This is a genomic window from Streptosporangium sp. NPDC002544, from assembly GCF_040295965.1.
Lineage (GTDB): Bacteria > Actinomycetota > Actinomycetes > Streptosporangiales > Streptosporangiaceae > Streptosporangium.
The window spans coordinates 78,021-134,262 of the sequence record NZ_JBEOWJ010000013.1 but is presented as its reverse complement, the minus strand read 5'-3'; the positions used below and the strand labels follow the sequence as shown (position 1 = coordinate 134,262).

Here is a 56,242-nt window from a genome sequence, read left to right as displayed (position 1 = left end):
CCGCGCCCCGGCGCAGTGCCGTGATCGGCCGCAGGGTCCCGCCGATGATCACCCAGCTGACCCCGGCGAGCAGGATCAGCAGCAGCGGCGTGCCGACGAGCAGCACGTGCCCGGCCGTGGAGATGCTGGTCTGCACCTCGCTGAAGGGGCGCGCCGCGATCACCGTCCTTCCCCCGTCGGCACTGAGCACCCGGACTCGCAGCACGTGCGGGATGCCGTACGGCTTCCCGTCCAGGAAACGCGCCTCGGCCGCGCAGATCGCCTCGGCCCGGTCGGCGGCGTTCAGCAGCGGCACCAGCCGGTCGGTGCCGGCGGTGGTGTGGGTGATCCGCCCCGCGCCGTCGATCACCTGCAGGAGCGTGCCGTCCGGGGAGGTCACCTCGTTGGGCAGCCGCTCGGCGTCGGCCAGCGAGACCGTCTCCCTGGCCCGCTGGTAGATCGAGTCGTCGATGGTGCTCAGCAGCGCGTTGCGGAGCACGCCGATCATCACGTACGCCGAGACCGCGAGTGCCACCGCCAGCACGGCCGAGGCGACCGCGGTCAGCCGGAAGCGCAGGCTCCGGCGCCGCCACAGGCCGACCGCGCGACGCCTTCCCCCCGCTGTCGCGCCGGTCGCCGGGGGCGGGTCGGCCGGAGGAGCCTGGCGGGGCCGGGGCGCGGGAGCAGCCGCCATCTCAGCCACCGTCGCCGGCCAGCCGGTATCCCGCTCCCCGCACCGTCTGCAGCGCGTTCCTGGAGAACGGCACGTCGATCTTGCGCCGCAGATAGCCGACGTAGACCTCGACCACGTTGGGGTCGGTGTCGAAGGTGTCCCAGACGTGCTCCAGGATCTCCGTCTTGGATACCACCTCGTCGTGGTGGCGGATCAGGAACTCCAGCAGCGCGAACTCCCTGGGCGTCAGCTCCACCGGCGTCTCGCCCCTGGTGACGCGCCGCCGCGCCGGATCCAGTGCCAGGTCTCCGGCCCTCAGCACGGACGGGCGCCGGTGCGCGCCGCGCCGCAGCAGCGCCCTCAGCCTGGCCACCAGCACCACGTACGAGAACGGCTTGGTCAGGTAGTCGTCGGCACCGAGGTCGAGCCCGTCGGCCATGTCGTACTCGCCGTCCTTGGCCGACAGCATCAGGATCGGCACCCAGTTCTCCTCCGCCCGCAGCTGCTTGCAGACGTTGTAGCCGGAGATCCTGGGCAACATGATGTCCAGCACCATCACGTCGTACTCGCCGTGCCTGGCCTGGTGGAGGCCGTCCTCCCCGTCGTGCGCGAGGTCGACCACGAACCCCTCGGCCTGCAACCCCCGCCGCAGGGCCGCGGCCATCCGCCGCTCGTCCTCCACGACGAGAACCCGCATGATCCACCTCTTCTCTCACCTTGGACGTTCCCATCCTCGACCACCCGGCCTGAGAGGTGGCTGAGAATCCTGTGAGCCCTCTCAGTCTGTCTCAGCCTCGGCACAGGAGCCGTCCCGCAGGCTGCTGTTCACAGGCACTGACGGCATAGCGTGGAGGAATGAGATGTCAGAACGAGCGAGACGTGGACGCGCGGTGAGGTGGGCCGTGCCGGCCGCCACGATCGCGGTGATCGCCGGAGCCATCGGAGCCGGGCCGGTCATCGCCGCCGTCCAGGGGGATCCCGTCCTGCCCGAGCGTACCGCCGAGCAACTGCTCGCGAGCGCGGCCCAGGCCGGCCGCGCCGGGTTGAAACCCATGTCGGGCACCGTCATGCAGACCGCCTCACTCGGGTTGCCGGGACTGCCGGAGGTGCCGGGCATGGGCGGGTCCTCGCCCGTCGCCCTGCTCTCGGGCTCGCACGAGCTCAGGGTCTGGTACGGAGGGGCGGACAAGGTCCGCTTCGCCCTTCCCGGCCGGATGAGCGAGACCGACCTGATCACCAACGGCGACCAGATCTGGCTGTGGCAGAGCGACGAGAACAAGGCCACCCGGGTCAAGGCCGGGAGCGGGGAACAGGGCGAGGAGGCGGCCCGCGCCCACGAGGCGCTGCCCACGGCGACCACGCCGCAGCAGCTCGCCCAGCAGTTGCTGCAGCGGGTCGGTGCCGACACGGTGGTCACTGTGAGCAACACCGAGAAGGTCGCCGACCGCGCGGCCTACCAGCTCGCGTTCGCGCCCAAGGACACCTCGTCCCTGGTCAAGGAGGTCAAGCTGGCGCTGGACGGGGAGACCCTGGTCCCGCTGCGGGTCCAGGTCTACGCCAGGAGCGCGACCGAGCCAGCCTTCGAGGTCGGTTTCACCTCGGTCACCTTCTCCCCGCCCGCCGCGGAGAACTTCACCTTCACCCCGCCCGCGGGCGCCAAGGTCGAGGAGACGTCGATCGCCGAGATCCTCAAGGAGCAGCGGCCGGAGCAGGACGAGAACCTCGAGGACGCGGAGAAGCTCAGGGGCGAGATCAGCACCGTCGGCGACGGCTGGACCACGGTCGCGGTGATCCCCGTCTCCGAGCAGGAACTCACCGGCCAGGGATCGGGCCAGGGCGGGGAATCCGCGGGAGCGGGCGTCGGCGCGATCGGCGACGCCCTGCTGAAGTCGGCCAAGCCGATCAGTGGGACCTGGGGCAGCGGCAAGGTCATCCAGACCAAGCTGGTCTCCGCGCTGCTGACCGACGACGGCCGCCTGCTGGTCGGCGCCGTCACCCCGGAGAAACTGTCCGAGGCGGCCGGTCGGAAATGAGCCGGATGCCGACAGACGCCGGGCTCGCGGTGGACGTCCCCGGATCCCGTGTCGGGGATCCGGGGGGCGGTGCCCGGAGAGAGGCGCCCGGCGCGGAGCTCTCCATCGTCACCAGCGGGCTGACCAAGCGGTTCGGGAGCGGGCAGGTGGCCGTGGACGCCCTCGACCTCGCCGTGCCCAGCGGGTCGGTGTTCGGCTTCCTGGGCCCCAACGGCTCGGGCAAGACCACCACCATCCGCATGCTGCTCGGCCTGGTGGCGCCGACGGCGGGCGAGTGGCGGCTGCTCGGCACGCCGATGCCCGGCGGGGTGGGCGGCGTGCTGTCGAGGGTGGGAGCGCTGGTCGAAGGGCCGGCCTTCTACCCCTACCTGTCGGGCGAGGCGAACCTGCGCCGCTATGACGCCGCCGACCCGTCGGCCGACCCGCGCACCGTCTCGGCCAGGATCGGACTCGCGCTGGAACGGGTGGGCCTGGCCGCCGCGGCGGGCAAGCGCTACCGGGCCTACTCGCTCGGCATGCGCCAGCGGCTGGCCATCGCCGCCGCCCTGCTCGGCCCCAGGGAGTTGCTGATCCTCGACGAGCCGACCAACGGGCTGGACCCGCAGGGCACCCGTGAGGTGCGCGGCCTGGTCAAGGAGATCGCCGCCGAGGGGACCACCGTCTTCGTCTCCTCCCACCTGCTGGCGGAGGTGGAGCAGATGTGCTCCCACGTCGCGGTCATGCGGGCCGGACGGCTGGTCGCGCAGGGACCCATCGCCGACCTGAGGGCATCGGAGACGGTCAGGATCCGGGTGGAGACCCCCGACATCGAGGAGGCGGCGGCGGTGCTCGCCGGGCTCGGCCTGCCGGAGATCCGTCTCGGTGACGGCGACGTCAGCGCGGCGCTGGGAGCCGGCCTGCCGGAGCAGGTATGCGCCGCGCTGGTCACCGGTGGCGTCGCCGTCCGCGGCCTGGCCGTCCAGCGACCCACTCTTGAGGACGTGTTCGTGGGCCTGACCGGGGAGGGATTCGATGTCGACGGTTAGCGGAAAGGAAGCCGTGTCCACCGAGAACGTCACACGCGCCATCCCTGACCAGGACCCGGCCCAGGGGAGGGACCCGGTCATGACGGCGGGTCAGGTCGCCGGTGGGCGCCCGATTCCCCCGCCGCGGGCGGTGAGCGCCCCCAGGGCGTGGCTGCGGCTGCTCGGCTCGGAGGTCGGCCTGACGTTCCGGCGGCCCAGAAACCTCGCCATGCTCGGGGTGCTCACCGTGATCCCGGTGCTGATCGGCATCGCGCTGCGGATGTTCGCCGGGACCGGCGGGGACGGGACCGGTGCTCCGGCGATCTTCGAGCAGATCACCGGGAACGGGTTGTTCCTCACCTTCGCCGCGCTCTCGCTGCTGGTGCAGCTGATGCTGCCGGTCTCCGTCGCGATCGTCGCGGGGGACTCGATCGCGGGGGAGGCGGGCATCGGCACGTTGCGCTACCTGCTCGCGGCCCCGGCGGGCCGGACCCGCCTGCTGGCGGTCAAGTACGCCACCGTGGTCCTCTTCTGCCTGGCCGCCGTCACCGCGGTGGCGCTGTCCGCGCTCCTGGCCGGCCTGGTGCTGTTCCCGGCGGGCCCGATCACGCTGCTGTCGGGAGGGACGATCCCCTTCCTCGACGGGGTGCTGCGGATCGGCGTCGTCGTGCTGTACGTCACCGCCGGCATGGCGGCCCTGGCCGCCATCGCACTGGCCCTGTCGACTCTGACCGAGGTGTCCGTCGGAGCCATCGCCTCGACAGTGGTCATCGTCATCGTGGCCCAGGTCCTGCGGGCCGTTCCGCAGCTGTCCGCGCTCCAGCCGTACCTGCTCACCGAGTGGTGGAGCGGCTTCGACGGCGTTCTGCGGGACCCGGTGGCCACCGGCGACATGGGGCAGGGCCTGCTGGTCTTCGCCGCCTACGCCGCGGTCTTCTGCTCCATCGCCTGGGCGCGCTTCACCGGCAAGGACATCACCGCCTGAGCTCAGGCGCGGCCACGCCCGCCCGCCGCAGGCTCTCGTGCCAGACCAGGGCGAGCTCGCGGTGGCGCAGGTCGCTCGGGTGCGAGTCGAGTACGGTGGCGTACTCGACTCGCCGGCAAGATCGTTGACTCGCCCGTTCCGCCGGAGCACACGAGACGGCCCCGGAAAGCTGCTCTCCGGGGCCGTCTCGCACTGGATCAGGAGGCGCGGCCGCCGCGGCGCAGGCCGAGGGCGCCGACCACGGTCCCGACGAGCCCGAGCACCAGGCCGGCCCCGCCGAGCAGGCGGGCGGTTCCGTCCGAGCCCTCGGACGCGGAGGCGGCGGGGGCCACCGAGGGCGCGGCCGGTACGGCCACGGCCGACGGCGTCGCGGAGGCGGCGGCGCCGTGACCGTCACCCTCGGCGGAGGCGGGGGTGAGCTTCAGCACCGGGGCCGGACGCTCGGCCTCGGAACCGTCGGTCTTGGGCTCGTCCGCCCACTTGACGACCTCGCCGCCGGTGTAGGTCTGGGTGGTGGGGAAGATGAGCTGGTCGGTATCGGTGGGCAGCTTGCCCATGGACACCTCGAACTCCTGGAACTGGCCGGGTTCGATCTTTCCGCCCGACCAGATGACCTTCGTGACCGCCTCGGTGAGCTCGCCGTACTCGGTGGTGACCGGCTTGGGCAGCTTGCCCTCGACCACCTTGACCTTCCAGCCGGGTACCGGCTTGACCGAGACGAACGCCAGCGGGTGGTCGACGGGGAAGGTCACCTCCAGCTTGTTCGTGGAGGCGTCGTCACGCTCGTTCGGGACCCGGAAGGCGACCTTGGTGAAGCCGCCCTGCTGGGCGCTGTTGGGATTGATGGTGACGTGCGCGAGGACGGGCAGGGCGAGACCGAGGGTGAGGGCGGTGACACCGGCGGTGACGGTGGCCAGACGGCGGGCATGGGAAAGCGGCATGGGGGTTCTCCACTTCGGGATTTCAGGATTTCGGGGGTGGGTCAGGCGGCGGGGAGTGGAGGACCACGCCGGCTGACGGAGTGACGGAGAACGGCGCGCGCGAAGACGGGCGTGACCGGGGTGCGGGCGGGACGCGGCGGAGCCGCGGCCGCGGCCGGGAGCCGCAGCAGCCGGAACATCGCGCCGAGGCGGTGCCGGGCCGAGCGGAGCAGCGCCCACAGGGCGGTCTCGCCGCGGGCCAGCCACCATCCGGTGACCAGTGTCGCGGTGAGGTGCGCGACGAGCATGCCGAGACTCTCGCCCAGCCCCCTGACGTGCGGGTGCGGGGCCACTGGAATCCCGGTGGCGTCACCGAGGAGGAACAACTCGTGCAAGGACAGTTGCAGGACGGACAGCACGGTGCTGATCGCCACGGTGGACCGCTCGCGCCCGGCGAGCAGCACGCTCACCGCCATGACCGCGGCTGCGCCGCTCGCCACCGCCCACGGCTCCGGCCCGGAACCGCCCGCGACCACGTGGCCGAGGACGGCGAGCGTCACGCAGACGGCCGAGAAGGCGGCCGCGCGCGTGAGGCGTAATGGGAGACGGGCGCGCATGGTGCCCCATATGCTCTCACGCCTCTGAGATGTCTGCCGTTTTAAGATTTTTGTCGCTATGGTGGCCGCGATCCTGACAGATCCTTCAATCCAAGGTGGTAGGGATGCGGCACGTTTTTGGGGTGCTTGTCGGGTTGGTTATGGCGGCGGTGCTGCTCTTCGGCGCCGGTTGGGCGGTGCAGGAGGCGGGGGCGAGCCTGGCGCCCCTTCCCGTTCCCGCGGAGAGCGGCTCGAAGGTCTGGATCGCCCTCGGGGTGATGGCCGCGATCGGCCTCCTGGTCGGCCTGGTGGTCGCCGGCCGGGTCTCCCCGCTGGCCACCTTCGTCCCGTCGATGGTGCTGCTGGCCTGGACCGTGGTCTACGCCCTGGACGTTCGCCGCGCCATGGGGCTGGTTCCCGACGACCCCACCTTCCACCCGTTGCTCCTGCAGGCGGGTCGCGGCATGGGCCTGCTGCTGACCACCGGTGTCTACGCCCTCCTCGGCGTCCTGCTGTTCCTGCCGGTGCTGATGCCCTCCCGCTGGGCGCCGCGGTTCCGGGACGAGGAGGAGTACGAGGAATCCGGCGAGCAGGACTATCGCTGAGCTTCCGGCCACCGGCCTTCCCGGAGGTCAGGCGGAGTAGAGGCGGGCGACCACATCCTCCATGGAGGCCTCCCCTGGGGCGGTGGCGCGCAGGTCGTCGAGGGTGCCGTCGAAGGCCAGGCTGCCGCGGTCGATCAGCATGACGCGGCGGCAGAGCTTCTCTATGTCGCCCAGGTCGTGGGTGGTGAGCAGGACGGTGGTGCCGCGTTCGGCGTTGAGGCGGAGCAGGAAGTCGCGCATGGCGGCCTTGCTGACCACGTCCAGGCCGATCGTGGGCTCGTCGAGCACCAGCACGGCGGGGTCGTGCAGGAGCGCGGCGGTGATGTCGCCGCGCATGCGCTGGCCGAGGCTGAGCTGGCGGACCGGAGTGCCCATGAAGCCGGCGAGGCCGAGGAGTTCGGTCAGCTCGGTCAGCCGTCGCCGGAAGTCTTTTTGATCTACTTTGTAAAGGTGTCGGATCAGTTCAAAACTGTCCCGCAGCGGCAGGTCCCACCACAGGGTCGTCCGCTGGCCGAACACCACCCCGATCCTGCGTGCCAGCGCGGTGCGGCGGCGCGTCGGATCGAGCCCGGCCACCCGGATGCTGCCGGAGGTCGGCGCCAGGATGCCGGTGAGCATCTTGATGGTCGTGGACTTGCCCGCGCCGTTGGGGCCGAGGTAGCCGACGAACTCCCCTGCTTCCACGCTGAACGACAGATCCCGTACGGCGTGCACGGTCTTTTTGGCCCTGCGGCGGCCCACGGTGAACGAGCGGCCGACCCGGTCGAGTTCGATCATGTGTCAACTTCCCGTCGAGCGGTAGCGGCGGATGCCCGCCCGCCAGGCCAGGGCGGCGACGGCGGCCAGGGCGACGGCCGCTGGGGGCGAGGCGAAACGGAGCCAGTACGGCAGGCCGAAGGGGTCCTCGCGGTCGAGCACGAACAGCGCGGGCTGCCAGTTCACGAACGCCAGCGGCACGACGAAGGTGACGCCCTTGACGAGTTCGGAGCCGTAGACGCTCAGCGGGTACTGGGTGAGGGTGCTGCCGCCGTAGGTGAAGGCGTTGGCCACCTCGGGGGCGTTGGTCAGCAGGAACTGCATGGCGCCGCCGAGGGTGAAGACCGAGGCGAAGATGACGACCCCGCACAGGATCATCAGCGGGATCATCCAGATCCTGCTCCAGGCGAGGCCGAGCTGGGGCAGGGCGACGGCGAGCACGACGGCGGCCTGTGCCGTCCTGCCGAAGCGGTGCACGCTGAAGCGGTCGACGGCCATCTGGGTGAAGGCGCTCGCCGGGCGGATCAGCATGGTGTCGAAGCTGCCGCTCCTGATGTGCTGGCTGAGCCGGTCGACGTTGCCGAAGAGCATGTCGGCCAGGGCGAAGGACAGGCCGGAGGTGCCGTACAGGAACATCACCTCGGCCAGGCCGAAGCCGCCCAGCGACCCGGTGTGCTCGAAGATCACCAAGATCGCCGCCACGTCCAGCGCGTTGACCGCGAACGAGCCCAGCACCATCATGATCAGTGGCCCCGGGTACTGTGCCGAGGCTCTCAGCCAGGTCCAGGCCAGCAGGAGGTAGGTCCTCACCATCGGCCGCTCGTCCCGGTGGTCCTCCGCGCGCCGTCAACCACCCTGGATCACGACCTTCCTGCGGGCGGCGCGCGTGGCCAGGGCTCCCAGGGCCAGTAGTGCCACCGCCCAGGCGAGCTGGAACCCCAGGGCTTCCAGGACGTCTCGCTTGCCGAGGTAGAGGTCGGCGGGTACCTGCACCATGGCCGACCACGGGAGCGCCTCGGCCAGGGTGCCGAGCCAGCCGGGGAAGAGGTTCAGTGGCAGGACCATGCCGCTGAAGAAGAGCGTTGTCACCAGTGACAGCGACTGCACGCCCCGGTCGTCGACCACCCAGCAGGCGGACAGTGCCACCAGGTAGCGCAGGGCGAAGCTGACGATCACTCCCAGGATGAGGCCGGCTGTGAAGGAGAGGCAGGTCACCGGGTCGGCCGGCGCGACGAGGCCGAACAGCGCGGCGCCGACCGCCGTCGGCGGCAGGCTGCGTAGCAGGAGGAGGTACGCGGCCCTGCCGAGGTCGTCGGCGAGGCTCCACATCTGCAGGGAGGCGGGGCGGACCAGGTCCAGGGCCACGTCTCCGCTGCGCACGCGTTCGGAGAGTTCCAGGCCGCCGCCGAAGACCTGCATGGGGCCGATGAACGCCTGGCTGAGGAAGCAGAAGGTGACGGCGTCGGCGAGGTCGTACCCGGCGAGGCCGGGGCGGGCCTGCCAGAGGGCGATCAGGACGTAGGCGCGGAGGATGCCGAAGACGGTGTTGGTGAAGGCTCCGGCGACGGCGGCGGCGCGGTAGGTGGAGTGGCGGCGGAAGCCGTATCCGGCGATACGCGCGTAGAGCAGGAAGGCTGCCTCCCGGTGGGCGTCAGAGCGGCCCTCCCATCCTCCTGGGTGCTCTGGGGCGGGGCAATGGATTTTTGGCGATGAGCGGGTGCGAGCCGGTCGTGGGATCCGGGCGGCGTGTGGTGGCCGGTCTGATGTCGGGCTTTCGCCGGGATTTCACCTGGGTCCGGTCATGCCTCCAGCGTGTTGTATACCGATGCGATACATAGTTGCAATCTGCCCGATATGTAGAATCGCCGATAAAAGTATGTTATGAGGGGAATGTCCTTTTGTGGAGGTCCCCCATGCGTCATGAGATAGATATGGACGTCAGTCCGGCCTACCCCTTCAGCTGGCAGGCCGCGACCCTCAACGCGATCATGCGCGGCACCTTCAAACCCGCCTCCCAGCTGCTGCTGAGAACCGACATCGGTTTCGTCGCGGCCTCGCGCATCGTGGCTCTGGCGGGCAGGGTTCCGCTCCGCCTGCCCGTCCATGTACGTGTGACACCCGACGAGGCCGGGCCGTGTCCGGGAGAGTGGGTCCGCGCGGGCGAGGAGCTCGACGAGCGCAAGGTCCTGCTCTACTTCCACGGCGGGGGCTACTTCGCCTGCTCCCCGGTCACCCACCGGCCGATCACCTGGCGCCTGTCGGCCGCGGCCCGGCGGCCGGTGCTGGCGGTCGACTACCGCCAGGGCCCGGTGCACAGGCCGGCCGAGGCACTCGCGGACGCGATCGCCGCCTACCGGTGCCTGCTGGAGCAGGACTACGACCCCGCCGACATCGTCTTCGGCGGGGACTCGGCCGGCGGCCACCTCACCCTGGCCACGCTCCTGGCGCTTCGCGACCAGGGCATGCCGCTGCCGGCCGCCGCCGTGTGCCTGTCGCCGTGGACGGATCTCACCGGTGCGCCCCGCACGGTCAACCGGACGCTCGACCCGCTGATCCCGGCCGGCCGCGTCGACTGGCTCGCCCGCCGCTGGACGGCCGGTCTCGACCCCCATGACCCCCTGCTCTCCCCGGTCCTCGGTGACTACACCGGTCTGCCACCGCTGATGGTCGTCACCGGCTCCACCGAGGTCCTGCGCGACGAGGGCCGCCGGGTGGCCGAGCGGGCCCGCGCGGCCGGGGTGCCGGTCACGTACGAGGAGTGGCCCCGTATGCCGCACGTCTTCGCCATTCTCGCCGACGTCGTCCCCGAGGCCCGCAAGGTCTACTCGCACATCGCCCGCTTCCTCGCCGCCGCGCAGGACCTTCCGCCCGCCGGCGAGGTCTCCGCGCGGGACCTGCTCGCCCAGGACGTCCCCGACCAGGGCCTCGCCGCGCAGGATCTTCTGGCCTCGGATCTTTCCGTGTCCGGCCTTCCCGCGTCCGGCCTTCCCGCCGGGGACGCCTCCGCTCTCGGGATCCCGCCCGCGCAGCCCGGTTCCGCGGTGGCCTGAGCGCGCGGGGGCGGCGGACCCGCCGCGGTCCGGGTTTTCGATGTCCGGCGGTGTTCAGCCGCGCGGGCCTTTCTCGCTGGTCACGCCGTTCCCGTCCAGGCTCAAAGGCATCCCGCGCACCACGGATTTCTTACCCCCAGGGATCATTCGTCTTACCTCTCATATCCCTTCTGGCCTGTCGGCAGCGAAGGGCGCTCGAATCCCGTCACAGTGTGCTTGCCGTAGCCCGCGCACGAGAGGCTCAACGAGGATGGCACGTGGGGGAACAGGTCCCATGAGCGGCATGCCGACCGGTGTGCGGCCGCTGACCGTCGGGGACCCGGTCATCATCGGCCGTTACCTTCTGCTCGGCCGCCTCGGAACGGGCGGCATGGGCATCGTCTATCTGGCCCAGCACCCGCAGGGTGGGGTGGTGGCGATCAAGACCCCGCACCCGATGCACCTCAACGATGCCACGCTCCGCGCCCGTTTCGCCGAGGAAGTGAGATTTTCCCGGAGAGTGGTGCCTTTCTGCACCGCCGCGGTGATCGAGGACGGCACCGACAAGGATCGCCCCTACCTGGTGTCGGAGTATGTTCCGGGCCCCGCGCTCTCCCAGGTGGTCTCCACGCACGGCCCGCTCACCCCCGACCTGGCCTACGGCGTCGCTCTGGGGGTGGCCGCCGCGCTGGTCGCGGTGCACGAGGCCGGGCTGGTCCACCGAGATCTGAAACCGGGCAACGTGCTGCTGTCGGACACCGGTCCGCGGGTGATCGACTTCGGCATCGCCAGGGACATCGACGTCCTCGCCGCGCACACGCAGGCGGGGCAGGTCATGGGCAGTCCCGGCTGGGTGGCCCCGGAGCGGCTCACCGGCGGGCTCGCGCTGCCCGCCTCCGACATCTTCGCCTGGGGCTGCCTGGTGGCCTACGCGGCCGGCGGCCACCATCCCTTCGGCGCGGGTGAGGCGGACGTGCTGACCCGGCGCATCATGGTCGAGCCGCCGAGGGTGGCCTCGGTGCCCGCGCTGCTGCGCCCGGCCGTCGAGGCCTCCCTGGCCAAGGACCCCGCCGACCGGCCAGGGGCCGCGGACCTGCTCGGCGCGCTGCTCGCCGCGGGTGGTGTGGGCGACCCGTGGGACCTGCGCGAGGCGGTCGCGGCGGTGCTGGCGGAGATCTGGACGCCGGTGCCCCACGCGCCGGGAGCCGGGAGGGTGCGGCTCGCGACGCCGCCCTCGTTCCACGACGAGCCCTCGGTCCCGGTGGAGATCCCCGCCAGGGCTTCGCGCAGGGCCAGGCCGAGCAGGGGAGCGCACCTGTCGCAGGCCGGCTTCGCGGCGCTGGCCACGGTCTCCATGGCGGCGGTCACCGTGGCCGCCGCGGCCGGTGGCGGCGGGATCGGTTCCGGCGCCGGCTCGGGGATGCCCGAGCCGGCGCCGCTGGTCCTGCCCGCCGACGGTACGCCCTCCGGCTCGGTCTTTCGGGGCGGCACCCGGCCGCCCGCGGGCAAGCCGCGGACGGTCCTTCCGGCCGCTCCCTCCACGGTCCAGATCACCACCACCAGGACCGTCTCGCTGCCCGTCACCGGCTACGACGGGCACGACGGCCGTGACGGCCGCGAGGAGCCGGCGCCGGAGCGTCCGCGCGGCTCGGGCGGCTCGCCCGACGACGGTGACGACCGGCAGGACTGCGCGGACGCGACCGCGAAGGGCAGGGGGAGGAACAGGGATTGCCCGACGGCCTCGAGCAATCCCAAGCCCTCCTTCACCCAGATCCCGCAGACCGGTGACGGGGAGAGCCCGTCTCCGACGCCCACCGCTCCCGCTCCCTCGGGGACGACCATCACCCCCGTTCCCACTCCTTCCGTACAGATGGGCTGAGTAGCCCGTTCAGGTGATTTATCGGGAAATATCGCTGGATCGGTTAAAGTGAGCGCCGCGAATCGAGGCGGAGGGGGAGATCGATGGGCGAGCCTGTGCCCGGTGCGGTGGAGCTGAGCGGCGTCGGGGTCCGGGTGGTCGGCCGGACCCTGCTGGACGGCATCGGCTGGCGGGTCGGGTACGGAGAGCACTGGGTGGTGCTGGGTCCCAACGGGGCCGGCAAGACCACGCTGCTGTCATTGGCCGCCGCCGTCCGGCATCCCACCGAGGGGGCCGTCACCGTGCTCGGCCAGCGGCTGGGCCGGGTCGACCTGCGGGAGTTGCGCCGCCACATCGGCCTCGTCGCGGCCAGCCAGCGGCTCGTCGACGAGGAACTGCTGGAGGAGGAGGGGGCCACCGCGCACACCGTGGTCCTGACCGGCTACACCGGGTCCAGCGTCCCGCTCTGGGACCGCTACGGACCCGCCGAGCACGAGCGCGCCCACCAGCTGCTGGCGGACATGGGCTGCAAGGACCTCGCCGACCGGCTCTTTCGCGTCTGCTCCCAGGGTGAGCGGGCTCGTGTCCGTGTCGCCAGGGCCCTGATGGCCGACCCGGTGATCCTGCTGCTGGACGAGCCGTTCGCCGGACTCGACCTGCCCGCCCGCGAGGACCTGATCACCGCGGTGGAGGACCTGGCGGCGACCCGTCCGGTGCTGACCACGGTCACCGTCACCCATCACCTGGAGGAGGTCCCGGCCACCACGACCCACGCCCTGCTGATGCGTGACGCCCGGGTCCAGGCGGGTGGTCCGGTGGCGGAGATCCTGACCGCGGAGAACCTCTCGGAGTGCTTCGGGCGGCCGCTGCGCGTCGACCACCTCGACGGCCGCTGGTACGCCCGCGCGGTACGCGACTGAGAGCCGCGCACGTCGAAGCGGGGCGGCTCCCTCCCGAAACGGCCGGATCAGCGGGTGATGCGGATTCGCACGATGTCGGTGCGGTGCAGGGTGACGCCGTAGGCGAGCGGCACATCGCCGTGTCCGAAAACGGTCTGCAGCGTCCGGGCCAGGGGATAGCCCACGGGGACGCGCAACGCCTCGGCCCCCTGATCGGAGGCGAGCACGGCTTCGAGGTCGGTGATCACCTGGGCGGCCGGGCGCAGGGCGCCCCGGTCGAGGAAGGTGAACAGGTCGGTGTCGATGCCGAGCATCGGGCTCGGGTCGATCTCGTCCGTGCCGATCTTCAGCGGCATGTAGTCCCGCATGTAGGCGGCCCGCACGTCGTCGACGCTGAAGATCCGTGTCACCTGCCACACGGGCGACCGCGCCGGCAGGCCCAGCGCCTCGGCCGCCGCGGGCGGGCTCGGCACGGTGTCGCACGACGACGTGACCAGCTCGGCCGTGTGCCCCGCCATCTGGATACGGTCACGGTAGGCGAGGATCTTCGACATGCTCAGCGGCGCCAGGTCGCGGGTGCCGGCGACGAACGTGCCGATTCCCCAGCGCCGGATCACCGCGCCCTCGATGGCCAGGACGCCCAGCGCCTCGCGGACGGTGCCACGGCTCACGTCCAGCATCTCGGAGAGGTCCTGCTCGGTCGGCAGCCGGTCTCCTGGCTGGAACTTCTCCTGGAGCAACGCTCGCAGGCCGTGCAGCGCCGCCTGCGCCGCGGTATCACGTCGGCCCATCGTGGGTTCCCTTCGTCACGCTGCCCGAGTGCCCCCCGTGTCCGAGGACGTCGGGGGGCGAAGTCCTACCAGACATGATCGAGCACGCGGAGTGTGTTCCCGCCAATGACCTTGCTGATGTCGTCGTCGCTGTAGCCGTGCTTGACGAGCCAGCCGACGATGTTGGTGAAGTTCTCCGCCGGGTTCTCCAGGCCGTCCACGTAGGCGACGCTCGGGTGGTCGGGCGCGGCGTCGCGGTTCTGGGCGTAGTTGCCGGCGTAGGTCTTGTGCACACCCACATGGTCGCCGAACATCGTGTCGGGACCGAAGGTGACGTGGTCGATGCCCACCAGGTCCACGCAGTAGGTGAAGTGGTCCATCACCGACTCCAGGGAGTGTTCGCGGTGTTTTTCCGACAGCGTGGTGTGCGGGGCCGCCTCCAGGCCGATGACGCCGCCGCGTTCGGCGCAGGCCTTGATGACCTCGTCGGGCTTCATCCGGTTGGTCGGCCAGATGGCGCGGGCCCCGGCGTGGGTGATGAAGACCGGTACGGTCGAGTGCTCGATGACCTCCAGGCTCGTGCGGTCGCCTGAGTGTGAGATGTCGATGGCCATGCCGAGCCTGTTCATCCGCTCCACCGCGCGGCGGCCGAAGTTGGTCAGCCCGGCGTCGGCGCGTTCGGCCAGCCCCGAGCCGAGCTGGTTGGCCTGCGAGTAGGCGATACCGATCTGGCGGACGCCGAAGCCGTACAGGATGTCCAGGCGATCGAGCTCGTTCTCGATCATCGTCGCCGCTTCCAGCCCGGCCACCAGCGCCATCCGGTCGTCGCGCTTGGCCGCCTTGATGTCGTCCACGGTCAGCGCGTGCACCACGTAGTCCTGCTTGGCGATGTCCGCGAGCCGCAGGCCGAGGGCGTAGATCATGTCGTTCCACTTCCAGCCGTTCTCGCTGGTGACGCACGACGCCCCGGCCATGAAGTTGTCGAACACGGCGGTCATCCCCGAACGCGACAGGCCCTCGTAGCCGGTACGCTGCCGGCCGGTGCGGTTGTATCGGCGCAGTTCACCGACGTCCTTGGGGAGAACCACCGCGTGCTCGTGCAGTGAGATCACGATGTGCTCGGCCATGATCCGGCTGACCCGTTCGGACTGCTCGGCCGACACCTCACCGTCGTAGGCGGGCACCCGGCCGATCTGTTCGGCCAGCTCGAAGTCGGCGTAGTCGACGCCCGGTTCGAGATAGCCGTAGGCCTGGTGACCGCGGTAGGAGGCGGAAGGTGACTGCATGGCGGTGAATCCTCCAGATGTATTGATGTCGTGGCAGCCCGGGGCCGGGCACCGGTGACGGTCGGTCATGCCCCGCCGAGGCGGGCCGGGGGGGTCTGCTCGGGGAAGTGACAGGCGACCTCGACGGCCGACGCGGACCCGATCCGCAGAACGGGTTCGGTGTCGGCGCACACGTCCCGAGCCTTCGGGCAGCGCGTGCGAAACCGGCACCCTGACGGCGGGTCGACCGGACTCGGCGGGTCGCCGGCCAGCAGGGTTCGCGTGCGCGAGGCCCGGCCCCGCGGCTCGGGGACGGGCACCGCTTCGAGCAGCGCCCGGGTGTACGGGTGCTGGGGACGCTCGTAGACCTCCCGGCGGTCGCCGAGTTCCACGACCTTGCCCAGGTACATCACCGCCACCCGATCGGAGATGTGCCGTACCACCGACAGGTCGTGCGCGATGAACACGTAGGACAGGCCCAGTTCCCGCTGCAGTCGCCGCAGCAGGTTGACGACCTGCGCCTGCACGGAGACGTCCAGCGCGGAGACCGGCTCGTCACAGACCACGACCTCCGGCTCCAGTGCGAGCGCGCGGGCTATTCCGATGCGCTGGCGCTGCCCGCCGGAGAACTGGAAGGGGTACCTGTCGAGGTGGTCCGGGTTGAGCCCGACCACGTCGATCAGTTCCTTCACCCGGCTCAGCCGCCTGTCGCGGGGCAGCACGTCGGGGTGAATCTCGAACGGTTGCATGAGCAGGTCGCGAACGGTCTTCCTGGGATTCAGCGACGTGTAGGGGTCCTGCAACACGATCTGGACGCTGCGTCGCATCGTTCGCAGCGCGCGGCCCGACGCCGCGTGGACGTCCACGCCGCGGTAGCGCACGTGCCCCGATGTCGGGGTGTCCAGGCCCACGACCGTGCGGGCCAGCGTCGACTTGCCGCATCCCGACTCGCCGACGACGCCGAGGGTCTCGCCGCGCCCGAGGGTGAACGACACGCCGTCGAGGGCCTGCACGGCACTGCGGCGCAGATTCAACAGGCCGCCCCTGACCGGAAAGTGCCTGACCAGGGAATCAACTTCGAGCACGACTTCACGCTCGCCCATCGAACACCTCCGCACGCAGATGGCAGGCGCTGGTACGGCCTGCCGCGATCACCTCAAGCCCGGGCTGCTCGGACCGGCACAGGTCGATCGCGATGTCGCAGCGCGGATGGAACGCGCACCCCTTCGGCGTCATCACCGGGTTCGGCGGCGCGCCGGGGATGGCCCACAGCTCGTCGTCCTCCCGATCCGTCCGCGGCATCGAGCGCAGCAGCCCCCGGGTGTACGGGTGAGCCGAGTGTTCGAAGAGCTCCTCCACGGAACCGCGTTCGACGATCCGGCCCGCGTACATCACGGTCACGTCGTCGGCCACCTCGGCGACCACTCCGAGATCATGGGTGATGAGCATCATCCCCATCCCGTTCTCGCGCTGGAGCTCGGTCAGCAGCTCCATGATCTGCGCCTGCACCGTGACGTCCAGGGCTGTGGTGGGCTCGTCCGCGATGAGCACGCGCGGGTCGAGCGCGACCGCCAAGGCGATCATGATCCGCTGGCGCATGCCGCCCGAGAACTGGTGCGGATAGTCGTCGACGCGGCGGGCCGCGGCGGGAATCCGTACCCGTTCCATCAGTTCGATGGCCCGGGCGCGCGCGGCGGAGCGGGACATCCTCCGCCTGACCCGCAGCAGCTCGCCGATCTGATGGCCCACCGTGTAGACGGGGTTGAGCGCGGACAGCGCGTCCTGGAAGACCATGGCGATGCCCTCGCCGTTGACCCGTCGGCGGACCCGTTCGGCCGCGGTCACCAGGTCGGTGCCCTCGAACACGATGCTTCCCGAGGTGATGCTCGCCGGCGGCGTGTCCAGCAAACCCATGATCGCCTGGGCCGTCACCGACTTGCCGGACCCCGATTCGCCGAGGAGCGCGAGCGTACGGCCGGCGAAGACCTCAAGGCCGACGTTGCGTACCGCGCGAACCGCCCCCTCACGAGTGGCGAACTCCACGCTGAGGTCGTCCACCCGCAGGACGGGCGCGTTCACGGCCTGCCTGCCCGAGGGACGAGCACGCCCGCCCTGGTCAGGAAGTCGCGCACCACCTGCTGGAAGAGTTCAGGCTCCTCCAGCTGGGGGGAGTGACCGGACTTCTCGAACACCACCAGCTCCCCGTCGGGGACGAGGTCGGCGATCGTCTGGGAGGCCGGCACCGGCGTGCGCCAGTCGTGCCGTCCCACGGTCACGAGCGTCGGGCAGGTGATCTCGTGCAGCCGCGGGGTGAGGTCGTAGGCCGGCATGTTGACGCCGAACGCCTCGTTGTGGGTCCTGTAGTGGTAGGAGGTCTGCGCGACCCGCCGCTCGACCGCCTCGGGGTCGTAGGTGTGGTCGTAGAGGGGCAGGATGGCCCGCCAGTACTCCCTGAACTCCTCGTTGCCGGTGAAGTGGCCGGTGCCGATGCGCTCGATGACCCATTCGGGGATCCGCACCCGGTCCGTCGTCCGGGCTCGCTCGACCGCGAGGTGGTCGTAGTCGGTGTTGGCCGCGGTGTCCCGCAGGACGAGCGCGGCGACGTTCTCCGGATGGGCCAGGGCGTACTCCATCGCGATGAAGCCGCCGTAGGACCCGCCCGCCATGACGATTCGGCCCAGATCGAAGTGCCGGCGGATCGCCTCGACGTCGGCGACCCACTGGGCGTGGCTGAAGGGCCCGGCGTCACCGGACTCACCGGACCCGCGAGCGTCGAAGACGACGACTCGAAGCCGGTCGGAGAACGGCCCGAACGACCGGCGCGGTTCGGCCCGGCTGCCCAGCCCGGGAGCGCCGTGGTGCACGATCATCGCCGGCGCGTTCTCGGGTCCCATGACCTCCACGGCCAGGGGGTTGCCGTTGATCTCCACGAACACCGTGTTCTCCTCGGTCTGTTTCCGGCTCTTCGTCATGGCGCGATCACGTTCTCTTCGAGGCTGCGCGGATAGCCGGTCAGCCGTTCGGGTCCCGCGTCGGTGATCAGCACGGTGTCGGAGATGCGGTAGCCGCCGTGGCCCGGTACGTACACGCCCGGCTCGCTGGAGAGCACCATTCCGGCCCGGAGCACCGTGTCGTCGCCGTCCTCCACCCACGGCGGCTCGTGCTGCTGGACACCGATGCCGTGCCCCTGACGGTGCCGGATATGCTCGCCGAGCCCGTGCCCCCTGATGACATCGAGACACTCACGGTTCACCTCCGCGCAGGTACGGCCGGCGCGCAGGCCCGCCGTGCCGACCTCCTGAGCCTCCGCCGCGACGGCGAAGTAGTGCCGCTGGTCGGCGTTGGGCTCGCCGATGACGAACGTCCGTTCGCTTTCGACGAAGCGGCTGCCAACGGCGGCGCCCAGGGAGAGGATGACGGTGTCGCCGATCTCCAGCCTGCGCCTGCTGGGCAGTCCGTGCGGGTTCGCGGAGTTCGGGCCGGCGTACACCAGGCCGCCGGCCAGCTTCGTCGTGTAGATGACATGGTCGTAGCGTTGGTACATCGCGTCGGAGCCGTACCCGATGACGTGCCGCGCGAGATCGCCCTCGCTCGGCAGCGGGCGCCCCGCGCGCAGCGCGTCCTCGATGAGCGCCCGGCCCGCCGCGAGCATCTCGTCACAGATCCCGGCCGCCTGGCGGTGCCAGGCGAGCTCTTCCGGATGCTTGATGAGCCGCAGGTTCGACACCACCGAACTGGTACGGAGTTCGGCGGCGCCCAGCGCCTCGGTCAGCGCCCGGTGGCCGGCGAGGCTGAGCCCGCCCGAGACGCCGATCCGGGCCGCGGGCCGGCCTGTGCGTCCGATCTCCCGTGCGAGTACGGCCTCGGCCGGATCGACGCCGGGAAACTCGGCGTAGGTGACGACGTCGGCCTCGATGCGCTGCAGCGCCGCGTACTCCTCATCGAGTTTCGGCACCACGCACAGGGGCCGGCCGTCCCGGGGGAACCAGAGGTAGACCGGTCGTTCGGTGACGGCGTAGAAGAACCCGGCGAGGTAGGCGACGTCGCTCGGCGCCGTGGCCAGGAACCCGTCCAGACCGTCCTGGTCCAGGGCGTCCCTGAGCGAGGAATGGACGTCCGCGTAGTAGTCAGAAGAAAGGCGCATAGGTCACCGGTCCTTCAGCCGAGGGTCGCGTGAGTCGTTGAATCGCACACCGGCGACCGTCGCCGAGAGCACGAGCAGCAGGATCGCCAGTGACGGGAACAGCGTCTGCCACCACGCGGTGGAGATCACGCCACTGCGCTGGGCGTTGAGGATGATCCGTCCCCACGACCAGGAGTCGGGGTCGCCGAGCCCCAGGAAGCTCAGCCCCGCCTCGGAGATCACCGCTCTGGCCGCGGTGAGCAGCACGCTCACCACGATCAGCGGCACCACGGCGGGCAGTACCTCACGGGTGACGATCCGCCAGCCTGTCGCGCCGAGCGCGCGGGCGCCGTCGATGTAGGGCATGGACACCACGACCAGGCCGTTCGATCGGATCAGCCGCGCGACCTCGGGCCAGGAGAACAGCCCGATGACGAACGTCAGCGTCGTGACGCTCGGGCCGACCAGCGCGGTCACCATGATCATGAGCGGCAGCAGGGGGAGCGACAGCATCAGGTCGGTCACCGTGGTGACCCAGGCGTCGGCCCGCCGGGAGTAGGCGCCGAGCAGGCCGAGGGCCGTGCCGATGACGATCGCGATCGCCGACGCCGCGATCGCCACCGTCAGGCTGACCCGGGTTCCCCACACCACCTGGGCGAACACGTCCTGGCCGAGATCGTCGGTGCCGAACCAGTGCGCGACCGACGGCGACCGCAGGATCTCGGAGCCGAGCCCGCCCGGCCGGTCCACGAAGAGCGGGCCGAGCAGGCCGGTCACCAGGAACACCAGCAGCATCGCGATCGACAGCGCGCCGCTGGGCTTGGCCAAGAATCGCCGGAGGCTCTTCATCGCCGACGGCGGGGTGCTCGCCGCCGGCTCGTCCAGCGCGACGGCACCGGCGGGCCGCACGTCGGGAGGCATCGCGCTCATGCGCGAATCCTCGGGTTGAGCAGCATGCTGACCACGTCGGTGATCAGGTTCGCGACGACCACGGTGATCGCGAGCATGATGAACGCTCCCTGCAGCAGCGGATAGTCGAGTTGGCCGACGGCCTCGTAGATCAGCCGTCCGACGCCGGGGTAGGCGAACACGGTCTCGGTGAGCACCGCTCCGCCGACCAGGGTGCCGAGCTGAAGACCCATCAGTGTCAGCGCCGGGAGGAACGCGTTGCGCAACGCGTGCCGCCACAGGGTGCGCTGCGGTGACAGGCCACGGCCGCGGGCGCTCTTGATGTAGTCCTCACCGAGGACCTCGAGCATGTTGGTGCGCAGCGTGAGCGCGTACGGCCCGAGCTGCACGACCACGAGGCTCAGCAGGGGCAGCGCGAGATGGTGGAACAGGCTGACGTACGCGTCGACGCCCCGGGTGTCGGGGTCGATCGCGCCGCCGATCGGGAACCAGCCGAGCCACGAGCCCGCGACCACGAGCAGCAGGATCCCGATGCTCGGGACGAACAGCGCGTGCCCGGTGATCCCGAACATCTGGACGATCCGGTCGACGCGCTTGCCGCGATGGGCGGCGGCGTACACGCCGAGCGGGATGCCGAGCACGATGGTCAGCACGAACGCCGAACCGGCCAGGAGCGCCGTCCACGGCAACCGCGACACGATGATGTCGGTGACCGGCTGGAGCTGCCTGAACGACGTGCCGAGGTTGCCCTGCAGCAACTCGGTCAGATACAGCCAGTACTGGGTGAGCATGGGTTTGTCCAGCCCGTACTGCTCCCGCAGCGCCTGCTGCATCTCGGGGGTCATGTCCCCTTCGACGACCAGAAGGGTGGGATCACCCGGCAGCAGTCGAAGCAGGAAAAACGTCACGGTGACCGCGATCCAGATGGTCAGGATCGCACGCATCGCCCTTCTGGCGATGAATCCAGCCATGGGGTGACCCCACCTCCTCTCCGTTCCTCGCCTCAGCCGACGGGCCGGACCTGCGACAGCGAGTAGCCGGTCACCATGCCGAGCAGATCGCTGGGCGAGGGCTGGAAGCCGGTGAACTTGGCGGCGTTGTAGGCGAACTGGATCTTCTCGACATAGAGCGGCGTCAGCAGCGCCTGCTCGTGCACGTAGCCGTCAAGCTCCTTGATCTTCCCCACGAACTCGTCGTGGTCGGTCGTGACGGCGGCCTCGTCGATGAGCTTGTCGAGCTTGGGGTCCTTGACCAGGTTGTAGTTGATGCCGCCCGGGTTGCTCGACAGGTACGTGCTGCGGAGCTGGTCCATCGGGTTGTCGAAGACGGCCCACTGCGAGACGTCGATGTCGTAGTCACCGCTCTTGGTCCTGCTGAGGAACGTGTTCCGCTCGACGCACGACGCGACGAGTTCGACGCCGGCCTTGGCCGCGTCCTCCCGCACCACCTGGGCGACCCGGGTCAGGTTCGGGTTGCTCTGGTCGCAGACCATTTCCAAGGACAGGCCGTCGAGCTTCCCGTCGCCGTTCTTGTCCGCGTACCCTTCCTCTTCGAGCAGCTTGCGCGCGGCGGCCGGGTCGAACGGGTACGGCTCGAGCTCGGTGTTGTCGTACTCCCCGAAGATCGGTGAGATCGGGCCGGTCATCGCCGAACCCTCACCCTGCAGCACCGTCGAGATGATCGACTTGGTGTCGACGACCATCGACAGCGCCTGCCGGACCTTCGGGCGGGCCAGGTGCTCGTTGGTGACGTTGTAGGTGATGTGGGCGAAGCCCAGCGAGCCGACCTCCTGCAGCTTGATCTTCTCGTCGCCCTTGAACGAGGCGACGGCCGAGGCGGGCACCGGCGTGCCCATCAGGTCGATGTCGCCGTTGCGCAGCGCGAGCTGCATGGTGTTGACGTCCGGGTACAGCCGGTACTCGACGGTGTCGACGGCCGCGCCGCCCGCGGGCGCGTAGGGGTACTTGTCATTGCGCGTCATCACGTAGCGCTGACCGGGCGTGGCGCTCTTCAGGATGTACGCGCCCGCGCCGACCCAGTCGGAGTTGTTGGCGAACTTGGTGATGTCGCCGGCCTTCTCGAAGATGTGCTTGGGGACGACGGACATCCAGAAGCCCACGCCTTCGGCGAACGGCGCGTAGGGCTGGCTGAGCTTGAAGACCACCGTGGTGGCGTCGGGCGTCTCGATGCCCTCGACCCAGGTGAGCTTCGCGGCCACGTTCCCCAGCTTGTTCTTCATGATCGTCTCGGCCGAGTACTTCACGTCGGCCGACGTCACCGGGGTGCCGTCACTCCACACGAAGTCGTCGCGCAGGGTGAAGACGACCGACTTGCCGCCGTCTTCGTGGGTGTACTCGCTGGCGAGCTCGGGGACCTTCTTGGCGTTCTCGTCGATCCGCAGCAGGTGCGGGTACATCGCGTTGAGAATCCAGTTGTCGGTCTTGCTCAGCGACTGCAGCGGGTTGAAGTTCGCGACGTCGGTGGTGGTGCCGATGCGCAGCGTGGTGGAGCTGTCGCCGCCGGCCGGCTTCGAGGCCTCCTGGCCCTCGTTGAGGCCGCACGATGTGAGCGTCAGCGCGGTCACGACGGCCGTGACGGCGCCGGACAGGCGTCCGAGGGTACGCATGTTCACCAGACTTCCTTGAGTACGCGCAGGATGTTCCCGCCGATGACCTTGCTGATGTCGTCGTCGCCGTAGCCGTGCTTGACGAGCCAGCCGACGATGTTGGTGAAGTTCTCCGCCGGGTTCTCCATACCGGCCACGTACGGCACCCGCGGGTGCTCGACGTGTCCGTGGGCCTGGCCGATCGAGAGGTGACCGGTGAAGGAGTCGTGCAGCCCCACGTGGTCGCCGAAGTTGGTGTCGGGGCCGAAGGCGACGTGGTCGATGCCCACCAGGTCCACGCAGTAGGTGAAGTGGTCCATCACCGACTCCAGGGAGTGTTCGCGGTGTTTTTCCGACAGCGTGGTGTGCGGGGCCGCCTCCAGGCCGATGACGCCGCCGCGTTCGGCGCAGGCCTTGATGACCTCGTCGGGCTTCATCCGGTTGGTCGGCCAGATGGCGCGGGCCCCGGCGTGGGTGATGAAGACCGGTACGGTCGAGTGCTCGATGACCTCCAGGCTCGTGCGGTCGCCTGAGTGTGAGATGTCGATGGCCATGCCGAGCCTGTTCATCCGCTCCACCGCGCGGCGGCCGAAGTTGGTCAGCCCGGCGTCGGCGCGTTCGGCCAGCCCCGAGCCGAGCTGGTTGGCCTGCGAGTAGGCGATACCGATCTGGCGGACGCCGAAGCCGTACAGGATGTCCAGGCGATCGAGCTCGTTCTCGATCATCGTCGCCGCTTCCAGCCCGGCCACCAGCGCGAGCTGCCCGCCCGCCTTGGCCTTCTCGATCTCCGCGACCGTGCGGGCCAGGACGACGAAGTCCTGCTTGGCGAGGTCGGCGAAGCGTAGGCCGAGGTCGTAGATGACGTCGTCCCACTTCCAGCCGTGCTCGCTGGTGACGCAGTTGGTGCCGTTCATGAAGTTGTCGAAGAGCGCGGTCATGCCCGAACGCGACAGGCCCTCGTACCCGAGCACGTTGCGCCCTGTCCGGTTGTAGTCGCGCAGTTGCGTGACGTCCGCGGTCAGGACCTTGGGGTGCTCGTGCAGCGAGATGGCGATGTGCTCGGTCAGGAGGCGGCTGACTCGCACGGACTGCTCAGCCGACAGGCCCAGGTCGTACGCGGGAACACGGTCGAGTTCGGGGGCGAGGTCGAAGACCTTGAAGTCGGTATGTGGCTCCAGATAGTCGAACGACCGGTATCCCCGATAGCGATGGTTGGGGGGCTGCATGGGAGCACCTCCGAAAGGTTTGACCTTAAACGTCTGAGGTGCAACCTTCCATAGGAGACCTCTGGGCTACAAGAAGCCGAATGTGACATTCGGGTTACGGCGGTCAGGTGTACGGCGCGGGTCCCGGGGGTGTCCGGTGGCGAAACACGGGGCGGGGACGGAGTTTTCGCGCGGTCGCCGGGTTGGCGGAGATCTGTGGGTATGAGCGGGATCACACTTGGTGGATCGGCCGATATCTCACATGGTGGTCATGTAATCACAGATCGTGACACTCGGGATCGTGTCGGGCTCGCGAGAACCCCTCATCCAAGGGGGAGAGGCAGCCGCTCAAGCTCAGGCTCTCGCTCCAGGCCCGGCGTTCGCCGCCGGGTGCCGGATCGGCCGGGTACGGGCGAAGACGGTCGAGTGCGCGTTCCGGGGAGCTTGCCGGGTCCGCTCGGCGAGCCGGGAGGGTGTCAGTCCTTCTTGCGCTGGCGGATCAGGCCCATGAACCCCGGGCTGGGCTTGAACTTCGCCGTCCAGGTCTCCGCGATCTCCAATGGCTCGCCGGTCTGTGGGTTGCGCCCGGTCCGTGCGGGTTTGTGGACGATCTCGAAGGATCCGAACCCGGGGATCGCCACCTTGTCCTCGGCCGCCACCGCGGTCTGGATCGTCCCCAGGATCGCGTCGAGAGCCGCGGCCGTCTGCCGTCGGGTGAGCCCGGCCTCGGCGGCGGCCTTCTCGATCAGCTCGCGCTTGTTCATCACATCTCCTTGAGCGTGGAGACCCCGGGCCTCAAGCCGTGGGGAGGAGGTCAAGGAGAAAGTTAACGCCATCCCCACCCGATGAATCGAGCCCCGCCCTCCATCGGTCGCCGGTGGGACGGGGCCCGCCCGGTTCGTGGGACGGGCACCCGCCCCCGTTCAGCGGTCGGGCTGGGCGGCCAGCCGTTCCGCCTCGGTGTGCAGTGCCTCGACGAGGATGAGCTCCAGGCGGAGATCTTCGTCAACGAGGCCGACCAGAACATCCATCGAGCCTCCCTGACTAGTCTGACGCCCCAGTGACCGCAGAAGTTGACAGTCGTACCGAACTGGACTCGGTCGTGGTACGACCCTGAGCGTTCGCCTACGCGGGGACGAGCTCCGCCAGATCGACGTGCTCTCCGACCTCGCGGATGTTCATGCAGTACGCCACGAGAACCCGCCGCCCGTCGATCCGGCGGGTGACCAGCAGACAGGGGCCGTCGTGAACCACGATGGCCTCAACCTCTATGCCCTGAGGGCTTCGCCAGATACCCATGAGCCCGAGGCTACGGAGGGCCGGGTAAGGGCGGGGTAACCAAACGGGCATATCGTGATGCACAGTACGGGTCATGTGGATCTATCCGTAGGCTCTCCGATGATTAACCCAGTCGCTTTGGGTAACAGGACGCTGGAATTACCGTCATCAGGGAGAAAACACCATGGCTTTGCCCAAGCTCACCCCCGAACAGCGTCAGGCCGCTCTGGTCAAGGCCGCCGAGACCCGTACGGCCCGTGCCAAGCTTCTCGCCGAGGTCAAGAACGGTGCCCTCAGCCTGGAGCAGCTGCTTGGCCGCGAGGACGACATCGCCAGGCGCATCAAGGTCTCTCAGGCTCTCCGGGCGCTGCCCGGAGTCGGAACGGTCAAGGCCGCGCAGCTGATGGCGCAGGCCGATGTGGACGAGGCGCGCCGGCTGGGCGGTCTCGGCGCCCAGCAGCGCCGCAAGCTCATCGAGGCCGTCGGCCGCTGAGGCGCCGCCCGCCCCCGCGCGGTCGCGCCTGGGACGCGCCGCGGAGCGCGGGACGGGTACGGGAAGGCCCCGCCGTACGGATCAGGGGGAGATCCGCACGGCGGGGCCTCGGTCGACGACCTGGTCATCGCGCTCGCCCGGGGAACCGTTCCATGCCCCGGAAGTCGTCTGGGCGAGCCCGGTCCGGAGAGTCAGTGAGCCTCTGCGAACTGCTCCTCCTCCGTCGACCCCTTCAGGGCCGTGGTGGAGGAGTCCGGCGCGATGGCCGTGCTGACCAGGTCGAAGTATCCGGTGCCGACCTCGCGCTGGTGGCGGGTGGCGGTGTAGCCGCGGGCCTCGGCGGCGAACTCGGCCTCCTGGAGCTGGACGTAGGAGGTCATGCCGTCCTCGGCGTAGCCCCTGGCGAGGTCGAACATCGAGTGGTTCAGCGAGTGGAAGCCCGCCAGCGTGATGAACTGGAACTTGTAGCCCATGTGGCCGAGCTCGCGCTGGAACTTGGCGATGGTGGAGTCGTCCAGGTGCTTCTTCCAGTTGAACGAGGGCGAGCAGTTGTAGGACAGCATCTGGTCGGGGTATTCGGCCTTGATGGCCTCGGCGAACTCGCGGGCCACGTCCAGGTCCGGGGTGGAGGTCTCCATCCAGAGCAGGTCGGAGTGGGGCGCGTAGGCCAGGCCGCGGGCGATGCAGGCGTCCACGCCGTTGCGGACCCGGTAGAAGCCCTCCGCGGTGCGGTCGCCGGTGGTGAACGCCTGGTCACGGGGGTCGACGTCGGTGGTCAGGAGCGTCGCGGCCTGGGCGTCGGTCCGCGCGATGACCAGGGTCGGCACACCCAGCACGTCCGCGGCCAGGCGGGCGGCGCTGAGGGTCTTGATGTGCTGGCCGGTGGGGATGAGCACCTTGCCGCCCAGGTGGCCGCACTTCTTCTCCGAGGCGAGCTGGTCCTCCCAGTGCACGCCCGCGGCACCCGCGGCGATCATGCCCTTCATCAGCTCGAAGGCGTTCAGCACGCCGCCGAAGCCGGCCTCCGCGTCGGCCACGATCGGCGCCAGCCAGTGTGGCGCGTCCTGGTCGCCCTCCGACCAGGTGATCTGGTCGGCGCGCAGCAGCGCGTTGTTGATCCGGCGGACCACGGCCGGAACCGAGTTGGCCGGGTAGAGGCTCTGGTCGGGGTAGGTCTGCGCGCCGAGGTTGGCGTCGGCGGCGACCTGCCAGCCTGACAGGTAGATCGCCTTCAGGCCGGCCTTGACCTGCTGCACGGCCTGGTTACCGGTCAGCGCGCCAAGGGCGTGCACGTAGTCCTCGGTGTTCAGCAGGTCCCACAGCCGCTCGGCGCCGAGCCGGGCGAGAGTGTGCTCCTCCTGGACGGACCCCCTGAGTCGAACCACGTCCTCGGCCGTGTACGTCCGCTCGGTGCCCTTCCAGCGAGGGTTGGTCTCCCACTCGCGCCGCAGCTCGTCTGCGGCTCCCTTGAGGCGATCACTCATGGTGTAACTCCTTTTCGTCCCCTGGGTGCCTTACCTCGAGTGTGTGCCTCGACAAAACGGTCGAACAAGGCCGACTCCAGCGAAAGAATGAAGATTCTTCCCCTGTCATCAATACTCATCGGTATTCAGATGGGAAGAACTTCATAGTTTTCGCTATGGACTAGACCAATTCCGGTGGCGCGCTTTGCGGCTTGCCGGTCGTGGGTCGCCGGAGGCCGCCGCTCGGGATTTCGCCCCGCGGTCGCCACCGCCGTCACCGCGGTGCCCTGAAGGTCACGGCCCCCCGCCTCCTCCGCCCTGCGGGGCCGGCCGGAGTTTCCGGCGCGGGTGCTGCGGCGTTCTCCCAGGTGGCGCGCGTGGCTGTGAAATTTCCTAGGAAATTTCGTTTAGCATCGTGCTATGGCATCTTTGGTGGGTGAAGAACCGCTTTCCTTGACGCAGGAGCTCGATCTCATCGCGTTCGGCCAGCGTCTCAGGCACCTGCGCAAGCAGCGTGGCCTCACCCTGTCCGACCTGGGGGAACGGGTGAACCGCGCGCCCAGCCAGCTCTCCCTGCTGGAGAACGGCAAGCGCGAGCCGAAGTTGTCGCTGCTGAAGTCCCTGGCCGCCGCGCTCGGCGTGCCGATCGAGGAACTACTGCGCAGGCAGGCCCCCAACCGGCGGGCGCAGCTGGAGATGGCCCTGGAGGAGGCGCAGCGCGACCCCCTGTACGCCGGGCTCGGCCTGGCCAGGCTGAAGGTCTCCGCGCGCGTCCCCAACGACGTGCTCGAACACATCCTCGGCCTCTACGGGGAGTTGCGCTCACGCCAGGCCAAGGGCACCGCCACCCCCGAGGAGGCCCGTGCGGCGAACGCCGAGCTCCGCCGCAAGCAGCGTGAGCAGGGCAACTACTTCGCGGAGATCGAGCGGGCCGCCGCCGAGGCGCTCGCCGCGGTCGGCTACCGTTCCGGAGCGCTGTCGCAGAGCACGGTGCAGGCGCTGGTCAGCCACTTCGGCTACACCGTGCAGACGGTCCAGGACCTGCCGCGCACCGTGCGCTCCATCTCTGACCTGCGCAACCGGCGCATCTACGTCAAGCACGAGCAGGTCGGCATGCACACCCCCCGCACGATCCTGCTGCAGACCCTCGGCCACCTCTCCCTCGGGCACCACAAGCCCCGCGACTTCGCGGACTTTCTGCGCCAGCGGACCGAGGCCAACTACTTCGCCGCCGCCGTCCTGGTGCCCGAGGCGGCCGCCGTGCCGTACCTGAGGGAGGCCAAGAAGGACCGGGCGCTGAGCGTGGAGGACCTGCGCGACGTGTTCGCCGTCTCCTACGAGATGGCCGCGCACCGCTTCACCAACCTGGCCACCCACTTCCTCGACCTGAGCTGCCACTTCGTCCGCAACAACGCCGGCGGGATCATCTACAAGGCGTACGAGAACGACGGCATCGTCTTCCCCGCCGACGAGCAGGGGGCGATCGAGGGCCAGCGCATGTGCCTGCAGTGGTCCGGGCGCCAGGTCTTCCTGTCGCCCGACCGCTTCTCCGTCTACTACCAGTACTCGGACTCGCCCACCGGCACCTACTTCTGCGTCGCCCACGTCGACCCGTCGCGCGAGCGTGACTTCGCCATCACCCTCGGTGTCCCGTACCGGGAGTCGCGCTGGTTTCGCGGGCGCGAGACCACCAATCGCACCAAGTCGGACTGTCCCACCGGCGACTGCTGCCGCCGCCCGCCCGCCGAGCTGACCCAGCGCTGGGAGGGATACGCCTGGCCCTCGGCCCGGGGCAACTCCCACATCCTGGCCGCGCTGCCGCCCGGATCCTTCCCCGGCGTCGACGAGGCCGACGTCTACACCTTCCTGGAGCGCCACGCCATCCGCTGAGCGCGCGATCCGGGCACGGTGGTCACTCCGAGGGCGGGGGCGTCCGGCGCAGCGTCAGGGACGGGTGGCCGTGGAACCGGTAGGCGCCCGCGCTGTCGGGGGCCTGCCCGCGCATGGAGCGCAGCACCTCGGCCGGGGGCTCACCGGTGAAGCAGCGCCGGTAGAACTCCCGGGCCAGGCCCCCGCCGACCGGCCAGAGCGGTTCGACGACCCCGCTCGCGCCCGCGAGCAGGAACGCCTGGGCGTCCCCTGGTTCCTCCAGGAAGACGAACGGGGCACCGGCCAGGTCACGGCCCAGCGCCTCGGCCGCGGATCCGCCGGCTGTGAGGTGGACGATGTCCGGCCCCTGGCCGAGCACGCCCAGGACGTCGCCGAGCGCGGAGGAGACCTGCGTGGCACCGTACTCGGTCACCAGCGGGTGCGCCTGCGCCTCGTCGTACACCACCGCGACGTGATCCGCCCGCGCGCTCACCGGGGGCGGCAGCTCGGGGCGCCGGCCACCGAGGGGCCAGCGGCCGGTCACCGTCTGGCAGTTCAGATAGCGGGGGAGCGACGGATCGTACGGATGCTCCAGCACGGCCAGCTCCCAGGGCACGTGCGGCTCCTGGGAGAGGAACAGCACGCTCGGGCGGCGCGGTGCCACCCGGCCGGCCACCGCGTTCAGTAGTTCCCAGAAACCCCGGGGCACGCGCGAGCCGACCTTCCGTCCCAGTTCCTCGGAGAGGCGGCCCTGTTCGGTCAGTTGCCGGCCGAACTCCGAGGCCCGCATGCCGAGGTCGCAGAGCTCGGCCCGGTCGGGGGTGACGAAGTGCGGCGACCGGTAGGTCCACCACAGCCGTCCCGGCTCGTCACCGTGGACGATGGACACCGTGACGTCCGCCGGCTCGCCCACGAGGGCCGGACGGATCCGGGTGCCGGCGACCGGCTCGGGTGGCTCCTCCCGGCCGAGCCTGCCGGGCGAGCCGTGCAGCGTGATCGAGCGCAGGCCGAACCCGACCACCTGGCCGCGCACCGAACAGATCGCCTGGATCTGCCGGGCGACCTCGGGCTCCTGCTGCGCGAGGGCGACAAGGTTGACCACCGCGCGGGGGTAGGGCGACGCCGCGTCGACGCGCAGCCGTACCTGCCATCCGCCCGGTGCGTCGAAGCCCTCGGCGATGAGCTGGATGTCCAGATCGACCGGCTCGCGCGGCGCTGCGGTGCCGTCCTGCCCCTGGCCCGGGGCGACGCCGATCGACACCTCCGTGCCCCAGCCCGAGACCGACTCGGTGGGCGCCTCGATCAGCGGGATCCCCTCCCACTCCCACTGGGACTCGGGCGCCGGGGCGGGCGCATCCCCGCGCCGCCTGCGAAAGGCCCCGGTCAGCCGGTTGAGCATCGAGGAACCTCGGCTCCCGGCGGGCGGCGTCGGCGGTGCCTGCGGGGACGGTGCCTGTGGGGACGGTGCCTGCGGTGCGGCGGGGCCCGCCTGGTCGGGGCGCATCCAGTCGACGCTCATGGCGCCGGTGGGGGGCAGGTTGTCGTATCCGCCGTCGTACGCGGCCCCGAGCTCCTGCGGGCCCGTGTCGGCGAGCATGGGGACCACCTGCTCGGCGACGAGGCCGTGGTCCAGGTTCAGCAGCGCGGAAAGCCGGTTCCAGGCCGGGCCGTACTGGGCGATCAGCATGATGATCGCGTCGGCCAGTTGCCCCGGAGGCCGGCTGCCGGCCTCTGCCAGCAGCGGATCCAGCCGGTCGCGAAGTTCCGCGGAGGCACCCCCCATCAAGCTGTCGAGTTCGTCGCGGACGGCGCGTGCCGCCCGCAGCACGGCTACCGGGTCCATGCCTTCCCTCCTCGTGCCGGACTGGACTGATCTTCCCACCTGCGCGGTGAGGACGGGAGCCGGTACTTGTGCGGAATCAGCGCCACATAAGGTGATACCCGTAAGTACCGAGGTGATGGGAAGGGTGGGCTGTGCTGCCTGAGGTCGAGGCATGGCTACGCGAGCGCACCTCATCCTCGGGCGACTGGTCGCTGCCGGAGCTGCTGAGAGCCAAGGGTGAGACGACGATCAGCGTCGTGTTGCCCGCGCGCGATGAGGAGGAGACGGTCGGGGAGATCGTCACCGCGATCCGCCACGACCTGATGGAGGCCGTGCCGCTCGTCGACGAACTCGTGGTCATCGACTCCCGCTCCGTCGACGACACCGCGGTACGCGCCGCGCGCGCCGGGGCGACGGTGATCGCGCAGGACGAGATCCTGCCCGACCTCAAACCGCTGGACGGCAAGGGCGAGGCGCTCTGGAAGTCCCTCGCCGCGACCTCCGGCGACCTGCTCGTGTTCATCGACGCCGACCTGCGCGAGTTCCGCACGTCCTTCGTGACCGGGCTGCTCGGCCCGCTGCTCGCCGACGAGGCGGTGGTCTACGTCAAGGGCTGCTACGACCGGCCTCTGCAGAACGTGCAGAGCGGCGGCGGCCGGGTCACCGAGCTCGTCGCGCGCCCCCTGCTCAACCTGCACTGGCCGCTGCTGGCCGGATTCGTGCAACCCCTCGCCGGGGAGTACGCCGGGCGCAGGTCCGTGCTGGAGAGCGTGCCCTTTGTCACCGGCTACGGCGTGGAGCTCGGCCTGCTGATCGACCTGCTCGACCTCGCCGGGCTCGACGCCCTGGCCCAGGTGGACCTGGGCCGCCGGGTCCATTCCCACCAGTCGACGGAGGCGCTCGGCGGGATGGCCGCCCAGATCCTGCAGACCTCCTGGTCGCGCCTGGAGCGCCAGAACATGATGGTCTCCCTGCACAGCCCCTCTCCCCGCCTGGCCCAGTTCCGCCGGGGCGCGAGCGGCCACCAGGTGAGCGTCCGGGACGTCGCCGTCGCCGAACGCCCGCCGATGATCACTGTTCCCGGCTACCGCTCCGCTCGCTGACCACGCCGTACGAGCGTGATCCCGGGCGGCGTACGGAGCCCGCGATGCCGGGGAGCGCGTGGCCCGGTGGCATTCCCGCACGGCGGTGGACGGAACCCGCGACGGCGGTGAACGAGGCCTCCGGGAGCGGGGCCGCTCGCCGGTCGGTGCCGGAGAAGGGGCGGTCCTCCGGTTGCGCGGAGCGATCCGTCCGCCGGTAAAGTTCGGGTGTTACCGTTGGTAACGCACCCTGAGGAGGCGTGGACGATGAGCGAGAGCGGCTTCTGCCCGGAGCTGAGTGACGACGTGCGCGAGGTGCGGGACTGGGTGCACGACTTCGCCCGCTCGGTGGTCCGCCCGGCCGGGGCCGAATGGGACGAGCGCGAGGAGACCCCCTGGCCGATCATCCAGGAGGCCGCCAAGATCGGGCTCTACTCCCTCGACTTCTTCGCCCAGCAGTGGTTCGAGCCGAGCGGGCTCGGGCTGACCGTGGCCTTCGAGGAGCTCTTCTGGGGGGATGCGGGCATCGGCCTGTCCATCGTCGGCACCGGCCTGGCCGCCGCGGCCCTCTCGGCCAGTGGCACCCCCGAGCAGCTGGGCGAGTGGCTCCCGCAGATGTTCGGCACCCCCTCGGAGGTCAGGCTCGGAGCGTTCTGCGCCTCCGAGCCCGAGGCCGGCTCCGACGTGGGTGCCATCCGCACCCGCGCCGTCCCCTCGGGCGACGACTGGATCCTCAACGGTGTGAAGAGCTGGGCCACCAACGGCGGCATCGCCGACGTCCACGTCGTCGTCGCCTCCGTCGACCCGTCTCTGGGCACCCGCGGTCAGGCGTCCTTCGTCGTCCCGGCCGGCACCCCCGGTCTGTCGATGGGCCAGAAGTTCAGGAAACACGGCATCCGTGCCTCCCACACCGCCGAGGTCGTCCTCGACAACGTGCGCGTGCCGGGCTCCTGCCTGCTCGGCGGCAGGGAGAAGCTCGACGCCAGGCTCGCCCGCGTCCGCTCCGGCGAGCGGGCCGGGGAGCAGGGCGCGATGCGCACCTTCGAGACCACCCGCCCCTCGGTGGCGGCCATGGCGGTCGGCATCGCCCGCGCCGGATACGAGTACGCCCGCGACTACGCCCGCGAGCGCGAGCAGTTCGGCCGCAGGATCGGCGAGAACCAGGCCGTCGCCTTCCTGCTGGCCGACATGGCCACCCGCGTCGACATCGCCCGCCTGATGACCTGGCGTGCCGCCTGGATGGCCCGCAACAACCGCACCTTCGGCCAGGCCGAGGGCTCCATGTCCAAGCTGGTCGCCGGTGAGACCGCGGTCTGGGTCACCGACCAGGCCATCCAGATCCTCGGCGGGGCCGGCTACACCCGCGACCACCCGGTCGAGCGCTTCCACCGCGACGCCAAGATCTTCACGATCTTCGAGGGCACCAGCGAGATCCAGCGCCTGATCATCGGCCGCGCCGTCACCGGCCTGCCCGTTCGCTGAAAATGCCCGTTTCAAGAAACCGGCTCTGAGCGGCGTTTTGGACCCCTGGTCCGTCACTGGTCCGTCAGAGCCGGAAATGCGTCTCAAGCGCCCGTGCCGGGCAACCGCGCCGAAGTCACACAGAGTGATGGTCGGGGTCGAGGGGCACCCGCTGCAGTAGACCTCGAAGGCGGCTGCGGCGGTCGTGCGGAGCGCGAGCCCCGATCGTCCCTGCCTGGCTCCAGGGATCAGAAGTTATGGGCGATGATCGTGTTCACCAGGTCCGGCCCGGGGAAGTCGGCCACCACTACGCCGGTCCTGGGCACGCTCCCCGTGGCCAGGTAGGTCAGCGCCCGCTCGTTCATCCCCGTGACGCCGAGCGCGCCGTAGGCGATCGACTTGGGCAGTGCCCCGCCGGAGGCGCTGAGGTGGTTGACGTAGAGGATTCCGCCGGCGCCGGCACCCGCCTGCTCGAACTGGGCGCGCGCGGCGTTCCACTTCTGGGGGATGTGGAAGAGCGTCGGCAGTTGGTAATCGTCCTGGAGGTCCATGCGGTCGCCGTTCCAGCGCGGCCCGTAGCCGTGACCGCTGCCGAAGTCCTGCAGGATGACGATGCGCCCTCTGGTCTCCCCGAGGGTGGGGATCCGGCCGTCGTATCCTGCGGGCGGCCGCCACAGATGGTCACGCAGTAGGTCCCGTGTGTCGGGGTTGTCGTTGATATACCAGTTCAGGGTCTGCTCGTAGCTGCGGGTGTTCTCGGCGGCCGTGTGCTCCTGCTTCAACCGCATCAGCACCGACTCCCGGGGGTGGCCGGCCAGGAAGGCGGCGACCGAGCGCACCACGTCGGTGAAGTTGGCGCGCAGGTATTCGGCGCCGTGGTGGATCGGGAAGGCGTCGCGGTAGTGCCGGGTCCGGATGTCCAGCATCCGCACACCGGCCTGAAGTTGGACGGGCAGCGCGCTTTCCTGGGTGAGTGAGATGATGGACGCCTGGTACGCCATGGTGTCGTGCGTACCCGGGATCGACAGCGCGGCCAGGCTCGCGCCGTCGGGGAGCCCGCTCATCCAGTCGGGGTTCGACGCCAGCTGCAGGTCGCCGCTGTGCCGGCCGGCCGCCCACGCCGGGGCGGCGGGTGCGGCCACGGCGAGCGCCATGGCGACGATGAGCGAGATGAACGTGGCCAGGACGCGCAACCCGCCCCGGCGGGCCGGGGCGGGCGGACGGGGAGCCAGGGTGATCACGGTGCCTCCGTGGGGGGATGGGGAGCACGCGCCAAGTAACCCTACTGATCAGTAAGGTGGCGGGAACAGCATGGCACGGTGAGGGCGGCGGAGCCAGGCCTGAAGCCGGGCCGACCGGCCCCAGGCCCGGCGAGCTCCGGTCAATCGCTATGCCCGGCTGTCGCAGCTCGGCCGGGCTGCCGTACCGCTTTTCCCGGGACTCCGCCGGTTTCATGCCGAACAGTGTCGGCCCCCACCGGGTTTTGGTCGCGACCGGGTCTTTTCCATGATCGTTTGCCTTGCCGGTCGGACGATGGTGGCCGGGGGCTCCCTCTTTCGAGGGGATGAGCGAGGTCCAGCGCCTGATCATCGGCCGTGCCGTCACCGGCCTGATGCGGCGTGCTGTGCGGCGCGGTGGCCGAAGACGACGGCGAGGGCGATGGTCGAGCCGGGGCCGGGGCAGATGTGGCCCGAGGCCAAGGCGGTGGTGTTGTCGTGGTGATCGTGTCGCGGTGAATCGCGGCGGCCGAGCCTGCCCGCCGTACTTGTGGCGGGGGGACCGGCGTCGTGATCCGTCGAGCGGTCATGGCGCTTCCGATAGCAACCGGACCATATGGTCCGGTTGCTATCGGAAGCGCTGTGACTGTCACGCGTCGACCCAACAGAGGACCCAGCGCCGCGGCGGAGAACCGGGCGGCGCTGATAGCGGCCGCCCGCGAGGTCTTCGCCGACGCCGGATACGACGCACCGCTCACCACGGTCGCCCGCGTGGCCGGGGTCGGTCAGGGAAGCCTCTACCGGCACTTTCCGGACCGCATCAGCCTCGCGCTGGCCGTGTTCCAGGACAGTGTCGCCGACCTGGAGGCGCTGGCCGCCGAACCCGGCACCACCCTCGCCGACATGCTGGCTCTGCTCACCGAGCAGACCATCGCCTCGACCGCGTTCATCGACATGGTCAGCGTGCCCTCGGCCGGCGATCTTCGCGTCGTCGAAGTGCGCGACCGGGTGGCGGACCTGCTGGCGGGCACACTCGCCGAGGCCCGGCGCGCCGGTGAACTCCGCGAGGACGTCACCGCCGATGACCTGGTACTGGCCGTCGGCATGCTCGCCGGGCTCCTCGCCAGGCTCCCGGCCTCCGAGCGGCGCACGACCGCCGAACGGGTGTGGACGCTGCTCCGCCACGGGATCGAGCCCTGACCGGGATCACCCGGCCCAGCCGGTCGGCGCCGAGCGCCTGACCGGCCTCGGGCAGATGAGTGCCGCACGACTCGCGGACGGGCCGGGGCGGAGGTGAGATGAGGTCTCTCACCTGACAGGTTCGCGACGACCGCTTCGGCGAGGTGGCGGCCTGGTGCCCGGTGTCACCGATGGGTCGATGCCGGCTCTGCTTCGATCGTTCGGAAAGGGGCGGGCGTCACAGAGGTGTGGCGCGTACCCACCCGCGGTCGTCGTTCAGGAATCCGGAGATGGTCAGGCCCACCTGGTTGAGGGAGTGTTCCAGATAGTCGTCGTCGAGGCGGTGGCTGACGAAGGTCTGGGTCCAGCGCCGCTCGCCGATGGTGTACTCCATGGTGGCGTCGAGCAGGTCGGGGGCGGGGCGGCTGACCTGCGTCATTCTGACGGTGCGATCGGGGCCGGCATCGCGTTCGAACGGCTGGACGGTGTCGTACCACTCGGGGGGTTGGCGCTGCAGGATGACGCAGCCGTCGGCGGAGACGTGCGCGCCGCAGGTGCGCAGGAACGCGGCGCGCAGGTCGTCGTCGGCGGTTTCGATGACGAACGACATCAGCAGCACGAGGTCGAAGGTCCTGGGCAGGGCCAGGGTCTGGATGGGAGAGCACACGGTCTCGGCACCGCGGATGTGGGCGAGCATCTCGGGCGACTCGTCGACCGCGACGACCTCGTGCCCGAGTTCCAGCAGGCGGTGGGTGATCCGGCCCACGCCCGCACCGAGTTCGAGGATGCTCGCCCCGGCCGGGATCGAGGCATGGATGAGTTCGGGCTCGCCCCTGGGGGTGAGGGTGGTGTAGTAGTCGACCGAGCAGCCGTCCGGGGTGATCGGGCCAGGGCCCGTGCCGTGGTAGAGCCGTCGTGGAGTCATGATCTCCATTCTGTGCGGCGGCGCGCCGGGACGCGGGCCGAGAGAACGGGGTTATGACCTTCACGTGATGGTCGCTCCCGGGCACCGGCCGGGCCGTCCGTCGTCGACGACATCACGTGGCGAAGCCCATCCGATGGCGGGGAGGCGATCTCCGGTTCGGCCCGCCGGGGAAGCCGTTGAGGATTCCCGATCACCGCACCAGCTCGCCGCTGGTTGTATGCAAAAGCCTGTCATTTTTCTCCCATAGTGCCACTGTGGGGGAAAATTTGATAAGGCTGTATACATGTCGACAGTCGATAGCCTGCGCGGCCTGATCCTCAGTGGTCACTACGAGCCGGGTGACCACCTCGGTGAGGTCGAGCTGGCCGAGGCGCTGGGCGTCAGCCGGACCCCGATCCGCGACGCGCTGCGGCGCTTGCAGGCCGAGGGACTGGTCGAGATCACGGCCAACAAGGGCGCCAGAGTCGTGGTGTATCCCCGCGCCGATCTGGAGACGATCTTCGAGCTGCGCGCCAGGATCGAGGGGCTGGCCGTCCGGCAGGCGGTGGCCGTCGCGACCGAGCAGGACATCGCGGGCCTGCACGAGCTGGCGACGACCCTCGCCGAGCACGCCGGCCGCCGCGACGTCGAGGCGGTCTACCGCCTCAACGCCGACTTCCATCAGGCACTGGTCAGGCTCGGCGGCAGTCAGGTGCTGGCCCAGTCGATCAGCTCGCTGGTCCACTCACCCGTGTTGCTGCGCACCTACGGAGCCTTCGACTCCGAGGCCATGCGCCGCAGCGTCAACCATCACATCGAGATCGTGGCGGCCGTGCGCGCCGGAGACCCCGAATGGGCGGAGGCCGTGATGCGCGCCCACCTGTTCTCCGCCCGCGCGTCCCTGCTCGGTCCCCGTCGTCAGGAGAACAACACTTGAGAGGCCTTCCGCTCGGAGACATCCGAGTCGTCGAGCTCGGCCAGCTGCTCGCCGGGCCGTTCTGCGGCCAGCTGCTCGGTGACTTCGGCGCTGAGATCATCAAGGTGGAGGACCCCGGCCGGGGCGACCCCATGCGCCAGTGGGGCCGGGAGAAGCCGTACGGCCGGTCGCTGTGGTGGCCGGTCGTGGCCCGCAACAAGAAGTCGGTCACCTGCGACCTGCGCACCCCCGAGGGGCAGGACCTGCTCATCAGGCTGGTGGAGCGGGCGGACGTGCTGCTGGAGAACTTCCGGCCCGGCACGCTGGAGCGCTGGGGCATGTCCCCGGCCCGGTTGCACGAGATCAACCCCCGCCTGGTCATCACCCGGGTGACCGGGTTCGGTCAGAGCGGCCCCTACGCCCCCCGAGCCGGATACGGCTCGATCGGCGAGGCCATGGGCGGCATCCGCCACGTCACCGGCGACCCCGACCGGCCGCCGGCGCGCGCCGGCATCTCGCTGGGCGACTCCCTGGCCGCCACCCACGCCTGTGTCGGCACGCTCGTCGCGCTGCACGAGCGTGAGCGCAGCGGCAGGGGCCAGGTCGTCGACTCGGCGATCTACGAGGCGGTGCTCGCCATGATGGAGTCGATGGTGCCCGAATGGCAGCAGGCCGGCTACCAGCGCGAGCGCACCGGCACCGTGCTGCCCAACGTCTCGCCCAGCAACGTCTACCCGACCGAGGACGGCGACACCATCCTCATCGCCGCCAACCAGGACAGCGTCTTCACCCGCCTGGCGACCCTGATGGGCCGGCCCGAGCTGGCCGCCGACGAGCGCTACGCCACCCACGGCGCGCGCGGCGCGAACATGGCCGAGCTTGACGAGATCATCGCCGCCTGGACCGCGGGGATCCCCGCGGACGAGCTGCTTCGGTCGCTGCACGAGGGCGGTGTCCCCGCCGGGCGGGTCTACACGGCCAAGGACATGTTCGCCGATCCGCACTTCGCCGCCCGTGAGGCCATCGTCCGCGTCCCGCACCCGGACTTCGGCGAGCTGGCCATGCAGAACGTGGTCCCCAAGCTCTCCGACACCCCCGGAAGCGTGCGCAGCGCCGGGCCCGCGCTCGGGCAGCACAACGAGGAGGTCTACCGCGGGCTCCTCGGCCTGACGGAGGCGGAGTTCACCGGCCTGTCGGCTGCCGGAGTCATCTGAAACAGAGGGAGCCCTCCATGTCCCACCACCCCGCCGTCCGCGTCCTGGCGCCCGAGGAACCTCTCGCGCGCCGCGCGGAGGGTGCCCGCCATCCCCGGAGCCGCGGGTGATCAGGGACCACGACGAGGTGTACGGGCGTTTCCGCGGACACGCTCGTCATCGTGGCCGCCGGCCGAGTGCCCGCCGACGACGTAGTTCACCGGCAGGGCCCTGCCGTTCGGCGGGGTGATCGCGCGAGAGCCGAGCCGGTTGCCCAGCGCCGGGTTGCCGTTGCTCATGTCGGCGTCCACGCAACACCGTGGCGCCCTTCTCGGCGATCGCCTTGCTGGTGTTGCGCGGGTGCGAGCAGTTGCGGCTGAATCCGTGCCGTTCGGCAGGTACCAGGTCAGGTTGTGCGAGGTTCCCGCGATGGTCGTGGAGTCGGTGCTACCGGCCCTGCCACGCGGGGACGTCGTCCTCGTCCCACTCCAGTTCGTCGATCAGGTCGACCACCCCGTGGACCCGCAGCGCCATCCGGGCCGCGATCAGCGCGTCACTGTGCCGTGCCATGTGACCGCTCAGCTTCGCGATGCCCTGCTTGACGGTGACCTTCACCTGGGAGGTGTCCACCCACAGGGAGTGATCGAGAACGTCCTCCCTGATCTCGCGGGCGATCTCGTCGTCCGTGCGCAGGAACACCTTGAGCAGGTCCTGACGGCTGACGATGCCCTCCAGCCTGCCCTCACGGTCGACCACCGGCAGGCGCTTGACGCCGCGCTCGTCCATCAGCCGCATCGCCGACACCACCGGGGCGTTCGGGGTGATGGTCACGGCGGGCGCGGTCATCAGCTCGGCCGCGGTGTCGCCCTGGGACTTCTCCTTGGCCGAACGCCCCTCCCGGCTGAGCCGGTACCGCAGCCGGGCACGCAACGGCGGCCGGTAGCCCTCGCGGTAGTACTGCTCCTTGAACTCCTCCTTGGCCAGCAGGTCCGCCTCCGAGACGACGCCGAGGACATGGTTCTCGGCGTCGACGACCGGCACCGCGCTCACCCCGTGGGCGATGAGCACCTCGGCGACGTCCTTGAACGGCGTGCTGCCGTTGACCGACGCGACAGCTCGCGTCATGACCTCGTTCACCTTCACGCGCATCGTTTCCTCCTCGAAGGGATGGAATCCTCTCCTTCATTGGACAGCGGGACCCGTCCCAGGGTGAGGGTCGGAAGTCCTTCATCGGTGGTCTTTCGGTCCTGATGAGGCATTCGGCGTTCGGGTTCGATTGACAATACGCAAAGTGTGATGTGCAATATTTCGCATGCCGGTCCCGAAAAGCCAAGGTCTCGTCGCCAGATCCCTGCTGCGGGAGGACGCCTACCGTGCCCTCCGCGACGCGATCGTCGACGGCACCCTCGCGCCCGGCGAACGTCTCAACGACGCCGATCTGATCAGCTGGCTGGGCATCAGCCGCACGCCGATCCGCGAGGCACTGGCCCGTCTCGAACAGTCGGGTCTGGTGCAGACGAAACCGGGCCGGTTCACCATCGTCAGCCCGCTGGACGACAGGGAGACCCGCAACGCCCAGTCCGTCGCCGCGGCCATGCACGAACTGGCCGTGCGCGAAGCGGTGCCGGTGCTGTCGGGTGAGGAACTCGACCTGATGCGTCAGGCCAACGAGCGGTTCGCCGTGGCGCTGCGGCGCGGTGACGTCGACGGGGCGCTGGCCGCCGATGACGATTTCCACCAGGTCGCCGTCACGGCGTGCGCGAACAACGTGGTCAGGTCGGTGCTTGAGCAGGTCACCCCCGCGCTGCGCCGAGTCGAGCGGCTGCGCTTCTCCTCGCTCACCGGCAGGGGATCCGTGGAGATGCACGACGAGATCATCGCGCTGTGCGCGGCCGGGGACGCCGACGGCGCCGCGCTGGCCGCGCGGGCCAACTGGCAGACCCTCGCACCACTACTGGACTCGGCGACCGGGGACGCGGCCGGCGGCGCGTGGAAACTCTCAAGCTGAATCGCCCCGGAAACTCAAGGAGCACGACATGTCCCTCGCGGACTTTCCCCGCTATCCCCTGCTGTTCGGGCCGAGCCCGGTGCACCCACTCGATCGACTCACCGCGCACCTGGGCGGAGCGCGTATCTGGGCCAAGCGGGAGGACTGCAACAGCGGTCTCGCCTTCGGCGGCAACAAGACCCGCAAGCTGGAATACCTGATCCCCGAGGCACTCGCCCAGGGCGCCGACACCCTGGTCTCCATCGGCGGCGTGCAGTCCAACCACACCCGCCAGGTCGCGGCGGTCGCGGCCAAGCTGGGGCTGAAGGCCCTGCTGGTCCAGGAGAGCTGGGTCGACTGGCCCGACTCGGTCAACGACCGGGTCGGCAACATCCTGCTCTCCCGGATCATGGGCGCCGAGGTGCGGCTGGTCGACGAGGGGTTCGACATCGGCTTCAGGGACAGCTGGGAGCAGGCCCTCGCGGAGGTACGGGAGGCGGGGGGCGTGCCCTACGCGATCCCGGCAGGGGCCTCCGACCACCGCCTCGGCGGCCTCGGCTTCGCCAACTGGGCCTACGAGGTCCAGCAACAGGAGCGAGAACTCGGCGTGTTCTTCGACACGATCATCGTCTGCAGCGTCACCGGCTCCACCCACGCCGGGATGATCGCCGGGTTCGCCGGTCAGGACCGTCCCCGCCGGGTGATCGGCATCGACGCCTCCGCCAAGATCGAGGCGACCCGGGCGCAGGTGGAGAGGATCGCCCGCAACACCGCCGAGCTGATCGGTCTCGGGCGCGACCTGCGGGAAGACGAGATCACCGTGCTGGAGGGCTGGGCCGGCGACTTCTACGGCATCCCGGTCTCCTCGACGCTGGACGCGATGCGGCTCACCGGCGGTCTGGAAGGAATGATCATCGACCCGGTGTACGAGGGCAAGTCCATGGCCGGGCTCATCGACCTGGTCAAAAGCGGTGAGATCGGTCCGGACTCCAACGTGCTCTACGCCCACCTCGGCGGGCAGCCCGCAGTCAACGCCTACAGCGCCCTCTTCCGCTGACTCCCGCGTCCCCGCCCTCCTGGCCACGGAGCTGAGTTTTGTCGGTGCCCGCCATTAGGGTCACCGAGAACCCCGTGTGAAGGAGGGCGGATGGCCGAGCCCGATGTGACGATGGCCAGGATCGGCCAAGGGATGGCGCTGGGCCAGAGCGGCGAGCGGGCAGCCGCCCGCAGGCTTTTCTCCGAGCTGTGGCAGGAGATCGGGGCGACCGGTGATCCCCTGCATCGCTGTGCTCTCGCCCACTCGATGGCAGACGTCCAGGACGACGCGCACGAGGAGCTGCTCTGGGACCTGCGGGCCCTGGAGGCGGCAGACCTGATCACCGACGCACGGGCGCGGCAGGCGGGCGTCACCGGCCCCGCGAGCGGGTTCTACCCCTCCCTGCACCTCAACCTCGGCGACGTCTACCGCAGGCTCGGCGATCTCGATCGTGCGCGCGACCACCTCCGGCGCGGGCGCGCCGCCGTCGACGCACTCGGTGACGACGGGTACGGGCAGATGATCAGGCAGGGTCTCGACCGCCTCGCCGACCGCCTGCAGACCGCCTGACGGCCCGGATCTCGTACGCGGCCTGCGTCCTGCCGCCGCCGAAGGGGCCGTTGATCCACAGAAGCATGCGAGAACGGGCCCGGTGGCCCACCTGGTCGCACAGGTCCGGGAACGCGCGAGCACCGCGTCGATGCCTCTCGGGTCAAGAGGTCAGCAGTGCCGCGTAACGGTCGAGGTCGACGTTTCCCCCGCTGATGATCACGCCGACCCGCTGCCCGCGCAGCCGGGGGGCGAGGTTGCGGACGGCGGCGAAACCGAGGCATCCGGTGGGCTCGACGACCGTTTTCATGATGGACCCGAAGATCCTCATGCTCTCGACGAGTTCGGCGTCGGTGGCGGTGAGGATGTCGTTGACATCGCGGCGGATGATGTCGAACGGGTAGGTGCCCAGGTGCTGGGTCTGCGCGCCGTCGGCGATGGTCTTCGGGGTGTCGATGTGGACGATGGTGCCCTGGCGCAGTGATCGCCGGCCGTCGTCGCCCGCTTCGGGCTCGACGCCGTACAGCATGCAGTCCGGTGACAGCGCCCGGGTCGACAACGCCGTGCCGGACAGCAACCCGCCGCCGCCCAGCGGTACGAAGAGCGCGTCGAGCTCGCCGACCTCGTCGAACAGCTCCTTGGCGGCGGTGCCCTGACCGGCGATCACGTGGGGGTGGTCGTACGGGGGGATCAGCGTGAGGCCGCGGTCGGTGGCCAGCGCGCGGCCGATCTCCTCCCGGTCCTCGGTGTAGCGGTCGTAGCGGACGACCTGCCCGCCGTAGCTCTCGGTGGCGGTCACCTTCGCGGCCGGCGCGTCGTACGGCATGATGATCGTGGCCGGGATGTCCAGCAGCCGGGCGGCCAGGGCGATCGCCTGGGCGTGGTTGCCGGAGGAGTAGGTGATCACGCCGGAGCGCCGCTGCTCGGGGGTGAAGCGCGACAGGGCGTTGAACGCGCCGCGGAACTTGAACGCGCCCACACGCTGGAAGTTCTCACACTTGAACACCACATCGGCGCCGACGCGCTCGTTGATCAGTCGCGAGCGCAGCACCGGGGTCCGGTGGGCCTGTGACGCGATGCGGGCGGCGGCGCTCCGGACGTCGTCGTAGGTCGGCGACTGGGGCATCGGCTGGCTCTTCTCTGCTGGACACGGCCGGGGCCACAATCTCGACGACCCGGGCCTGGGTGATCCGCACTCCTCCGGCGAAGGCAGGATTCTACCCAGAGCACGGAAAGCGCCGCTTCTGCCGACTGTCGTGGTGACCGGCTTGGTCTGTCCCCATGTTCAGTCGAACGTATTTACCGAACCATCCGCTCACCACTCAAACACGTTCTAATATTTCTTGGCGCGCTCCAGGGAGCGCCTCCACGTGGTGAGCACCGAACCGCTGCGCGATGTCGACTCCACCACCCCGGCAAGGGACCAGACCAGAGGAGAACCGCATGATCGATGTCACCCGGCAGATCAGTGCCGTACGGCGGCGGGTCGGCAGCCGTGTGCTCGAGGCGGGTGAGGCGCGTGTCGTGATCGTCAGCCAGACATACGACACCGAGATCGAAGACCTCTGGGACGCCTGCACCAACCCCGAGCGCATCCCCCGGTGGTTTCTGCCCATCTCCGGTGACCTGCGGCTCCATGGCCGCTACCAGCTTCAGGGCAACGCGGGCGGCAGGATCGAGCGTTGCGACCCGCCCAAGAGCTATGCCGCCACCTGGGAGTACGGCGGGGACGTCAGCTGGATCGAAGTCCGGCTGACGGCCGAGCCCGGGGGCGGAACGCGTTTCGAGCTCGAGCACGTCGCTCATGTCGACGACAGGTGGGAGGAGTTCGGGCCCGGCGCGCTCGGCGTCGGCTGGGACCTGGGACTCGTGGGCCTGGCCGTCCACCTGTCGTCAGGACAGGCCGTGGACCCGCAGGAGGCCGGGGCGTGGACGGCGTCCGACCAGGGCAGGCGGTTCATGGCACTCAGCAGCCTGGGGTGGTACGAGGCAGACGTCGCGGCGGGTGCGGACGAGGCCCGCGCGAGGGCCGCGGCGGATCGGGTCACGGCCGCCTACACCGCCCCGGCCGCTGAGGCGTCGAGCGAGCTCTGACGTACCGGACGGCCGGGAGAGCCGGCGGACGGACGGTGAAAGCGGTCGAGGTGATCGATGCGCGCGGCGCGCCGTCCGGGCTAGCATCGGGTCGTCCGGCCTGAACGGGGAGGGTGCGGGCCCGGTCCCTCGGCGGGCCCCGGCGGGCGGCCGGTGCCGGGACCGCCCACGGATCGGGTCGTGGATCCGGTCGCGGGGTGCCCGTGCCGTCGGGTGGTGGGAGGCAGAGCGATGAGGAGGAGAGCGGTGATCCGGCGTGACAGGCGGGGCCGGATCCTTGGGCCGGAGGGTTCCGGCAAGGTCATGTAGAGCGTTGCAATTCTCTGTGTAGGTGGTGTTGTGGTGGCAATCGGTACGATCCTCCGTTTCGACGAGGTGCGCGGATATGGTTTCATCGCCGCTGTCGGAGGAGGCGAGGATGTGTTCTTCCACGCCAACGACTTCGGTGAGAACCGGCATGTGGTTCAGCCGGGCCTCCGGGTGGAGTACGAGGTCATGGAGAGTGAACGCGGCCTCAAGGTGTCGACGGTCAGCCTCGTGGATCCGCCGGCGCGCCGGCCGGTCGCGGTGACGGCGCCGTCGGTGACGCCTTCCTCGGTCGCCTCCCAGCAGCTTGGCGACGACGACGGCGTGTGTGACGTGCTGTCGGCGAAGTCCTTCAGCGGCGCGGTCACCGAGCTGCTCATCGAGCACGCGCCCACGCTGACAGGCGCGCAGATCGGGCAGGTCCGGCAGCATTTCCTGGCGTTCGCCCGATCCCATGGCTGGGTCGACGACTGACGCCTCCGCGTGGGGCCCGCGCATCCTCCTGGATGCGCGGGTCGCGCGAACGAGAACCAGCCGATGTCGGTGGGCGTCCGTCGCCGAGAGTGATGTGGGCCGTCCTGCTCGCTCCGCAGGCTGAACGGTGCGGCGGAGATCGTCGGGACACGGGTCCCGATGGGCGTCAGAAGGGCCGAGGGGTCTCCGTGGAGGGCTGCACGACCACCAGGGACCTGTCCACCGGGACGGAGGCGACCAGGAGCCGGGTCGCCTCGGCGTGCCTGGACAGGATGACCACCTTGTTGTTCTTCACGTCGACGTAGCGGACGCTTCCTCCGGTCGGGTGGTTGGGCAGGGACTCGTCGAGTTTCTGCTTGATCGCCCTGAGCTTCGCGAGCGACGCGGCGACGACCTTGGGCCGGGCGCCCGCCGCGACGATGCGGGGGATGTCGGCGGTGCTGGTGGTGGCCACCACCAGGGTCTCGGAGAGGGTTCCCATGAGCCAGGATCCGCCGAAGCAGCCGCCGAGCATGTCGCGGAGCCTCGCTTCGACCGCCGTCAGCCGGGCCTCGTTGCGCAGCCGGGTTTCGGCCTGTGCCCTGGTGAGACCGAAGTCGCGTTGGAGTGCTTCGATCATGCCCGGCGGTAGTTGTTTGATGGGATCGGGCGGTGGTTTCCGTTTCCCGGCGGACGAGGTGGCAAAGGCGCTCGCCTCCCGGACCGGGACGACAGCCGGGACGACCGACGGGGTAAGCGCGGTGAGCGTCAGAACACACCCTGCGGTGACGATGTGCCTACGGGACATGAGCCTCTCCTCGACTCCGGCTTCTCCGGACGTGAGGGGACCCCGCGTCTGCGGCTGGTGACGCGACATGGGTGATGCAATGCTAATTCAGCCATCGCCGGTCACGGCCGCGGGGAGCGGGCGCCACGCGGATGGCGATTTCGAGCGGGGCCACCAGGCCGTTCCCGGGCCTCCCGCGCGGGGGCGGTGCCGCCACGCCACGCTTGAACAGCGCGGATGCCCGCCTGGGGAGTCCGTTTCGCGCACACTGTGACTGATCCGTTGGAACAGGCCGTGGCTGCTGGGCTCTCGCTGATCGATGTGGAGTGGTTCGATACCCGTGGCGGTACCGAGGCCCTGCAACTGCTGATCGCCGGCTGTCTGCGGCTGCGCCTTCCCCCGCACCGCCGGCGAAGTCCTCCGGGCCGCTCCTTGAGCACGCTGACGGGTGCCCGGGGTCGGGCAGGTCGGACAGCGTTTCACGCCTCCCACGGCGGGGTGATCCCGAGTGGTAGGGCCCGCGGGTCCTGGGAGACGCGCGGGCCCTACCGGGTTCAGTTGCCGAACGAGAACCAGTTGAGGTTGACGAAGTCGGCGGGTTGCCCGCTGGTGAAGGTGATGTAGACCGTGTGGGTTCCGGTCACCGAGGCGATGTTGGCCGGGACCGTACGCCAGTTCTGCCAGCCACCGGTGTTACCGATGGCGAAGTCGCCGATCGGAGCCGCGGTCAGGCTGTCGAGGCGCACCTGGACCAGCCCGCTGACCCCGCCGGCCGCCCCGGACGCGACGCGGGCCTTGAACTGGGTGGCCGCCGCGCCGCCGAAGTTGACTCCGTCGAAGCGCAGCCAGTCGCCGTTGCCGATCTGCGCGACGTTCTGCCCGCCACCGGTGTCCGTGGTGGTCTCCAGCGACGTGCCCGCCTGAGCCTGGTAGCGCTCGGCCTGGATGGTCGAGCGGGCGTCCACCCCACCTGGCGGGGGAGTGATCGTCGGGGTGGGATTGGAGCCGGAGCCGCTCTGCCAGACGGCCACGTAGTCAACGAGCATCGGGCGGCCGGAGACCGTGGCCGCGGTCGGGGTCTGCCCGGCCAGCGCGTTGGGGAACGCCCCGCCCATGGCCACGTTGAGCAGGATGAAGTAGCCCTGGTGGCCGGTCATGTTGTTCCAGGTCCCGGCGTCGAACTGGGACTGGCTGACGCTGTGGAACTGCTGCCCGTCGACGTACCAGCGCAGCTGGTTCGGGGTGATGCTGCGGTCCCACTCGAAGCGGTAGGTGTGGAACGCCGACTGGCAGGAGGAACCGGGGCACGCCCGGCTGGCGCCGATGCCGGTGGTCTCGTTGCAGGGCCCGCCGGGGTTCACACCGCAGTGGAGCACGCCCCAGACGGAGTTGATGCCGTTGACGTTCTCCATGATGTCGAACTCGCCGATGCCGGGCCAGTTCCAGTAGCTACCGCGATACGGCGCGCCCAGCGCCCAGAAAGCGGGCCAGTAGCCCAGTGCGGCGTCACCGGTGACGTTGGGCATCTGGATACGGCCCTCGATGCGCAGGATGCGGCCGTCGGCGGGCTTGAAGTCCGAGCGGCGGGTCTCGATGCGGGCGGACGTCCACTCGCTGCCGCTCTTTATCGGGGTGATGCGCAGGTTCCCGCCGCCGTCGAGGCTCAGGTTGGCGGGACTGTCGGTGTAGCGCTGGATCTCACCGGTGCCCCAGTTGGCGGGGCCGCCCGGGTAGGCGTGGCCGGTGTCGACGATCCAGTTGGCGGAGGAGGGAAGTGACCCGGCGCCGCCGGTGAAGTCGTCGCTCCAGACCAGGGACCAGCCGGAGGGGGTTGCCGGGACGGAGGCGTGGGCGGTGATGGCGATCATCATCGGCACCAGCGCGGCGACGATGGCCGAGATCCATCCGAGAGAGCGCTTTCTTCTTGGGGGGTGGCTCATTCGAAACCTCTCACAAGGCGAACGAGGCGGACGGTCGAACATCGCTGCAGCGTAAAGACCGATTGATATCACTGTTACGCGAAGGTTAAGCCAGGGTCAACACCCGAGTCGGAAAAAGCCGGAGAGCGCTCTCAGTACTTGTCGCAAGGTGTTCGGTCGTCGCTCCGCGCTCCGGACGTCCTGCCCGTGCCGCCGTCCGACGTGCGGCACCCTGCCGGGGTCCGGGTGGCCGCCCGCCTTTGTCGGGGCCACGGTCGCCGGGCGCCCCCCCCGGGGGTGTCCGGCGACCGGAAGTCTGACAGCGTTTTCGGATATTCGCTGACTCGAATATTTACTGTTAGGAAAGTTTCCTTTATATTCGAATTACCCCCCAGCGAAGGAGCAGTACATGCGCAGAACGGTCACCTTCCTTGCGACGGCGATCATCGCCATCGCCGCCACCGTGTTCATCGCCTCACCGGCCAGCGCGCACGGCTACATCTCGTCGCCGCCGAGCCGTCAGGCCATGTGCGCCCAGGGCCGCGTCTCCAACTGCGGCGACATCATCTACGAGCCGCAGAGCGTGGAGGGCCCCAAGGGCCTGCGAAACTGCCACGGAAACGTCGGTCGGTTCTCCCAGCTCAGCGACGAGAGCAAGGGCTGGCCGGCCACGAGTGTCGGCAACTCGGTCACCTTCAACTGGGTGCTGACCGCCCGCCACGCCACCAGCACCTGGGAGTACTACATCGGCAACACCCGGATCGCGGTCTTCAACGACGGCGGCAGGCAGCCCGGCGCCACGGTCTCGCACAACGTGAACCTGGGCGGCAGGACAGGCCGCCTGAAGGTTCTCGCGGTCTGGAACATCGCCGACACCGCCAACGCCTTCTACTCCTGCGTCGACCTGCAGCGCTGACCCATCCGACCCGCTCCCGCCCCCTCCGCGCCCCGGTGGGGGCGGGGGCGGTTCCCGTCATCCTGGCCGCCGCTCGGGTTTCCCGCAGTGAGCGAGCGACCCGGCGGCGCCCTCCGGCGCCCTACCCTGCCGGGCGGCGCGCAGGGCGTCGGCGAACCGGGCGAGGTCCAGTTCCCTGGCGGGCAGGTCGCCGTTGACCACCGCGCGGGCGCACCCGCGGAACACCTCACTGAAAGCGGAGTAGTAGGAGTACTGCGGGCGTGATTCGGCCTTGCACAGGGCCTGGTGGATCTTCCCGGCCAGTTCCTGGAGCATGGGAGCGGTGATCTCAGGGTCCTCGCCGGGAGGGCCTGCGGCGGCGATGGCCGCCCCCGTCGAGGGATTCGCTCCCGTCCCCGGCGTACAGTCCGTTCTCCCGGAGAAGCCCGTTTCCGTCCCGGGGGAAACCGAGAGCTGGTCGCAGGTGCGCGGGTCGCGCCGGTATTCCTCGTAGACGGATTCGAGCACCGGCGGATAGCCGCTGCAGGCGAACAGCCGCGCCTGGGCCTGGTGGCCGGTCAGGAAGTCGATGAGCATCCGTGCCTTCTCCGGATTGTCGGAGCGAGCGGAGATCGCCAGGTTGAAACCCCCGAGGATGCCGGCGCCGGGCAGTGCGGCCATGCCGAAGCGCAGACGCCGGTGGCCGTCGTACATCGAGCGGTCTGTGGCCAGGCGGTGAAACGCGAACGGCCAGTTGCGCATGTAGGCCGCCTCCTCGTCGCGGAACGCCTGGAGGCTGCTCTCCTCCGCGGAGTCCTTCGGGCCTCGTGCGAGGAAACCGTCCCTGAAGGCGTTGAAGGTGTCCTGCTTGGAGAAGTTCTCCGCCCCGCGTGCCAGGGTGCCGTTCTCCAGCAGGGCCCGCCAGCGCGCGAGCGCCTCGCGCGTCCGCTCGCCGTTGACTCCCTCGTCCAGCACGATCCGGTCACCGTCGGTGACCCTTCCACCCGCGGACAGGACCGCCTCCAGCAGGTTGACGGTGCCCCCCTCGTAGTCGCCGAGCTGCACGGCGTACCCGCCGTTCGCGGCGGCGTACTTCCAGAGCTGCTCCGTCGTGGTGGGCACGGGCAGGCCGCGGCGATGGAACAGCAGGGGCACGTCGGTGACGAAGGGCACCGCGTACTGGACCCCGTCCACCTGGCCCGTCTTCAGGACGTTGTCCACGAAGAGGCCCGCCTTCTGTGGATCGAGAGGGTACGGAAGGAGATAGCCGCTCCGGGCGAATTCGGCGGTCCAGGCCACGTCCACCGAGAGCACGTCGTAGGCGCAACTCCCCAGCCGGGCACGGCCCGCCATCTCGGCCCGCTCCTCGTCCGTACGCTCGGCCACCTCGACCAGGGTGACCTGGGTGGTGTGCGTGCGGTTCCACTCCTCGATCAGGTCGCGGCGGAAGCTGCCGGCGGTGATGTCGGCGCCGGTCGCCACGGTGAGCCGGTCAGGTCCTCCGCAGTCGGCGGGGAAGGCGGGCTTCCCGGTGAGGAGCGAGGGATCCCTCGCGGTGAGGGAGATGAGCACCGAGGCCAGCACCAGCCCCGCCACCACCCCGGCACCGCCCCAGCGACGCTGGCCGGGGTTCAACCTGCCGAGCAGGGCGCGCGGGCGTCGCGTCAGGCTCATCGAATCTCCTTGGCTGTGGAGATCCCGGGCTCCGGCCCTGGGAGGGAGGTCAACGGCGGTCCTTTCCACGCAGGCTGGAGATCAGGTGTCTCAGCGCCTGCCGCATGTCGGCTCCCGCCTCCACACACTCGCGGTACTTCCCCGCACGCGGGGGAGAGCGATCACAGCCGTTGTCGCCGAGGGCCAGCACATAGAGGGCGTTGACATTGGACGCGCGGGCGAGCGTCCCGCCGACGCCCTTCCCCCGTCGCTCGTTGTCGAAGACGCCCCCGTCGGTCACGACGACGAGGGCACGCCCAGGAGATCCGGCCCGCCGGTTCAGGTTCATGATCATGTCTGATATCGGGGCGTCGGAGCCCTCCGCCCTGGTACCGGCGACGCTCCTGGTCAGTTCGTCGAACTCGGCGCGGCCCGCCGCCGGCTGGAGCTCCCTGACCCGGGTCCTGCGGCCGACCGTGGAGAAGGCGCTCAGCGCGAGGTCGTCACGAGGGGTGATCAGCGGTTTGATGTCGGGAAAGGTCTCACGCAGGCGTACCAGCAGGGAGCGGGGCGGTGCGGTCATCGAGCCGGACACGTCGAGGGCGATCTCGGCGTCGAGCCGGGGCAGGAGACCGAAGAACCGGCTCTGGGCCTCTCGCAGTGCCGCGGGGGAGCGCACGACCGCCCTCTCAGCGGAGCGCTCACCGAAGAGCGGGTTGGCGGCCAGCCACGAGCGAAGAAGGCCGAGCACGCTCGTGCGCTCCGCGCTCCGCTCGTCCGGCCAGCTGATCGTGACGAACGGGTAGTCCAGCCCGGAGAGCCCGGGAGAGAAGAACTCCTTGAGCTTGGTCATCCCGCTCGGCGCCCCCTCGGGGCAGTGGGGGTCGTTGAACCGCCCGTCGTTGTAGTCCGTCAGGCTGTGAAACGGGATCACCAGGGCGGGGCTCCGGTTGAGCTCCTCGCCGCCGGTCCCGCGGCTCGCGGTCCTGAACCGGCAGAGCAGCGAGCTGACGCTCTCGGCGACGATGTCGCGCTGCTCCCGGTCCACGATGTCGCCCAGGGGCATGAGGTCGGAGACCGCGACGAGCCCGGCGGTGGAGAGTTCGGGCTGCGGGTAGCTCACCGGCATGCCGAATTTCGATCGGACCACCTTCCACAGGACCGGGAGGCTGTGGCTGCCCGGCCGCCCCGCCGGCAGTTCCTTCCTGACCTTCTCGGCACGCCCGCTGATCATGCCGACCACCAGGCGGTCGGACGCGACCGACGGGCCGATGTCGAGGGTGGCGCCGCCCGCTCCCACGTCCTCGGCGACGAGCCTGGCCTCGCCGGTGCTGGTGGCGACCCAGGCGTCGGCCCGGGGACCGTACAGCCGGCGAAACGGCTCGTCACCCTCCTGACGCGCGTCGTCGCGGTACCAGTTGTCGCCGAAGGCGTAGGCCAGTTCCCCGACCGAGGGCGCCACCCCCACCGAGATCGTGTACGGTGCGCAGCCGTCCACCAGCCTGCCCTGGACGAACAGGGCGATGCTCTCGCGCAGGGCGGTCACGTTCTCCGGGGCGGTGACGACGCGTAACTCCAGCGGCCGCTCGCAGTCGGGGGGCCAGATCCGGTGGCTCAGCCATGTTCCGCCCTGGACGACCCCCCACGGGACCGTTACGGCCGCTGCGCCGAGGAGGACGCCGATGTAGCCGGCCGACAACTTGAGCACGAACCCCTCCAGCCGCCGGTGCCTCCGCCCTGGCATGCCCGGTGCGGGCCTTCCCGCCGCGCGACGGCGCGCGACGGCCCGTCCGGCCGGTTCGAGCCATCGGCGCAGCAGGCGGGCGAACCTTCCCAGCGTCAGCAGGACGGCCACGGCCAGGCCGATCACCGCGCAGACGAGCAGGGCGAGACCCGTGCCGAGTGCCCGCACCCCGTCCGTCAGCACCGCGAACAGGGTGGTGACGCCGCCGGTGACCAGGGCGGTCGCGGCGATCTCCTTGAGCTTCGCCGGGAGGCCGCCGGGCTGGCCGGCGTCCGGGTCCCGCGAGCCGTCGGCGGGTGAGGAGGGGGAGGGGCCGGACATGGAGATCACTACCTGTTCGACGACGTGAACGACGGGCTCTCAGACGGCCGTACTTCGAACGGGGCACTTCGGGCGGCGAGGTTCCAGGCGATGGATTTTCCTGTGACAGGATTTTGACGGGGTTTCGAGGACGGCGCCTTGGCGTGGGATGAGCGGGGAGCGGCCTTTCCCGGCTCGGCTCCGACCGCGTCAGATCCTAATCCGTCGGCCCGTCGAATGCGATGGATATCTTGATTTCACTGCCTTTTTTATCGACACTAAACATCGATTCGGACACGAGTCTCTATGTTCGCCTTATGGCTGCATTTAGTGACAGGGGAAGTGTTTGCGGCGCACCGCCGTTCGCGGCCTGGTCGCGCGGGGCGGCTCCCCGCAGGCGGCCCTGACCGCTGACGGCCACGGCGGACCCGGCCGGCGGCTCGAAAGGGATGGCCGAGGGTGATCGCGGCACCACGGAAAAGGACCTCTATTGAATGTGAATCGGAATGGTCGGTGTCGATGCCGTGGACATAGCAGCGCAAAGCGTGCAACATGGCTTTCTGTGCGCGCGTTAATTACCCGAACATCGGTGATTCAACTCGGCGGCAATGGGGAACAGATATCGTGCGTTCAGGGTTCCCAGCGCCCGTCTGGGCAGGGGTCGGCACTGTCGAGGTGATCGTTGGCTCGTCGCACAAAAAAATTCGCCGATATGGCCACGGCGCTTCTGGTAGTTGTTGGAATCCTGGTCGGGCTGCCGATTGGAATGGTCGGAGAATATTTTCCGGAAACGGTGGCCGAGAACCGGATCACCTGGGTCGCGACTTTCGGGTTGACCGCCTTCCTCATCGTCCTGCTGACCCGGCTGACGCCGGAACTGATGAAGTCGCGCGCTCACGGCGGGCTCTTCCGGGTGCCCGAGAGAAAGGCGGGGTGGGTCCGCAGAACCGAGCTGGACGACGTGGTCTCCACTCTGACGATGAGAGGCTCGGGAACGATCGGCCTGACCACCGGCATCGCCGGGGCGGGCGGTTTCGGTAAGACGTCCCTGGCCGTGGAGGCGTGCCACAGCGGTGAGGTGAGGAAGCGGTTCAAGGGCGGTGTCATCTGGGTCACGGTGGGCCGCGACCGCACCGGTGTCGACATCGCGGCGCTGGCCAACGACGTCACGGAGGCCGTGACGGGCACTCGGCCGGAGTTCTCCAGCCCGGAGCAGGCCGGCCACCGGATGGCCGAGATCCTGGCGGAGCGGGGCCAGACGCTGCTGGTGGTCGACGACGTGTGGAGCCTGGCACAGCTGAGACCCTTCCTGGCCGCGGCGGTGCGGTCCCGGGTGCTGGTGACGACCCGCCTGCCCAGAGCCCTTCCCCCGAACGCGATCGCGATGATCGTCGACGAGATGGCGCCGCGGGTGGCCGTCCAGTTGCTGAGCCGTGGGCTACCGCCGATGAACCCCGGCGTCGTCAACAGCCTGATGGGCCTGACGGGAAGATGGCCGCTGCTACTGGACCTCGTCAACGCGCGCCTGCGTGACGAGCACGGTGGCGGGGTGAACGCCGACGTCGCCGCCCGCCGGGCCGCCGAGCGGCTCGGCCGGGCCGGACCCGCCACCCTGGACGTCACCATTCCCCGCCAGCGGGAGACCGCGGTGCGCGTGACGGTCGAGCACAGCCTCGAAGCTCTCGGCGTGTTCGACCGTGCCCGCTTCCTTGAGCTGGGCGTCTTCCCGCAGGACGCCGACATACCGGTCGGCACCGCCGGGCTTCTCTGGCGCGCCACCGCCGGACTCACCTCCGAGCAGACCGAGCGCCTCTGCGCGAGGCTGCACGACCTGTCACTGATCGACAGGCACGAGACGGAGGGAACGGGGCCGTCGATCACGATCCACGACGTCGTCCGTGCACACCTCCGCTCGGAGTACGGGCTGGGGAGAGAACGCGTCGAGGCGGCCAACCGCGACTTCCTCGACGAGGCCCGCAAACTGATCCCCGACGACGACCTCGCGGCGGACGCCGAATGGTGGAGACTGCCCAGGGAGGTGCCCTATCTCTGGGACCATCTGCTGTTCCACCTCGCCGAGGGGAGAAGGCATCGGGAGCTGGAGTCGCTCCTGCACGACGTGCGATGGTTCGTCACCCGGATACGGGCCTTCGGGGTGGCCGCGGCGGAGTCGGATCTGATGCTGTCGACCTCCCGCTCCGTCGCCGGGGTCCGGCAGCTGATCGCCCGGAGCGCACACCTGCTCACCCCCTTCGAATCGGATGCCGTCTCCACCGCGAACCTGCTGGCCCGCCTGTACGCGTTCCCGCCGATGCGGGCATCGATCGAGCGCTACAGCCAGGAGACCGAGACCCCCTTCCTGAGAGCCCGCTGGCCGCTGCCCGACGTCGGCGCCACCTGCCTGCTGGGAACGCTGACCTCGACGACGAAACGGCTGAGGGACGTTTCGATCACACCGGACGGATCGAGATTCGTCGTCCACGGCCGCGACGGTGTGCAGATATGGAAGGCCGACGGCACTACCCGGACAACGCTGGCCACTCATCGGAAGCCGGTTCACGAGGTCGCCGCCGCGCCGGACGGTTCGTGGCTGGTGACCCGTTCCGGACGCCGGAGAGTGCAGGTCTGGGGGATCGACGGCACCCAGAGAGCGATCCTGGAGAACGGCGTCGGCAGGCTTGCCGGGATGGTGGCCGCGCCGGACGCCTCGTGGCTGGCGACTCTCTCCGCGCGGGGAAGGGTCGCCCTGTGGAACCCCGAAGGAAGCAGGCGCGCCGTACTGAAGAGCGGAATCGGCAGGCTTGCCGGGATGGTGGCCGCGCCGGACGCCTCGTGGCTGGCCACCTTCTCCGTGCGGGGAAGGGTCGCCCTGTGGAGCCCCGAGGGGAGGAAGCGCCTGACCCTCAGGAGCCCGGTCAGGGTGAGGACCAAGCCGCGAACCCTGAGGGACACCCTGCTGATGCGCGGCTGGAACCAGGAGAACGAGAAGGTCTCCGGCCGGAACAGGCCGATACGCGAGGTCTCCAAGATGGCCGTCTCGCCGGACGGCGGCTGGCTGGCGACCCTCTCCGGAGACGGGAGCGTGCGCCTGTGGGGAGTCGACGGCGACGAGCGAGCCGTTCTGACGGGACACACCGGAGCGGCACCCGGGATCCGCATCGCCCCTGACGGCAGCTGGCTGGCCACCTGGACGTCCACCGGCTCGGTCCGGCTGTGGGAGTCCGACGGCAGGCAGCGGGCCGTTCTGTCCGGGCATGCCGGGGTGGTGCGTCAGGTGGTGATCGCTCCTGACAGCAGCTGGCTGGCGACCCTTTCCGAGGATCGGAGCGTGCGGCTGTGGGAGTCCGACGGCAGGCAGCGGGCCGTTCTGTCCGGGCATGCCGGGGTGGTGCGTCAGGTGGTGATCGCTCCTGACAGCAGCTGGCTGG

The 56,242-nt window shown here is 69.9% G+C and carries 51 protein-coding genes (1 of these 51 running past the window's edge); 21 read left to right on the top strand and 30 right to left on the bottom strand.

The window, feature by feature from the left end; genetic code table 11:
- Both ABT061_RS21445 and ABT061_RS21440 read right to left on the bottom strand, forming a co-directional pair.
- Window positions 1-673, bottom strand: partial view of a sensor histidine kinase gene (locus ABT061_RS21445; RefSeq protein ID WP_350920421.1) — the 5' end (the start) only. The gene continues 764 nt to the left of window position 1, outside the view; only the first 673 of its 1,437 coding nucleotides appear in the window; its start codon is at window positions 671-673; its stop codon lies beyond the left edge, outside the window.
- A gap of 1 nt (window position 674) precedes the next feature.
- Window positions 675-1,349, bottom strand: a complete 675-nt coding sequence (locus ABT061_RS21440) for a response regulator transcription factor (RefSeq protein WP_326640903.1) — start codon at window positions 1,347-1,349, stop codon at window positions 675-677.
- Between the two features lie 205 nt (window positions 1,350-1,554).
- On the opposite strand from ABT061_RS21440, the gene ABT061_RS21435 reads away from it, so the two are divergent.
- From ABT061_RS21435 to ABT061_RS21425, 3 genes are read left to right on the top strand one after another with little or no spacing between them, the layout of a single operon-like run.
- Window positions 1,555-2,685, top strand: coding sequence for a LolA family protein (locus ABT061_RS21435; protein ID WP_350920418.1), 1,131 nt, complete (start codon window positions 1,555-1,557; stop codon window positions 2,683-2,685).
- Window positions 2,686-2,690: 5 nt separating this feature from the next.
- A complete protein-coding gene (locus tag ABT061_RS21430) occupies window positions 2,691-3,710 on the top strand; it encodes an ABC transporter ATP-binding protein (RefSeq protein WP_350920415.1) in 1,020 nt (339 codons plus the stop codon).
- Window positions 3,697-4,674 carry an ABC transporter permease gene (locus ABT061_RS21425; protein ID WP_350920412.1) on the top strand — a complete coding sequence of 326 codons (978 nt, stop codon included), beginning with the start codon at window positions 3,697-3,699 and terminating at the stop codon, window positions 4,672-4,674. Before ABT061_RS21430 ends, ABT061_RS21425 begins: the two co-directional genes overlap by 14 nt.
- A gap of 197 nt (window positions 4,675-4,871) precedes the next feature.
- On the opposite strand, the gene ABT061_RS21420 is transcribed toward ABT061_RS21425, so the two are convergent.
- Both ABT061_RS21420 and ABT061_RS21415 read right to left on the bottom strand, forming a co-directional pair.
- Window positions 4,872-5,615, bottom strand: a complete 744-nt coding sequence (locus tag ABT061_RS21420; protein ID WP_350920410.1) for a YcnI family copper-binding membrane protein — start codon at window positions 5,613-5,615, stop codon at window positions 4,872-4,874.
- A gap of 41 nt (window positions 5,616-5,656) precedes the next feature.
- Window positions 5,657-6,211, bottom strand: coding sequence for an MFS transporter (locus ABT061_RS21415; protein WP_350920407.1), 555 nt, complete (start codon window positions 6,209-6,211; stop codon window positions 5,657-5,659).
- A 104-nt stretch (window positions 6,212-6,315) separates the two neighbouring features.
- On the opposite strand from ABT061_RS21415, the gene ABT061_RS21410 reads away from it, so the two are divergent.
- Window positions 6,316-6,795 (top strand): hypothetical protein, encoded by a 480-nt coding sequence (locus ABT061_RS21410; RefSeq protein ID WP_350920404.1) that lies wholly within the window; start codon window positions 6,316-6,318, stop codon window positions 6,793-6,795.
- A gap of 27 nt (window positions 6,796-6,822) precedes the next feature.
- On the opposite strand, the gene ABT061_RS21405 is transcribed toward ABT061_RS21410, so the two are convergent.
- The 3 genes from ABT061_RS21405 to ABT061_RS21395 are packed head-to-tail and all read right to left on the bottom strand — an operon-like array spanning window position 6,823 to window position 9,063.
- Complete coding sequence (locus ABT061_RS21405; protein WP_350920401.1) at window positions 6,823-7,572, bottom strand: ABC transporter ATP-binding protein; 750 nt, start codon at window positions 7,570-7,572, stop codon at window positions 6,823-6,825.
- 3 nt (window positions 7,573-7,575) lie between these two features.
- Window positions 7,576-8,364, bottom strand: a complete 789-nt coding sequence (locus ABT061_RS21400; RefSeq protein ID WP_350920398.1) for an ABC transporter permease — start codon at window positions 8,362-8,364, stop codon at window positions 7,576-7,578.
- Window positions 8,365-8,397: 33 nt separating this feature from the next.
- Window positions 8,398-9,063, bottom strand: a complete 666-nt coding sequence (locus ABT061_RS21395; protein ID WP_350920635.1) for an ABC transporter permease — start codon at window positions 9,061-9,063, stop codon at window positions 8,398-8,400.
- A 419-nt stretch (window positions 9,064-9,482) separates the two neighbouring features.
- On the opposite strand from ABT061_RS21395, the gene ABT061_RS21390 reads away from it, so the two are divergent.
- The 3 genes from ABT061_RS21390 (at window position 9,483) to ABT061_RS21380 (ending at window position 13,358) form a co-directional block, all read left to right on the top strand.
- A complete protein-coding gene (locus ABT061_RS21390; protein WP_350920395.1) occupies window positions 9,483-10,601 on the top strand; it encodes an alpha/beta hydrolase fold domain-containing protein in 1,119 nt (372 codons plus the stop codon).
- 274 nt (window positions 10,602-10,875) lie between these two features.
- The gene (locus ABT061_RS21385; protein ID WP_350920392.1) at window positions 10,876-12,459 is read left to right on the top strand and encodes a serine/threonine-protein kinase; all 1,584 of its coding nucleotides are present in this window, start codon (window positions 10,876-10,878) and stop codon (window positions 12,457-12,459) included.
- 83 nt (window positions 12,460-12,542) lie between these two features.
- Window positions 12,543-13,358: an ABC transporter ATP-binding protein gene (locus tag ABT061_RS21380; RefSeq protein WP_350920389.1), complete on the top strand. Its 816-nt coding sequence runs from the start codon at window positions 12,543-12,545 to the stop codon at window positions 13,356-13,358.
- 47 nt (window positions 13,359-13,405) lie between these two features.
- Here the strand turns inward: ABT061_RS21380 and ABT061_RS21375 are convergent, their stop codons facing one another.
- The 12 genes from ABT061_RS21375 to ABT061_RS21320 form a co-directional block, all read right to left on the bottom strand.
- Window positions 13,406-14,128 carry a GntR family transcriptional regulator gene (locus tag ABT061_RS21375; protein WP_350920386.1) on the bottom strand — a complete coding sequence of 241 codons (723 nt, stop codon included), beginning with the start codon at window positions 14,126-14,128 and terminating at the stop codon, window positions 13,406-13,408.
- A 65-nt stretch (window positions 14,129-14,193) separates the two neighbouring features.
- Window positions 14,194-15,393, bottom strand: a complete 1,200-nt coding sequence (locus tag ABT061_RS21370) for a dipeptidase (protein WP_350920383.1) — start codon at window positions 15,391-15,393, stop codon at window positions 14,194-14,196.
- Window positions 15,394-15,458: 65 nt separating this feature from the next.
- Window positions 15,459-16,475 (bottom strand): ABC transporter ATP-binding protein, encoded by a 1,017-nt coding sequence (locus ABT061_RS21365; protein WP_350920380.1) that lies wholly within the window; start codon window positions 16,473-16,475, stop codon window positions 15,459-15,461.
- On the bottom strand, window positions 16,462-17,451 hold the full coding sequence (locus ABT061_RS21360; protein ID WP_350920377.1) for an ABC transporter ATP-binding protein: 990 nt from the start codon (window positions 17,449-17,451) through the stop codon (window positions 16,462-16,464). Before ABT061_RS21360 ends, ABT061_RS21365 begins: the two co-directional genes overlap by 14 nt.
- Entirely contained in the window at window positions 17,448-18,344 is an 897-nt protein-coding gene (locus tag ABT061_RS21355) for an alpha/beta fold hydrolase (RefSeq protein ID WP_350920374.1), read from the bottom strand. Before ABT061_RS21355 ends, ABT061_RS21360 begins: the two co-directional genes overlap by 4 nt.
- Complete coding sequence (locus ABT061_RS21350; RefSeq protein ID WP_350920372.1) at window positions 18,341-19,516, bottom strand: M24 family metallopeptidase; 1,176 nt, start codon at window positions 19,514-19,516, stop codon at window positions 18,341-18,343. The genes ABT061_RS21355 and ABT061_RS21350 overlap by 4 nt, the downstream gene beginning before the upstream one ends.
- 3 nt (window positions 19,517-19,519) lie before the next feature.
- The gene (locus ABT061_RS21345) at window positions 19,520-20,425 is read right to left on the bottom strand and encodes an ABC transporter permease (protein ID WP_350920369.1); all 906 of its coding nucleotides are present in this window, start codon (window positions 20,423-20,425) and stop codon (window positions 19,520-19,522) included.
- The gene (locus tag ABT061_RS21340; protein WP_350920366.1) at window positions 20,422-21,375 is read right to left on the bottom strand and encodes an ABC transporter permease; all 954 of its coding nucleotides are present in this window, start codon (window positions 21,373-21,375) and stop codon (window positions 20,422-20,424) included. Before ABT061_RS21340 ends, ABT061_RS21345 begins: the two co-directional genes overlap by 4 nt.
- Window positions 21,376-21,407: 32 nt before the next feature.
- Entirely contained in the window at window positions 21,408-23,030 is a 1,623-nt protein-coding gene (locus tag ABT061_RS21335; protein ID WP_350920632.1) for an ABC transporter substrate-binding protein, read from the bottom strand.
- Window positions 23,031-23,032: 2 nt separating this feature from the next.
- Window positions 23,033-24,235 carry a dipeptidase gene (locus tag ABT061_RS21330; RefSeq protein ID WP_350920364.1) on the bottom strand — a complete coding sequence of 401 codons (1,203 nt, stop codon included), beginning with the start codon at window positions 24,233-24,235 and terminating at the stop codon, window positions 23,033-23,035.
- Window positions 24,236-24,690: 455 nt separating this feature from the next.
- Window positions 24,691-24,978 carry an HU family DNA-binding protein gene (locus ABT061_RS21325; RefSeq protein ID WP_030909250.1) on the bottom strand — a complete coding sequence of 96 codons (288 nt, stop codon included), beginning with the start codon at window positions 24,976-24,978 and terminating at the stop codon, window positions 24,691-24,693.
- A gap of 361 nt (window positions 24,979-25,339) precedes the next feature.
- Window positions 25,340-25,513 (bottom strand): hypothetical protein, encoded by a 174-nt coding sequence (locus tag ABT061_RS21320; RefSeq protein WP_350920360.1) that lies wholly within the window; start codon window positions 25,511-25,513, stop codon window positions 25,340-25,342.
- Window positions 25,514-25,676: 163 nt separating this feature from the next.
- Between ABT061_RS21320 and mihF the strand changes: the two genes are divergently transcribed.
- Entirely contained in the window at window positions 25,677-25,985 is a 309-nt protein-coding gene (mihF, locus tag ABT061_RS21315) for an integration host factor, actinobacterial type (RefSeq protein WP_350920357.1), read from the top strand.
- Window positions 25,986-26,176: 191 nt separating this feature from the next.
- Here mihF and aceA read toward each other — a convergent pair whose 3' ends face one another.
- The gene (aceA, locus tag ABT061_RS21310; protein WP_030909255.1) at window positions 26,177-27,469 is read right to left on the bottom strand and encodes an isocitrate lyase; all 1,293 of its coding nucleotides are present in this window, start codon (window positions 27,467-27,469) and stop codon (window positions 26,177-26,179) included.
- A gap of 399 nt (window positions 27,470-27,868) precedes the next feature.
- On the opposite strand from aceA, the gene ABT061_RS21305 reads away from it, so the two are divergent.
- Window positions 27,869-29,338 carry a helix-turn-helix domain-containing protein gene (locus tag ABT061_RS21305; RefSeq protein ID WP_451935806.1) on the top strand — a complete coding sequence of 490 codons (1,470 nt, stop codon included), beginning with the start codon at window positions 27,869-27,871 and terminating at the stop codon, window positions 29,336-29,338.
- 22 nt (window positions 29,339-29,360) lie between these two features.
- Here the strand turns inward: ABT061_RS21305 and ABT061_RS21300 are convergent, their stop codons facing one another.
- Window positions 29,361-31,160, bottom strand: a complete 1,800-nt coding sequence (locus ABT061_RS21300; RefSeq protein WP_350920354.1) for a hypothetical protein — start codon at window positions 31,158-31,160, stop codon at window positions 29,361-29,363.
- 131 nt (window positions 31,161-31,291) lie between these two features.
- On the opposite strand from ABT061_RS21300, the gene ABT061_RS21295 reads away from it, so the two are divergent.
- Window positions 31,292-32,242, top strand: coding sequence for a glucosyl-3-phosphoglycerate synthase (locus ABT061_RS21295; RefSeq protein ID WP_350920351.1), 951 nt, complete (start codon window positions 31,292-31,294; stop codon window positions 32,240-32,242).
- A 246-nt stretch (window positions 32,243-32,488) separates the two neighbouring features.
- A complete protein-coding gene (locus ABT061_RS21290; protein WP_350920348.1) occupies window positions 32,489-33,703 on the top strand; it encodes an acyl-CoA dehydrogenase family protein in 1,215 nt (404 codons plus the stop codon).
- 227 nt (window positions 33,704-33,930) lie between these two features.
- On the opposite strand, the gene ABT061_RS21285 is transcribed toward ABT061_RS21290, so the two are convergent.
- Window positions 33,931-34,923 (bottom strand): phosphatidylinositol-specific phospholipase C, encoded by a 993-nt coding sequence (locus ABT061_RS21285; RefSeq protein WP_350920345.1) that lies wholly within the window; start codon window positions 34,921-34,923, stop codon window positions 33,931-33,933.
- Between the two features lie 618 nt (window positions 34,924-35,541).
- On the opposite strand from ABT061_RS21285, the gene ABT061_RS21280 reads away from it, so the two are divergent.
- Entirely contained in the window at window positions 35,542-36,099 is a 558-nt protein-coding gene (locus ABT061_RS21280; RefSeq protein ID WP_350920342.1) for a TetR family transcriptional regulator, read from the top strand.
- A gap of 217 nt (window positions 36,100-36,316) precedes the next feature.
- Here the strand turns inward: ABT061_RS21280 and ABT061_RS21275 are convergent, their stop codons facing one another.
- The gene (locus ABT061_RS21275) at window positions 36,317-37,003 is read right to left on the bottom strand and encodes a class I SAM-dependent methyltransferase (protein WP_350920339.1); all 687 of its coding nucleotides are present in this window, start codon (window positions 37,001-37,003) and stop codon (window positions 36,317-36,319) included.
- Between the two features lie 283 nt (window positions 37,004-37,286).
- Between ABT061_RS21275 and ABT061_RS21270 the strand changes: the two genes are divergently transcribed.
- Together ABT061_RS21270 and ABT061_RS21265 are read left to right on the top strand one after the other, a co-directional pair.
- A complete protein-coding gene (locus tag ABT061_RS21270; protein ID WP_350920336.1) occupies window positions 37,287-37,919 on the top strand; it encodes a GntR family transcriptional regulator in 633 nt (210 codons plus the stop codon).
- Window positions 37,916-39,112 carry a CaiB/BaiF CoA transferase family protein gene (locus ABT061_RS21265; protein ID WP_350920333.1) on the top strand — a complete coding sequence of 399 codons (1,197 nt, stop codon included), beginning with the start codon at window positions 37,916-37,918 and terminating at the stop codon, window positions 39,110-39,112. The genes ABT061_RS21270 and ABT061_RS21265 overlap by 4 nt, the downstream gene beginning before the upstream one ends.
- A 110-nt stretch (window positions 39,113-39,222) precedes the next feature.
- Here ABT061_RS21265 and ABT061_RS21260 read toward each other — a convergent pair whose 3' ends face one another.
- Window positions 39,223-39,402, bottom strand: coding sequence for a hypothetical protein (locus ABT061_RS21260; RefSeq protein WP_350920330.1), 180 nt, complete (start codon window positions 39,400-39,402; stop codon window positions 39,223-39,225).
- 136 nt (window positions 39,403-39,538) lie between these two features.
- On the bottom strand, window positions 39,539-40,240 hold the full coding sequence (locus ABT061_RS21255; RefSeq protein WP_350920327.1) for a CBS domain-containing protein: 702 nt from the start codon (window positions 40,238-40,240) through the stop codon (window positions 39,539-39,541).
- A gap of 163 nt (window positions 40,241-40,403) precedes the next feature.
- Here ABT061_RS21255 and ABT061_RS21250 point away from each other — a divergent pair, with 163 nt between their 5' ends.
- From ABT061_RS21250 to ABT061_RS21240, 3 genes are all read left to right on the top strand, one after another.
- Entirely contained in the window at window positions 40,404-41,099 is a 696-nt protein-coding gene (locus ABT061_RS21250) for a GntR family transcriptional regulator (RefSeq protein WP_350920324.1), read from the top strand.
- 28 nt (window positions 41,100-41,127) lie between these two features.
- Entirely contained in the window at window positions 41,128-42,135 is a 1,008-nt protein-coding gene (locus ABT061_RS21245; RefSeq protein WP_350920321.1) for a 1-aminocyclopropane-1-carboxylate deaminase, read from the top strand.
- A 90-nt stretch (window positions 42,136-42,225) separates the two neighbouring features.
- Window positions 42,226-42,684 (top strand): hypothetical protein, encoded by a 459-nt coding sequence (locus tag ABT061_RS21240; RefSeq protein WP_350920318.1) that lies wholly within the window; start codon window positions 42,226-42,228, stop codon window positions 42,682-42,684.
- 142 nt (window positions 42,685-42,826) lie between these two features.
- Here ABT061_RS21240 and ABT061_RS21235 read toward each other — a convergent pair whose 3' ends face one another.
- On the bottom strand, window positions 42,827-43,789 hold the full coding sequence (locus tag ABT061_RS21235; RefSeq protein WP_350920315.1) for a threo-3-hydroxy-L-aspartate ammonia-lyase: 963 nt from the start codon (window positions 43,787-43,789) through the stop codon (window positions 42,827-42,829).
- A 317-nt stretch (window positions 43,790-44,106) separates the two neighbouring features.
- Between ABT061_RS21235 and ABT061_RS21230 the strand changes: the two genes are divergently transcribed.
- Together ABT061_RS21230 and ABT061_RS21225 are read left to right on the top strand one after the other, a co-directional pair.
- Window positions 44,107-44,757 carry an SRPBCC family protein gene (locus tag ABT061_RS21230; RefSeq protein WP_350920312.1) on the top strand — a complete coding sequence of 217 codons (651 nt, stop codon included), beginning with the start codon at window positions 44,107-44,109 and terminating at the stop codon, window positions 44,755-44,757.
- Between the two features lie 342 nt (window positions 44,758-45,099).
- Window positions 45,100-45,537, top strand: coding sequence for a cold shock domain-containing protein (locus ABT061_RS21225; protein WP_350920309.1), 438 nt, complete (start codon window positions 45,100-45,102; stop codon window positions 45,535-45,537).
- Between the two features lie 166 nt (window positions 45,538-45,703).
- Here the strand turns inward: ABT061_RS21225 and ABT061_RS21220 are convergent, their stop codons facing one another.
- Both ABT061_RS21220 and ABT061_RS21215 read right to left on the bottom strand, forming a co-directional pair.
- Window positions 45,704-46,324, bottom strand: a complete 621-nt coding sequence (locus ABT061_RS21220) for a S1 family peptidase (RefSeq protein WP_350920306.1) — start codon at window positions 46,322-46,324, stop codon at window positions 45,704-45,706.
- Between the two features lie 533 nt (window positions 46,325-46,857).
- Window positions 46,858-48,243 (bottom strand): glycoside hydrolase family 16 protein, encoded by a 1,386-nt coding sequence (locus ABT061_RS21215; RefSeq protein WP_350920303.1) that lies wholly within the window; start codon window positions 48,241-48,243, stop codon window positions 46,858-46,860.
- 388 nt (window positions 48,244-48,631) lie between these two features.
- On the opposite strand from ABT061_RS21215, the gene ABT061_RS21210 reads away from it, so the two are divergent.
- Window positions 48,632-49,138 (top strand): lytic polysaccharide monooxygenase auxiliary activity family 9 protein, encoded by a 507-nt coding sequence (locus ABT061_RS21210; RefSeq protein ID WP_350920300.1) that lies wholly within the window; start codon window positions 48,632-48,634, stop codon window positions 49,136-49,138.
- A gap of 57 nt (window positions 49,139-49,195) precedes the next feature.
- Here ABT061_RS21210 and ABT061_RS21205 read toward each other — a convergent pair whose 3' ends face one another.
- Together ABT061_RS21205 and ABT061_RS21200 are read right to left on the bottom strand one after the other, a co-directional pair.
- The gene (locus tag ABT061_RS21205; protein ID WP_350920297.1) at window positions 49,196-50,791 is read right to left on the bottom strand and encodes an extracellular solute-binding protein; all 1,596 of its coding nucleotides are present in this window, start codon (window positions 50,789-50,791) and stop codon (window positions 49,196-49,198) included.
- 49 nt (window positions 50,792-50,840) lie between these two features.
- Entirely contained in the window at window positions 50,841-52,835 is a 1,995-nt protein-coding gene (locus ABT061_RS21200) for a vWA domain-containing protein (protein WP_350920295.1), read from the bottom strand.
- Window positions 52,836-53,526: 691 nt separating this feature from the next.
- Here ABT061_RS21200 and ABT061_RS21195 point away from each other — a divergent pair.
- Window positions 53,527-56,242 (top strand): NB-ARC domain-containing protein (locus ABT061_RS21195; protein WP_350920292.1); only part of this gene is annotated, 2,716 nt, incomplete at its 3' end.

Bases quoted from the DNA above. Each gene is read 5' to 3' on its own strand.
- ABT061_RS21440 (WP_326640903.1), bottom strand. From the start codon at position 1,349: ATGCGGGTTCTCGTCGTGGAGGACGAGCGGCGGATGGCCGCGGCCCTG.
- ABT061_RS21430 (WP_350920415.1), top strand. From the start codon at position 2,691: ATGCCGACAGACGCCGGGCTCGCGGTGGACGTCCCCGGATCCCGTGTC.
- ABT061_RS21425 (WP_350920412.1), top strand. From the start codon at position 3,697: ATGTCGACGGTTAGCGGAAAGGAAGCCGTGTCCACCGAGAACGTCACA.
- ABT061_RS21420 (WP_350920410.1), bottom strand. From the start codon at position 5,615: ATGCCGCTTTCCCATGCCCGCCGTCTGGCCACCGTCACCGCCGGTGTC.
- ABT061_RS21415 (WP_350920407.1), bottom strand. From the start codon at position 6,211: ATGCGCGCCCGTCTCCCATTACGCCTCACGCGCGCGGCCGCCTTCTCG.
- ABT061_RS21410 (WP_350920404.1), top strand. From the start codon at position 6,316: ATGCGGCACGTTTTTGGGGTGCTTGTCGGGTTGGTTATGGCGGCGGTG.
- ABT061_RS21405 (WP_350920401.1), bottom strand. From the start codon at position 7,572: ATGATCGAACTCGACCGGGTCGGCCGCTCGTTCACCGTGGGCCGCCGC.
- ABT061_RS21400 (WP_350920398.1), bottom strand. From the start codon at position 8,364: ATGGTGAGGACCTACCTCCTGCTGGCCTGGACCTGGCTGAGAGCCTCG.
- ABT061_RS21390 (WP_350920395.1), top strand. From the start codon at position 9,483: ATGGACGTCAGTCCGGCCTACCCCTTCAGCTGGCAGGCCGCGACCCTC.
- ABT061_RS21385 (WP_350920392.1), top strand. From the start codon at position 10,876: ATGAGCGGCATGCCGACCGGTGTGCGGCCGCTGACCGTCGGGGACCCG.
- ABT061_RS21380 (WP_350920389.1), top strand. From the start codon at position 12,543: ATGGGCGAGCCTGTGCCCGGTGCGGTGGAGCTGAGCGGCGTCGGGGTC.
- ABT061_RS21375 (WP_350920386.1), bottom strand. From the start codon at position 14,128: ATGGGCCGACGTGATACCGCGGCGCAGGCGGCGCTGCACGGCCTGCGA.
- ABT061_RS21370 (WP_350920383.1), bottom strand. From the start codon at position 15,393: ATGCAGTCACCTTCCGCCTCCTACCGCGGTCACCAGGCCTACGGCTAT.
- ABT061_RS21365 (WP_350920380.1), bottom strand. From the start codon at position 16,475: ATGGGCGAGCGTGAAGTCGTGCTCGAAGTTGATTCCCTGGTCAGGCAC.
- ABT061_RS21355 (WP_350920374.1), bottom strand. From the start codon at position 18,344: ATGACGAAGAGCCGGAAACAGACCGAGGAGAACACGGTGTTCGTGGAG.
- ABT061_RS21350 (WP_350920372.1), bottom strand. From the start codon at position 19,516: ATGCGCCTTTCTTCTGACTACTACGCGGACGTCCATTCCTCGCTCAGG.
- ABT061_RS21345 (WP_350920369.1), bottom strand. From the start codon at position 20,425: ATGAGCGCGATGCCTCCCGACGTGCGGCCCGCCGGTGCCGTCGCGCTG.
- ABT061_RS21340 (WP_350920366.1), bottom strand. From the start codon at position 21,375: ATGGCTGGATTCATCGCCAGAAGGGCGATGCGTGCGATCCTGACCATC.
- ABT061_RS21335 (WP_350920632.1), bottom strand. From the start codon at position 23,030: ATGCGTACCCTCGGACGCCTGTCCGGCGCCGTCACGGCCGTCGTGACC.
- ABT061_RS21330 (WP_350920364.1), bottom strand. From the start codon at position 24,235: ATGCAGCCCCCCAACCATCGCTATCGGGGATACCGGTCGTTCGACTAT.
- ABT061_RS21325 (WP_030909250.1), bottom strand. From the start codon at position 24,978: ATGAACAAGCGCGAGCTGATCGAGAAGGCCGCCGCCGAGGCCGGGCTC.
- ABT061_RS21320 (WP_350920360.1), bottom strand. From the start codon at position 25,513: ATGGGTATCTGGCGAAGCCCTCAGGGCATAGAGGTTGAGGCCATCGTG.
- mihF (WP_350920357.1), top strand. From the start codon at position 25,677: ATGGCTTTGCCCAAGCTCACCCCCGAACAGCGTCAGGCCGCTCTGGTC.
- aceA (WP_030909255.1), bottom strand. From the start codon at position 27,469: ATGAGTGATCGCCTCAAGGGAGCCGCAGACGAGCTGCGGCGCGAGTGG.
- ABT061_RS21305 (WP_451935806.1), top strand. From the start codon at position 27,869: ATGGCATCTTTGGTGGGTGAAGAACCGCTTTCCTTGACGCAGGAGCTC.
- ABT061_RS21300 (WP_350920354.1), bottom strand. From the start codon at position 31,160: ATGGACCCGGTAGCCGTGCTGCGGGCGGCACGCGCCGTCCGCGACGAA.
- ABT061_RS21290 (WP_350920348.1), top strand. From the start codon at position 32,489: ATGAGCGAGAGCGGCTTCTGCCCGGAGCTGAGTGACGACGTGCGCGAG.
- ABT061_RS21275 (WP_350920339.1), bottom strand. From the start codon at position 37,003: ATGACTCCACGACGGCTCTACCACGGCACGGGCCCTGGCCCGATCACC.
- ABT061_RS21270 (WP_350920336.1), top strand. From the start codon at position 37,287: ATGTCGACAGTCGATAGCCTGCGCGGCCTGATCCTCAGTGGTCACTAC.
- ABT061_RS21255 (WP_350920327.1), bottom strand. From the start codon at position 40,240: ATGCGCGTGAAGGTGAACGAGGTCATGACGCGAGCTGTCGCGTCGGTC.
- ABT061_RS21250 (WP_350920324.1), top strand. From the start codon at position 40,404: ATGCCGGTCCCGAAAAGCCAAGGTCTCGTCGCCAGATCCCTGCTGCGG.
- ABT061_RS21245 (WP_350920321.1), top strand. From the start codon at position 41,128: ATGTCCCTCGCGGACTTTCCCCGCTATCCCCTGCTGTTCGGGCCGAGC.
- ABT061_RS21240 (WP_350920318.1), top strand. From the start codon at position 42,226: ATGGCCGAGCCCGATGTGACGATGGCCAGGATCGGCCAAGGGATGGCG.
- ABT061_RS21235 (WP_350920315.1), bottom strand. From the start codon at position 43,789: ATGCCCCAGTCGCCGACCTACGACGACGTCCGGAGCGCCGCCGCCCGC.
- ABT061_RS21230 (WP_350920312.1), top strand. From the start codon at position 44,107: ATGATCGATGTCACCCGGCAGATCAGTGCCGTACGGCGGCGGGTCGGC.
- ABT061_RS21220 (WP_350920306.1), bottom strand. From the start codon at position 46,324: ATGTCCCGTAGGCACATCGTCACCGCAGGGTGTGTTCTGACGCTCACC.
- ABT061_RS21215 (WP_350920303.1), bottom strand. From the start codon at position 48,243: ATGAGCCACCCCCCAAGAAGAAAGCGCTCTCTCGGATGGATCTCGGCC.
- ABT061_RS21210 (WP_350920300.1), top strand. From the start codon at position 48,632: ATGCGCAGAACGGTCACCTTCCTTGCGACGGCGATCATCGCCATCGCC.
- ABT061_RS21205 (WP_350920297.1), bottom strand. From the start codon at position 50,791: ATGAGCCTGACGCGACGCCCGCGCGCCCTGCTCGGCAGGTTGAACCCC.
- ABT061_RS21200 (WP_350920295.1), bottom strand. From the start codon at position 52,835: ATGTCCGGCCCCTCCCCCTCCTCACCCGCCGACGGCTCGCGGGACCCG.